Origin of the sequence: Chitinophaga skermanii (genome assembly GCF_003259335.1) — a bacterium.
Classification (GTDB): Bacteria; Bacteroidota; Bacteroidia; order Chitinophagales; family Chitinophagaceae; genus Chitinophaga; species Chitinophaga skermanii.
Genome location: NZ_QLLL01000007.1, coordinates 57,672 through 115,342, shown reverse-complemented (window position 1 = coordinate 115,342; position 57,671 = coordinate 57,672). Strand labels below are relative to the sequence as shown.

At 41.4% G+C, this 57,671-nt stretch carries 56 protein-coding genes and 1 riboswitch (1 of these 57 only partly in view); of the genes, 25 read left to right on the top strand and 31 right to left on the bottom strand.

Going from position 1 to position 57,671, the window contains the following annotated elements; genetic code table 11:
• From LX64_RS18700 to dusB, 8 genes are all read right to left on the bottom strand, one after another.
• Positions 1–1,295 carry the beginning of a SusC/RagA family TonB-linked outer membrane protein gene (locus LX64_RS18700; RefSeq protein ID WP_111599362.1) on the bottom strand. The gene continues 1,654 nt to the left of window position 1, outside the view, so the window shows 1,295 of its 2,949 coding nt (coding positions 1–1,295); it begins with the start codon at positions 1,293–1,295; its stop codon lies beyond the left edge, outside the window.
• 472 nt (positions 1,296–1,767) lie between these two features.
• Positions 1,768–3,375 (bottom strand): DUF6377 domain-containing protein, encoded by a 1,608-nt coding sequence (locus LX64_RS18695; protein ID WP_111599222.1) that lies wholly within the window; start codon positions 3,373–3,375, stop codon positions 1,768–1,770.
• 163 nt (positions 3,376–3,538) lie between these two features.
• Entirely contained in the window at positions 3,539–4,450 is a 912-nt protein-coding gene (locus tag LX64_RS18690) for a hypothetical protein (RefSeq protein ID WP_148707383.1), read from the bottom strand.
• A gap of 28 nt (positions 4,451–4,478) precedes the next feature.
• Positions 4,479–5,354, bottom strand: a complete 876-nt coding sequence (locus tag LX64_RS18685; protein WP_148707382.1) for a hypothetical protein — start codon at positions 5,352–5,354, stop codon at positions 4,479–4,481.
• A 103-nt stretch (positions 5,355–5,457) separates the two neighbouring features.
• A complete protein-coding gene (locus LX64_RS26080; protein ID WP_158538677.1) occupies positions 5,458–5,607 on the bottom strand; it encodes a hypothetical protein in 150 nt (49 codons plus the stop codon).
• 219 nt (positions 5,608–5,826) lie between these two features.
• Positions 5,827–6,627, bottom strand: coding sequence for a pyrroline-5-carboxylate reductase (proC, locus tag LX64_RS18680; RefSeq protein ID WP_111599219.1), 801 nt, complete (start codon positions 6,625–6,627; stop codon positions 5,827–5,829).
• Between the two features lie 150 nt (positions 6,628–6,777).
• A complete protein-coding gene (locus LX64_RS18675; RefSeq protein ID WP_111599218.1) occupies positions 6,778–7,347 on the bottom strand; it encodes an HNH endonuclease in 570 nt (189 codons plus the stop codon).
• A gap of 41 nt (positions 7,348–7,388) precedes the next feature.
• The gene (gene dusB / locus LX64_RS18670; protein WP_111599217.1) at positions 7,389–8,465 is read right to left on the bottom strand and encodes a tRNA dihydrouridine synthase DusB; all 1,077 of its coding nucleotides are present in this window, start codon (positions 8,463–8,465) and stop codon (positions 7,389–7,391) included.
• 168 nt (positions 8,466–8,633) lie between these two features.
• Here dusB and LX64_RS18665 point away from each other — a divergent pair, with 168 nt between their 5' ends.
• The 5 genes from LX64_RS18665 to LX64_RS18645 all read left to right on the top strand — a co-directional run bounded on the left by LX64_RS18665 (position 8,634) and on the right by LX64_RS18645 (position 11,860).
• Positions 8,634–9,557, top strand: a complete 924-nt coding sequence (locus LX64_RS18665) for a CPBP family intramembrane glutamic endopeptidase (protein ID WP_111599216.1) — start codon at positions 8,634–8,636, stop codon at positions 9,555–9,557.
• Positions 9,558–9,578: 21 nt separating this feature from the next.
• The gene (locus LX64_RS18660) at positions 9,579–9,818 is read left to right on the top strand and encodes a putative signal transducing protein (protein WP_111599215.1); all 240 of its coding nucleotides are present in this window, start codon (positions 9,579–9,581) and stop codon (positions 9,816–9,818) included.
• Between the two features lie 54 nt (positions 9,819–9,872).
• On the top strand, positions 9,873–10,751 hold the full coding sequence (locus LX64_RS18655; RefSeq protein ID WP_111599214.1) for a phosphatidate cytidylyltransferase: 879 nt from the start codon (positions 9,873–9,875) through the stop codon (positions 10,749–10,751).
• 147 nt (positions 10,752–10,898) lie between these two features.
• On the top strand, positions 10,899–11,555 hold the full coding sequence (locus tag LX64_RS18650) for a phosphatidylserine decarboxylase family protein (protein WP_111599213.1): 657 nt from the start codon (positions 10,899–10,901) through the stop codon (positions 11,553–11,555).
• A gap of 71 nt (positions 11,556–11,626) precedes the next feature.
• The gene (locus LX64_RS18645; protein ID WP_148707381.1) at positions 11,627–11,860 is read left to right on the top strand and encodes a hypothetical protein; all 234 of its coding nucleotides are present in this window, start codon (positions 11,627–11,629) and stop codon (positions 11,858–11,860) included.
• 128 nt (positions 11,861–11,988) lie between these two features.
• Here LX64_RS18645 and LX64_RS18640 read toward each other — a convergent pair whose 3' ends face one another.
• A complete protein-coding gene (locus LX64_RS18640; RefSeq protein WP_111599211.1) occupies positions 11,989–12,684 on the bottom strand; it encodes a YjjG family noncanonical pyrimidine nucleotidase in 696 nt (231 codons plus the stop codon).
• Between the two features lie 184 nt (positions 12,685–12,868).
• Here LX64_RS18640 and LX64_RS18635 point away from each other — a divergent pair, with 184 nt between their 5' ends.
• The 3 genes from LX64_RS18635 to LX64_RS18625 all read left to right on the top strand — a co-directional run bounded on the left by LX64_RS18635 (position 12,869) and on the right by LX64_RS18625 (position 16,508).
• Positions 12,869–13,576, top strand: a complete 708-nt coding sequence (locus tag LX64_RS18635; protein WP_111599361.1) for an SDR family oxidoreductase — start codon at positions 12,869–12,871, stop codon at positions 13,574–13,576.
• A 139-nt stretch (positions 13,577–13,715) separates the two neighbouring features.
• Complete coding sequence (locus LX64_RS18630) at positions 13,716–15,668, top strand: BatD family protein (protein WP_111599210.1); 1,953 nt, start codon at positions 13,716–13,718, stop codon at positions 15,666–15,668.
• A 69-nt stretch (positions 15,669–15,737) separates the two neighbouring features.
• Positions 15,738–16,508 carry an SH3 domain-containing protein gene (locus LX64_RS18625; RefSeq protein WP_111599209.1) on the top strand — a complete coding sequence of 257 codons (771 nt, stop codon included), beginning with the start codon at positions 15,738–15,740 and terminating at the stop codon, positions 16,506–16,508.
• On the opposite strand, the gene LX64_RS18620 is transcribed toward LX64_RS18625, so the two are convergent.
• The 7 genes from LX64_RS18620 to LX64_RS18590 all read right to left on the bottom strand — a co-directional run bounded on the left by LX64_RS18620 (position 16,503) and on the right by LX64_RS18590 (position 22,355).
• Positions 16,503–17,258, bottom strand: a complete 756-nt coding sequence (locus tag LX64_RS18620; RefSeq protein WP_111599208.1) for a LytR/AlgR family response regulator transcription factor — start codon at positions 17,256–17,258, stop codon at positions 16,503–16,505. The genes LX64_RS18625 and LX64_RS18620 overlap by 6 nt on opposite strands.
• A 146-nt stretch (positions 17,259–17,404) precedes the next feature.
• Positions 17,405–18,229: a sensor histidine kinase gene (locus LX64_RS18615; protein ID WP_148707380.1), complete on the bottom strand. Its 825-nt coding sequence runs from the start codon at positions 18,227–18,229 to the stop codon at positions 17,405–17,407.
• 223 nt (positions 18,230–18,452) lie between these two features.
• Positions 18,453–19,163, bottom strand: coding sequence for a response regulator transcription factor (locus LX64_RS18610; protein WP_111599206.1), 711 nt, complete (start codon positions 19,161–19,163; stop codon positions 18,453–18,455).
• A 128-nt stretch (positions 19,164–19,291) separates the two neighbouring features.
• On the bottom strand, positions 19,292–20,296 hold the full coding sequence (locus LX64_RS18605) for a sensor histidine kinase (protein WP_158538676.1): 1,005 nt from the start codon (positions 20,294–20,296) through the stop codon (positions 19,292–19,294).
• 15 nt (positions 20,297–20,311) lie between these two features.
• Positions 20,312–20,797 carry a gliding motility lipoprotein GldH gene (locus LX64_RS18600; RefSeq protein WP_158538675.1) on the bottom strand — a complete coding sequence of 162 codons (486 nt, stop codon included), beginning with the start codon at positions 20,795–20,797 and terminating at the stop codon, positions 20,312–20,314.
• Between the two features lie 22 nt (positions 20,798–20,819).
• A complete protein-coding gene (locus LX64_RS18595; RefSeq protein ID WP_111599203.1) occupies positions 20,820–21,695 on the bottom strand; it encodes a YicC/YloC family endoribonuclease in 876 nt (291 codons plus the stop codon).
• Positions 21,696–21,767: 72 nt separating this feature from the next.
• Positions 21,768–22,355: a pseudouridine synthase gene (locus LX64_RS18590; protein WP_111599202.1), complete on the bottom strand. Its 588-nt coding sequence runs from the start codon at positions 22,353–22,355 to the stop codon at positions 21,768–21,770.
• 67 nt (positions 22,356–22,422) lie between these two features.
• Between LX64_RS18590 and LX64_RS18585 the strand changes: the two genes are divergently transcribed.
• The 3 genes from LX64_RS18585 to LX64_RS18575 all read left to right on the top strand — a co-directional run bounded on the left by LX64_RS18585 (position 22,423) and on the right by LX64_RS18575 (position 25,427).
• Positions 22,423–23,133 (top strand): Crp/Fnr family transcriptional regulator, encoded by a 711-nt coding sequence (locus LX64_RS18585; RefSeq protein WP_111599201.1) that lies wholly within the window; start codon positions 22,423–22,425, stop codon positions 23,131–23,133.
• 586 nt (positions 23,134–23,719) lie between these two features.
• Complete coding sequence (locus LX64_RS18580; protein WP_111599200.1) at positions 23,720–24,664, top strand: UDP-3-O-(3-hydroxymyristoyl)glucosamine N-acyltransferase; 945 nt, start codon at positions 23,720–23,722, stop codon at positions 24,662–24,664.
• Positions 24,665–24,746: 82 nt separating this feature from the next.
• On the top strand, positions 24,747–25,427 hold the full coding sequence (locus LX64_RS18575; protein ID WP_111599199.1) for a hypothetical protein: 681 nt from the start codon (positions 24,747–24,749) through the stop codon (positions 25,425–25,427).
• Positions 25,428–25,447: 20 nt separating this feature from the next.
• Here LX64_RS18575 and LX64_RS18570 read toward each other — a convergent pair whose 3' ends face one another.
• From LX64_RS18570 to LX64_RS18560, 3 genes are all read right to left on the bottom strand, one after another.
• Positions 25,448–26,428, bottom strand: a complete 981-nt coding sequence (locus LX64_RS18570) for an NAD-dependent epimerase/dehydratase family protein (RefSeq protein ID WP_111599198.1) — start codon at positions 26,426–26,428, stop codon at positions 25,448–25,450.
• A gap of 64 nt (positions 26,429–26,492) precedes the next feature.
• The gene (locus tag LX64_RS18565; protein WP_111599197.1) at positions 26,493–27,353 is read right to left on the bottom strand and encodes a 3-hydroxyacyl-CoA dehydrogenase family protein; all 861 of its coding nucleotides are present in this window, start codon (positions 27,351–27,353) and stop codon (positions 26,493–26,495) included.
• A 552-nt stretch (positions 27,354–27,905) separates the two neighbouring features.
• Positions 27,906–28,934: a phenylalanine--tRNA ligase subunit alpha gene (locus LX64_RS18560; RefSeq protein ID WP_111599196.1), complete on the bottom strand. Its 1,029-nt coding sequence runs from the start codon at positions 28,932–28,934 to the stop codon at positions 27,906–27,908.
• 179 nt (positions 28,935–29,113) lie between these two features.
• Between LX64_RS18560 and LX64_RS18555 the strand changes: the two genes are divergently transcribed.
• Complete coding sequence (locus tag LX64_RS18555; protein ID WP_158538674.1) at positions 29,114–30,352, top strand: histidine kinase; 1,239 nt, start codon at positions 29,114–29,116, stop codon at positions 30,350–30,352.
• 203 nt (positions 30,353–30,555) lie between these two features.
• Here the strand turns inward: LX64_RS18555 and LX64_RS18550 are convergent, their stop codons facing one another.
• The 6 genes from LX64_RS18550 to LX64_RS18525 all read right to left on the bottom strand — a co-directional run bounded on the left by LX64_RS18550 (position 30,556) and on the right by LX64_RS18525 (position 39,159).
• Positions 30,556–33,762, bottom strand: a complete 3,207-nt coding sequence (locus LX64_RS18550) for an efflux RND transporter permease subunit (protein ID WP_111599194.1) — start codon at positions 33,760–33,762, stop codon at positions 30,556–30,558.
• Positions 33,763–33,798: 36 nt separating this feature from the next.
• Complete coding sequence (locus LX64_RS18545; RefSeq protein ID WP_111599193.1) at positions 33,799–34,872, bottom strand: efflux RND transporter periplasmic adaptor subunit; 1,074 nt, start codon at positions 34,870–34,872, stop codon at positions 33,799–33,801.
• A 9-nt stretch (positions 34,873–34,881) separates the two neighbouring features.
• The gene (locus tag LX64_RS18540) at positions 34,882–36,240 is read right to left on the bottom strand and encodes a TolC family protein (protein WP_111599192.1); all 1,359 of its coding nucleotides are present in this window, start codon (positions 36,238–36,240) and stop codon (positions 34,882–34,884) included.
• 27 nt (positions 36,241–36,267) lie between these two features.
• The gene (locus LX64_RS18535; RefSeq protein ID WP_111599191.1) at positions 36,268–36,891 is read right to left on the bottom strand and encodes a TetR/AcrR family transcriptional regulator; all 624 of its coding nucleotides are present in this window, start codon (positions 36,889–36,891) and stop codon (positions 36,268–36,270) included.
• Positions 36,891–37,487 (bottom strand): TetR/AcrR family transcriptional regulator, encoded by a 597-nt coding sequence (locus LX64_RS18530; RefSeq protein WP_158538673.1) that lies wholly within the window; start codon positions 37,485–37,487, stop codon positions 36,891–36,893. The genes LX64_RS18535 and LX64_RS18530 overlap by 1 nt, the downstream gene beginning before the upstream one ends.
• Before the next feature lie 412 nt (positions 37,488–37,899).
• Positions 37,900–39,159 carry a pyridoxal phosphate-dependent aminotransferase gene (locus LX64_RS18525; RefSeq protein WP_111599189.1) on the bottom strand — a complete coding sequence of 420 codons (1,260 nt, stop codon included), beginning with the start codon at positions 39,157–39,159 and terminating at the stop codon, positions 37,900–37,902.
• Positions 39,160–39,510: 351 nt separating this feature from the next.
• Between LX64_RS18525 and dnaN the strand changes: the two genes are divergently transcribed.
• The 3 genes from dnaN to LX64_RS18510 all read left to right on the top strand — a co-directional run bounded on the left by dnaN (position 39,511) and on the right by LX64_RS18510 (position 42,230).
• Positions 39,511–40,629, top strand: coding sequence for a DNA polymerase III subunit beta (gene dnaN / locus LX64_RS18520; protein WP_111599188.1), 1,119 nt, complete (start codon positions 39,511–39,513; stop codon positions 40,627–40,629).
• A 488-nt stretch (positions 40,630–41,117) separates the two neighbouring features.
• Positions 41,118–41,921, top strand: a complete 804-nt coding sequence (locus LX64_RS18515) for a sterol desaturase family protein (protein ID WP_245952733.1) — start codon at positions 41,118–41,120, stop codon at positions 41,919–41,921.
• A gap of 57 nt (positions 41,922–41,978) precedes the next feature.
• Positions 41,979–42,230: a hypothetical protein gene (locus LX64_RS18510; RefSeq protein WP_111599186.1), complete on the top strand. Its 252-nt coding sequence runs from the start codon at positions 41,979–41,981 to the stop codon at positions 42,228–42,230.
• 55 nt (positions 42,231–42,285) lie between these two features.
• Here LX64_RS18510 and LX64_RS18505 read toward each other — a convergent pair whose 3' ends face one another.
• On the bottom strand, positions 42,286–42,756 hold the full coding sequence (locus tag LX64_RS18505; protein WP_158538672.1) for a lipocalin family protein: 471 nt from the start codon (positions 42,754–42,756) through the stop codon (positions 42,286–42,288).
• Between the two features lie 109 nt (positions 42,757–42,865).
• Positions 42,866–42,971, top strand: a riboswitch (TPP riboswitch).
• 47 nt (positions 42,972–43,018) lie between these two features.
• On the opposite strand from LX64_RS18505, the gene thiS reads away from it, so the two are divergent.
• The 7 genes from thiS (at position 43,019) to thiH (ending at position 49,077) form a co-directional block, all read left to right on the top strand.
• A complete protein-coding gene (thiS, locus tag LX64_RS18500) occupies positions 43,019–43,222 on the top strand; it encodes a sulfur carrier protein ThiS (RefSeq protein WP_111599184.1) in 204 nt (67 codons plus the stop codon).
• A gap of 165 nt (positions 43,223–43,387) precedes the next feature.
• Entirely contained in the window at positions 43,388–45,250 is a 1,863-nt protein-coding gene (gene thiC / locus LX64_RS18495; protein WP_111599183.1) for a phosphomethylpyrimidine synthase ThiC, read from the top strand.
• On the top strand, positions 45,250–45,840 hold the full coding sequence (locus tag LX64_RS18490; RefSeq protein WP_111599182.1) for a thiamine phosphate synthase: 591 nt from the start codon (positions 45,250–45,252) through the stop codon (positions 45,838–45,840). The genes thiC and LX64_RS18490 overlap by 1 nt, the downstream gene beginning before the upstream one ends.
• A complete protein-coding gene (locus tag LX64_RS18485; protein WP_111599181.1) occupies positions 45,813–46,565 on the top strand; it encodes a hydroxymethylpyrimidine/phosphomethylpyrimidine kinase in 753 nt (250 codons plus the stop codon). The genes LX64_RS18490 and LX64_RS18485 overlap by 28 nt, the downstream gene beginning before the upstream one ends.
• Positions 46,558–47,184, top strand: a complete 627-nt coding sequence (locus LX64_RS18480) for a thiamine phosphate synthase (protein ID WP_245952731.1) — start codon at positions 46,558–46,560, stop codon at positions 47,182–47,184. The genes LX64_RS18485 and LX64_RS18480 overlap by 8 nt, the downstream gene beginning before the upstream one ends.
• Positions 47,177–47,956: a thiazole synthase gene (locus LX64_RS18475; protein WP_111599179.1), complete on the top strand. Its 780-nt coding sequence runs from the start codon at positions 47,177–47,179 to the stop codon at positions 47,954–47,956. The genes LX64_RS18480 and LX64_RS18475 overlap by 8 nt, the downstream gene beginning before the upstream one ends.
• Positions 47,953–49,077 (top strand): 2-iminoacetate synthase ThiH, encoded by a 1,125-nt coding sequence (gene thiH, locus LX64_RS18470; RefSeq protein WP_245952730.1) that lies wholly within the window; start codon positions 47,953–47,955, stop codon positions 49,075–49,077. The genes LX64_RS18475 and thiH overlap by 4 nt, the downstream gene beginning before the upstream one ends.
• 79 nt (positions 49,078–49,156) lie before the next feature.
• Here thiH and LX64_RS18465 read toward each other — a convergent pair whose 3' ends face one another.
• From LX64_RS18465 to LX64_RS18445, 5 genes are all read right to left on the bottom strand, one after another.
• Positions 49,157–50,362 (bottom strand): BamA/TamA family outer membrane protein, encoded by a 1,206-nt coding sequence (locus LX64_RS18465; RefSeq protein WP_158538671.1) that lies wholly within the window; start codon positions 50,360–50,362, stop codon positions 49,157–49,159.
• Positions 50,363–50,436: 74 nt separating this feature from the next.
• The gene (locus LX64_RS18460) at positions 50,437–51,852 is read right to left on the bottom strand and encodes a nicotinate phosphoribosyltransferase (RefSeq protein ID WP_111599176.1); all 1,416 of its coding nucleotides are present in this window, start codon (positions 51,850–51,852) and stop codon (positions 50,437–50,439) included.
• 310 nt (positions 51,853–52,162) lie between these two features.
• Positions 52,163–52,849 (bottom strand): NUDIX hydrolase, encoded by a 687-nt coding sequence (locus tag LX64_RS18455; RefSeq protein ID WP_111599175.1) that lies wholly within the window; start codon positions 52,847–52,849, stop codon positions 52,163–52,165.
• 6 nt (positions 52,850–52,855) lie between these two features.
• Entirely contained in the window at positions 52,856–53,248 is a 393-nt protein-coding gene (locus LX64_RS18450; protein WP_111599174.1) for a hypothetical protein, read from the bottom strand.
• Between the two features lie 121 nt (positions 53,249–53,369).
• Positions 53,370–54,989, bottom strand: a complete 1,620-nt coding sequence (locus LX64_RS18445; protein ID WP_148707378.1) for a M20/M25/M40 family metallo-hydrolase — start codon at positions 54,987–54,989, stop codon at positions 53,370–53,372.
• Between the two features lie 276 nt (positions 54,990–55,265).
• Between LX64_RS18445 and gcvT the strand changes: the two genes are divergently transcribed.
• The 3 genes from gcvT (at position 55,266) to LX64_RS18430 (ending at position 57,665) form a co-directional block, all read left to right on the top strand.
• Entirely contained in the window at positions 55,266–56,354 is a 1,089-nt protein-coding gene (gene gcvT / locus LX64_RS18440; protein ID WP_111599172.1) for a glycine cleavage system aminomethyltransferase GcvT, read from the top strand.
• A 96-nt stretch (positions 56,355–56,450) separates the two neighbouring features.
• Positions 56,451–56,927, top strand: a complete 477-nt coding sequence (locus LX64_RS18435) for an SRPBCC family protein (protein WP_111599171.1) — start codon at positions 56,451–56,453, stop codon at positions 56,925–56,927.
• Positions 56,928–56,942: 15 nt separating this feature from the next.
• Positions 56,943–57,665 carry a 2-phosphosulfolactate phosphatase gene (locus LX64_RS18430; RefSeq protein ID WP_111599170.1) on the top strand — a complete coding sequence of 241 codons (723 nt, stop codon included), beginning with the start codon at positions 56,943–56,945 and terminating at the stop codon, positions 57,663–57,665.
• The last annotated feature ends 6 nt before the right edge of the window (positions 57,666–57,671 follow it).

Genomic DNA, 57,671 nt, shown 5'->3' with positions numbered 1-57,671 from the left:
TCGTTGGCTTTACTCATGGCCACTGGGTTTACAGCTTGACCTTCCGCCAGGATGTTGAGCGAGCCATCGGGCTTGTACAACGGGCGTGTTGGATTCCATTGAAGTGCTTGCGTGATTAAGCTACCACGGAAACCTGCATCGTTACTGATAGGAGCTAGAATTTCTGTAGTATGCGAGAATTGAACGTTGTAATCAACACCCAGCCTTTGATCTTCCAAGAAAGTATAACGACCATTTAAGTTAGCAGTGTATTTCTTCAACCCGGTTTTTTTGATAATACCTTCTTGGTCGAGTAAACCAAAAGAAGCCCTGTATTTGCTGGTTTCGTTACCACCACTTAGTGCGAGATTGATATTTTGGGTATTACCTGTTTGGGTAATCGCATCCATGGCATTTACATTGCCACCAAAATCGCCGTTGTTGATATTGTATTGCTTAAGCGCAGAACGGTATTCATCGGCACTTAGAACATCTAACTTCTTCAACACATTGCTAAAACCTGTTGAGTAGTTAACGTCTAATTTAGATTTACCGGGCTCACCTTGTTTTGTCGTAATTAAAATCACACCATTTGAACCACGTGAACCATATATAGCAGTAGCAGAAGCATCTTTCAGTACTTCCATAGAAGCTACATCATTGGAGTTAATGAAATTCAATGGGTTAGCATCTGGAGTAGTACCAACGGCACTTGTAAACGCGGGCTTAGCAGTTCTTCCATCTAGCGGTACACCGTCTACTACGTACAAAGGTTGGTTACCTGTACGTAAAGACGAGTTACCACGAATACGCACCGTAGTAGCAGCCCCTGGAGCGCCACTGTTATTAATAACCATCAAACCGGCTACTTTACCTTGGATCAATTGATCTGGCGCGGTTACAATCCCTTTATTAAAATCCTTCGCACGGATAGAGGCAACGGCACCCGTTAAATCTTTTTTGCGGGCTGTACCATAACCTACCACCACTACATCTTGTAATTGTGTGTTTTCGAGTTGAAGTTGAATAGTAAGTGAAGCATTGTTCCCGATGGCCACTTCTTTCTTCACATATCCAACGAATGATACAATCAAGGTTGTACCACCTTGGGGCACATTAATCGTGAAATTTCCGCTAGCATCGGTACTTATACCTACCGATGTGCCTTTTACTTGTACAGTAGCACCCGGAATTGGGCCACCGGTTTCATCTAAAACCTTACCAGAAACGGCTTTAGATTGGGCAAATGTTATGCTCGACACTAAAATGAATAGCGCGCATAACAGGAACGATTGTAGCAATCGAGTTTTTACCATAACGCAGTTTTTAATGTTTTTGGAATTTTGGTTGTGTAGACAAGGCATTTCACCTTGCGCATGTTAACAGGAAATTGATAGCACTAAGCTTTGGAAAAGGGTAGTATTGGGCATAGCGCTCCCTGTTCCATGTGGAATGTTCAGTTTTACGTGGTCAAGAAATAATAGCGTTGCTGATTGTTACATCATGCTTGTGGAATTTTGTTGTTCGCTACTTGGAATTTTTTTCAAAACGTTGGACCTTATACTTCGATCGATTTCGGGTTTCAATTTTCCAAAGAAAGAATTCATTTGCTGCGCCACCAATTTATATAAGCGATATATAGAAAATATTGGTGATTTAGATAAATATTGACAACTCAATCATATGTATATCAATTATTTCAACTCACATTAAACAATATCAATATATTAATAATTTGAACTCATTTTTGCATAGAATAAATGGGAAATAGGGGAGAAAAGGGGTGATTTACGTCGCTTTAATCGTCATAATTCGTTCTTCGAATTCATCATTCGACACCATCGATTTATTCTTGATTTTGGTTTTATAGGTATAGATTGTATTAACGGAATATTCGAGTATTTGGGCAATCTTCTCATTATCGTCGATTCCTAATCGGATTAGAGCAAAAATGCGGAGGTCGGTATTGAGTAATTCATTGTCTTTTAAACGAACTTGGTCTTCTTCCCGGAACAAAGCATTAAAATCTTTCACAAAATGGGGGAATATTTTCAAGAAAATCCGGTCAAAATGTTGGAATAGTTCATCCCGTTCTTGTTTAATATTGATGTTCTGTACAAGAAAGGTGGCTTCCGAGGTTTTCTTATCTAACAGCTTTTGCTCCAGCTGTTTTTTCATTTTCTCAATTTTATGGATGTAGGCCGAATTCGTGTGAAAACAGTAGCCAATGTATTCCTCCTTGATCTTGTTAGCTTCGAGTAGTTGGTTATTGATGTTTTTTTGGTCTACTGAAGCGATTAACAATTGACTTTTAACACGTTCGAGTTTTTTATTTTGTTGGAAAATGATAACGGCTAACACTATTAAAGCTAGTAGTAAAAACGTGGCAATCAACGCATAAATAATCAACTTCATCTTCTGCTCCTCTACCATATTCACCTTTTCACTTTCTATAATGGGAAGAATGGAGCTTACTTGTACTTTTCGCTGGCGGGCACCATAAAACTTAGCATCATCAATGGCATACTCAATACACATCGACGCATTCTTCAAATCGCCCGCGGCAAATAATAATTCAGACAAGCTGAAAATAGCCGTTGTTTCTTTGGTAGACGAATGAATATCGGCAATCGCAGCTTGGATAAGTAGGTTGATAGCCGTTTCCATATCCTTGCGTTGTATATATACAGCACTTAATGAGGAAGCTACAATCGCAACTTGGTGATTAGTAAGCTGACCATCCAACAACCGCTTAAATGCTTGTAAAGCAGCATCTAAATTCCCTTCTTTACGTAATTTCAAGCCTTGGTAGTACGCACACCGGAATTCTGGTTTGGAACAAAATGCAAGAGCGGAATCTATGCAGCTTGCAGCTTGCCGAATGTATTGGGGTTCGTAATAACTATCGGCGGAATAATCGGCTAAATCGTAGTAATAGCGACCTCTTGTAAAATAATATTCCAATTTGCCTGCATCCTGCAGTGTAGCCGGCACAATCTTATCCAATCTATCACCCGCTTCCTTAAACATCCCACTACTCAGTAATACAAATGCCATCTTCAAATTAGCTTGCGCCAGTGCGGATGAATCATTCAATTGCAATGCTAATACTTCCATTCGCCGTGCATACTGGAAAGCTGAATCGTATTGGAATACTTTGAATAACTCGTACAGCTCTTCGCACTGCTGAAAACGCTTAGTTATAGCCGAACTCGGAAGACGCTCTAACTTATGCCGGGCTTGCTCGATTTGATCTATACGTTTAGCATCGTACCGTGGTGCATTGGCAATGGCTTTCTTAAGTTCAATCAGCCCACTATCGATGGCGGGAGAATTATTGGCAAATAACGTTAAAGATATTGCCAACACGCCCAACAAACAGATGAAACACTTCATAACAGTAGAATATGGAATTTTCGGGTAGTATAAAGTACAACAAACTTTTGATTCCATATGACTAATTCCCAAAATGCAGCATTACCCATAAATAAGAAGCACCGCCAAGCGTCTGCCTGGTCGGTGCTCTCATTTTGACTACTATGGCTGTTTTTAACCTTTCCTACTTTTTGTTGTAGGATAAAGTGTAAACAGAAGTGTAGGTAGTAGCTTGAGTATTCTTATCCAATTCGTTGACGGTCATCTTTATAGGAAAACCAGCAGCGTCATATTCATATGCGAAAGTAATCAGATCAGATACCGCTCCTTTTTCATCTAAAATTGTTTGCTTTGTAACGTTGTGTAATGACAAACGAGAAAGATCGAAAGAATCATAATGCAAAAGAATTGGCAAGAAAGCATTTGGCTTTTCGTCGTATTCTAAATTGTTTGTAGAAATTTTATTTTGAGGAGCTGTAGCTGAAGTTCTCCAATACTCTTCGATTTTTGTAATGTTGCCTTTAGCATCATAGGTAGCTACATCTTTACCAGCTTGATAAAACGGATCTGTTTTACTTTGTTTGATATAGTAATATGATGCTTCAATTTTACCGGCAGCGTTATAAGCAATCGAATCGTAGGCATAAACCCATGCACCATCTTCGTAATAAAGGATTTTCTGCACTTTACCCTTTGCATCATATGTATACCCTCTATCAAGTTGCTTAGGCTCGTTATTATAGGTTTGAGCGTGTGATACCAATTTGCCATCTGTATAAGTAGGCGTCATAAGGCTAATGGTAACTTGACCTTTCGTATACTTCTCGTGTACTAACGAAACACGATTATTAGCATCGTAGCTAATCCAGGTAGTATCGTTGTCCTGGCCAATAATTTTTGAAATATACTGGTTGTAATTAGCTGGCTCTAAAATGCCCAATACATAGCTACTACCGGCTGTAGTTGCTCCGTTGGTTGTGCCGTCTCCGTTTCCATTACCATTCCCGTTACCACCACCGTTATCATTCTTGTCATCTTTGCTACAAGCCATCATTAACATCGAGACAGCAGCAACGCTCAATAAAATTTTTCTCATTGTTTGATTAGTTAGGTTTTTAGTTAACTTATTTTATGTTATAATCAATCTTCATAGTTGTGCTTTGCCCATTCGCAGATTGTTTTACTGTTGTTGGGAAGCCTTTATCATTATAAGTATATTCAAATGTGTACACACCCGTCACTTTACCATCAGCATCATATTCTGTTGCTTTCGTCATGTTAGATTTTGCAACGCTTTCTAAATAAAAATCTTCTTGGTGCAAAACTGTAGGTAACAGCGCATTGGGTTTACCATCAAATTCTAAAATGTACCAACCATCACTTTCTAATTTTTTAGTTTCGTAGTTGGCATGAAAGTTTTCAAGCTTTGTGATGTTACCATTGTTATCATATGTAATAACATTTCTACTACTCAAATAAAAGCTAGCTTTTACATCATCGAATGCGTAATAGTCGTTTGCTATTGGTAATCCTTGTGCATTGTAGGATATTGAATCAATTCCATACAAACGCCCATCTTGACTGTACTTAGCGATTTTCATTACAAGACCCGCTCCATTATATTGAAACTGTTCATGCAATGTTTTAGTATTGCTATTCAATGATTGACGCTCACGTTTAACTAGTTTGCCTTCTGCATAAGTAGCATAAATGTTTTGGCCACCTAGTATACCGTTAGATACCCATCTATCCTCCCATTTAACAATACGATTTAAGCTATCGTACGTATATCTTGACGAATCTTTACCGGGAGTGATAACTGATTTTACATAATGATTAAAGCCATTAGGCTCTTTTACGCCAATTGCAGCGCTGCTTCCTGCTGCATTTGCATAAGCTGGTGGATTTCCATTGCCATCGCCGCCGCCTTTATTGTCGTCTTTACTGCAAGCAGTAAACAATACAGTCATGGCGCAAAGGCCCATAAAAATTCTTTTCATTACTTGGACGTTGTTTTTTGATGATAAGAGTTAGGTTATTGTTGATTATTACATCACGTGATTTGTAGCTGAACAAAGTGATAGCAATCATTACAGCATGTAATTATTCATCTTGGGTTAATACATACAAATGAGCTTTTTCCTTGTTAATTGCGGGGAAATATAAAAACTGCCGGCTAACAGGGGTAGCAGCTTTCATAGGAAACGATAAAAACACCGACGGTTGCCTGTGCCCGTTAAATGCGGTTTTCATAGGTAATAGGTGTATTCGGTTTTTCCTGTAATAAGTGTTGATACCTTATTACAGCTGTATTTCATTAGTATTCGGATATAAGGACATAACAAATATAACTATTTTTTATAATTTATAATATTTTTTCTTCTGTTGATAAGAAAAATACCCGCTACAGCAGTGCTGCAACGGGTATTTCGAAATTTCCAAGTAAGCTAATTAGTTCATAATCAAGCTCAATTATCCTTTTACAATCTTATTATACGACGCTGTAATTCCTTTAATCAAAGAAGAGCTAAATCCTTGGTGTTCCATTTCATTCAAACCTGCAATGGTACAACCCTTAGGAGTCGTCACTTTATCTATTTCTTCTTCTGGATGTCGATTTTCGCGGATAAGCAACTCTGCAGCGCCTTTAACGGTTTGTGCTGCAATTAGATTGGCCGTTCTAGCATCAAATCCTATCTCTATACCACCTTGGATGTTAGCACGTATGAATCGTAATGCATATGCAATACCACATGCCCCTAGCACAGTAGCAGCATCCATTAGTTTTTCATCAATACTAACGGTTACACCCAGCTGGTTGAACATTTTTTCTACAAATGCTACCTGTTCTTGGGTGCCATACTGGTGGCAAATACACGTCATAGATTCTTGAATAGCTATGGCTGTATTGGGCATGGCGCGGAATAATGGCAAATTGGCAACTGTAATATTATCGAGTTCATGCAACAGTACGCCGGTTACTACGCTTATTAGAATGTGTTTTTGGGGGTTGAATGCATCCTTTAACTCGGAAAGGATTTCTTTTACGTTGTAAGGTTTCAAGGCCACCACAATCACCTCCGATTCGGCGATAGCTTTTTGATTATCGGAATGAACTTGTACGCCCTGGGCAGCTAAATGAGCAAGTGTAGATGTGTTACGCTTCGTAATGGTGATATCTCCAGGTTTGGAAAACCCACTTTTCAATAATCCTTGAGCAATAGCGGAACCTAAGTTCCCGCCGCCAATGATGGCAATTTTTTGATAATCCATAACACGATCTTTAGTTTGGTTAAAATACTACAATCCATTTGTTATTGCAAGCCCGGTCATTTTTCACATCAGCACTAAAACAACAATGGCCGTGCAGAAGCACGACCACCGTCAGACAACATCGTATGATAAATTCCCGAAAAACGGGATCTAATCCGTTGTTACATGCGACCAGTTTTCGCCATTCTTGATCCGGTACAATTGCATTTCGCTGATTTCAAATTGTTCTGCAATTTGCTTCATTGTTTTCTTTCCCGGTCGAGCTAGCAAACGCTTGATACTTTTCACTTTTGTGATATTAAGCTTCAAACCTTTTACTCGTTGGCGTTGCTGTTCTTTATACGCAATTTTCGCAGGACTGGATTGTTGATGTTCTTCCATCTCTTCCTTTGAAGCCCAGCGTAAGTTGGTCGCTTTATTATTCTTTTTATTATAATCTACATGAATCACGTACTTCTGGTTGCGGCTTGTTTTCGGGTTGAATAACTTAGCCACTTCCCTGTGTAAGTAGAGCGATTGAAAAGTATCTGCCGGTTTAATATTCAAAACCGTATAACCCTCCACGGTAGATCCATTCAACAACTTACCATCGTCGTGCGATTCGTTGTAACTAATTACTCTTCCCATGTTGGAAACAGCGTACTTTTTACGCAGCGTCGTTTTATGTTTTATCTGTAAGTCTTTCCAAACTTCGTTTTTCAGATTTTTTAATGCGACCATGAGAAATGTAATTTACGGTTGTTGTATGTTCCCGGGTAGGATTACATGAAAGCGCCACTACTACAATCTATCACTTCTTCGTTTTCATCAGATGGTGTTGGAACGTTTGCTGAGCTGGAGGTTACTCTTTCAAATATATGATCTTTATACTGTAATGCGATAACATCCAATATGTTCTCTACTTCAGCTAAAGTACTACATGTAACAAGTTTTGATCTATATTCTTTGATATTCGGTAATCCTTTTAAGTAGTTTGCATAGTGTCTACGCATTTCTAAAATTCCCACTACGGCTCCTTTCCATTTAACAGAATGCTGCGCATGTTGTTTACAAACTGCCACTCTTTCCGATACGGTAGGCAAGGGTAGATGTTGCCCGGTATTCAAAAAATGTTTGATTTCATTAAAAATCCAAGGGTAGCCAATAGCAGCACGACCAATCATAATCCCATCTACGCCATAACGGTTTTTATATTCAAGGGCCTTTTCTGGCGTATCAATATCCCCGTTTCCGAAAATGGGGATGTTGATACGTGGGTTATTCTTCACCTTTCCTATTAGAGTCCAATCAGCAGAGCCTTTATACATTTGCATCCGTGTACGACCATGAATAGAAAGGGCTTTAATACCCACATCCTGTAAACGTTCGGCTACTTCTTCAATATTTTTAGAATCTTCATCCCAACCCAGCCTGGTTTTAACTGTCACGGGTAGCCTCGTAGCTTTCACTACAGCTTCCGTAAGTTTTACCATTTTAGGCAAATCCTTTAGAATACCCGCTCCGGCACCTTTACAGGCTACTTTTTTAACAGGGCATCCAAAGTTAATATCCAGCAAATCGGGATTGGTGGCTTCCACAATCTGGGCAGCCATTGCTAAAGGCTCTTCATCCCCCCCGAAAATTTGAATACCAATTGGGCGTTCATAATCGAATATATCTAGCTTCATCCTGCTTTTAATCGCATCGCGAATCAAACCTTCAGAAGAAATAAACTCAGTATACATGAGATCGGCTCCGTTCGCTTTACATACTGCACGGAAAGGTGGATCGCTCACATCTTCCATGGGCGCCAATAGTAAAGGAAATTCCCCCAATTCAATATCTCCAATCTTAACCATAATATTTTTTTAATATATGCTTGTCATTCGGCCCTCGGAAACCATTTTCGTATATTGCTCACCGTGAGTAATTCGCAACAGCTTTACTGGCGGGCCAATCCACCAAATGGGCGGTATTGTCGAATGAAAAACACAATGTAAATTTACGCAAAATTATACAGCTTCTTTATGAAAGGTAAACTCAATCGTATACAACCCGCTTTACAAATCTCTATCTTATTCACTTTGTTTGTAATATTCAACGTGGTGTATTCGCTTCTCTTATTGGTGTTGTTCCCGTTATTGAGTGGCGGTGTGAGTTTCCAAGAAATTCAACATTTAAAACCAAATCAAACGCAACTATTAGCGCTTGCAAAATGGGCACAGATGGGCTATTCCCTCTTTGCATACTTATTACCGGCTTTGCTATTTGCCCATCTAACTTCACATGAATCAACTTCACAATATTTTAGCCTAGATCGCAACCCCGCACCAGCACAAACAACCATCGCTACAATGGTGATGCTAGTAGCCTTACCACTTGTAGGCGCCCTTTCTGTTTGGAATCAAACGTGGCCTTTGCCTGAATCATTGATTAAAACGGAGAAAGACCTGGAAGAAATGACAAAAATCTTCCTAAGCGGCAATTCAATCGGAGTCCTAATTATTAACCTTTTAGTGGTTGCCATTGCACCGGCTATTTCGGAAGAATTTCTTTTCCGTGGCGCCATGCAAAAAGTATGTAACCAATGGTTTAAAAACGGCTGGGTAGCTGTTATTATTACGGCTGCAGTATTCAGCGCTATACATTTTCAATTTTTAGGATTTATGCCGCGGTTCTTACTGGGTATTTTACTCGGCGCGATCTATTTATTGAGTGGCAATCTCTGGTTGTCGATTATCGGCCACTTTGTGAATAACGGCTTAGGCGTACTTACCATGTACCTTGTTAATAAGGGCATGGTGGGCGACGCTGCCACTAAGGAACAATTATTGCCTTGGTATACACTTATAGGCAGTGCAGTATTCACCACCGGTTTAATGTTTTTGTTACAGAAGGTTTCAAAACGGAAGAACAACGATGGCAGCTTCACTGTTAGATACGATAATTAATCCACCCTCAAAAAATTAGTCATGGAAAAAGATTGGATCAAAGTTTATGAAACGAACACGCCATTCCAAGCAGAAATCATCAAAGGGATGTTATTGGATAATGGTATTGAAGCAGTATTAGTTAACAAGCAAGATTCTAACTTCAATCAAATGATCCCAGGCATGGATGAAATCTATGTTCACCAAACGAATGCCGACCTTGCCAACCGCCTGGTTAAAGACAATGATGCTCCGCAACCCGCAATTGATGAGGAGAATTAACATTCAATTCATTATTTTACGCTTTTTTAAGCAAGCTGGGTACAGCCAACAATCATGAAGACATTTATAACGCGCACAATATCGGCCCTATTTTTCGTAGCCATCATGCTAGGTGGCATCCTTTGGAATGAAGCATCATTTTTCCTGCTTTTCTTCCTTGTGAACCTCTTTGCATTACTGGAATATTTCAAATTAGTACGGCAGATCGACCCGTCGTACCATGAAATCTCTCAATGGCATCGTTACGGGCTTGTAGTAGCTAGCTGCGCGATGATGATGGCCTTTACTGGCAATAGTTTTGGCACAAGTGGGGGTATAACCCTTGGTTTTTTAGGTACATGCATGACGGTTATTTTCTTATGCGTACTACCGATGGGGGAAATATTAATGGGAAAGAACTTTTCCTTGAAAACCCTCGGTTATTCGGCATTAGGTTTATTATATGTAACTGTGCCATTCGGCCTATTGGTGAACCTCCGGTTGAGCTACAATATGCAAGCAGTTGCCATTGATGGCGCTCATATTGGGTACCTAATCCCCCTTTTGCTTATTATTTTCATCTGGATCAACGATACAATGGCCTATATAGTAGGGTCATTAATTGGTCGTACGCCATTTTTCCCCTCTATTTCTCCTAAGAAAACAACCGAAGGTAGTGTAGGAGGGATGATTTTAGCGGTTGCAGCTGCAGGGGTATTTGGTCATTTCTGGGGCTATCAATGGTTAGCTTTCCAACATTGGATCGTACTATCGTGCATAGCAGCAGTATTTGGAACAGCGGGCGATTTATTGGAATCGAAATTGAAAAGAATGGCTGGTGTAAAGGATTCTGGCAAGATTATGCCAGGCCATGGCGGATTCTTAGATAGGTTCGACTCGCTGATTTTAGCAACGCCCTTCGCATGGTTTTATATTTATATGTTCTTATTATAATGTATAAAAAGATAAAGGACGGTCAAGAACATTTTGGCCGTCCTTTATTCACTAAATAATTCTTTATTACCTTCGTAGCGCTTTTAAGCGCTTTTTTTGTTTTAAACAACGCCTTTAAACTATTAAACACTTATAACTTTCAAAACAATGAAGATCCACCGCGAAGGATTTCCGACCATTGCCCTAACATTTATTGTATTGGCAATTTTGAATGGCCTACTGTTTTACTTTTGCGATTGCCCGGGTATCCAATACACCGTTTTAGGCATCACTACCGCATTTTTCTTATTTATCGTGTCCTTTTTCCGCATCCCTACACGCGTGTATACCTACGATGAACAAAGCATTATTTCTCCTTGCGACGGTAAAGTAGTGGTAATCGAAGACACCAACGAACCGGAATATTTTAAAGATAAACGTTTACAAATCTCTATTTTCATGAGCCCAGCAAACGTTCACGTAAATAGAAACCCAATTAGCGGTACCGTAAAATTATCGACCTACCACGCCGGTAAGTTTTTAGTAGCATGGCATCCTAAATCTTCTACAGAGAATGAACGTCATACCGTGGTAATCGACAATGGTAAACAAGCTATCCTCGTTCGCCAAATTGCCGGTGCATTGGCTCGTAGAATCGTAAACTATTTAAAACCAGGCGACCAGGTGAAGCAAAACGAAGAATTGGGCTTCATTAAATTCGGTTCTCGTGTCGATCTTTTCTTGCCTGTTGGCACGAAAGTAAACGTGGAATTGAACCAAGTAGTGAAAGGTGGTCAAACCATTATTGCAACATTACCTGCTTAATGGGGTTATAATTGAAGTGGAAATTGATTATCTTTAATAACACCCATTTCAACCATCAAAACCTTATTCGTATGAAAAAATTCTTCCTTTCTTTCGCTACGGTATTATTGATTGCAGGTGCAGCCGTTTCTGCTCAAGATAAAAATGCTACGAAAGACAAATCAAAGAAAGAAGCTTGCAAGAAAGAGGCAGGCTGCTGCGAGAAAAAAGAAAGTACAGCTAAAGCTACTACTAAATCTTGCTGCAAACAACCAACAAAAGCCGCGGCCATCAAAGCTGCTAAGCCGGCGGATAAGAAAGCATAACGATATTACAATTTTGTATATAACCGCGTTCCATCGGAGCGCGGTTTTTTTTATGCCTTCTGAGTATTACCAACAAAAAAGCGCACACATTTTCATGTGTACGCTTTCTAATATGCTGGAACAATTTCTTACAAAATTGCCATTAACTCGCTTAAATCGCTGATAGTATAAGTCGAAAATTGCTGCTGTGGCAGCTTACTTGGGTTGAAATACACCTGGTCCATGCCAGCTGTACGAGCACCCAATACATCAATATCAATGGCATCACCAATCATAATACTTTCCCCAGCTGTGGTGGAGGCTTTTGACAAGGCAAAATCGAAGATTTCGCGCTTAGGCTTTAAGCTGCCGGCTGTTTCGCTGGTAATTAAATGTGTAAAGTATTTATCGATGCCTGCGTTTTTAATTTTGAGCAATTGGGTTTCTTCAAAACCGTTGGTGATCAAGTGAATAGGGTATCCCTTCTTGGTTAAATACTCCAATACCTCGATCGTGTTCGGGAAAAGTGATGTTTTCGTTGGAAGAATTTGCAAAAATTGGTCGCTGAACGTTTTGCTCAACGGTTCATCAGCAATCTTAAAATCTAAAAACGTCAACCAAAAACGCTTCGTGCGCAATTCGTTGCGTGTAATAAATCCTTTGCGAAAACGATCCCACAAACGGTCGTTATGCTCTGTGTATGTATTATAAAAAGATTCGAACGACGGGATATTGCGGGCAGACAATTGATGAGTATCGTATAATTCTTTTAGTGTTAATGCTGAATTGGTTTCAAAATCCCACAGGGTATGATCCAAGTCAAAAAATATATGTTTGTACTTCATAATTCGTTGGCCATTATTCTACACTCTGCTACACATAAAAATTAATATGTACGGCGTAATTGCAACACAAAGGTAAGATAACCAAAGGAATAGTTCCTTTTTCACCCTTACAACAACTAAATTTTAACGTTCGATTTTCTTCCGACAGATGCTTATTTTTAAGGTTCAAAAATTAAGTTTAAGCATGAAATACGCAGTAATTACAGGCGCAACGAAAGGTATTGGCAGGGCAGTAGCGGAAAAATTCGCAGCAGAAGGTGTGAGTATAGCGGTATGCGCTCGTAATGAAAAAGAATTAATGGAGATGAAAAACAGCATCTCCGCAAGTTATCCACATGTAAAGGTAATAGCGGAAAGTGTAGATATGGGTAACAAATCCCAAGTTCTCCAATTCGCCCAAACCATTCTCCAAGCATTCCCTCAAGTTGATATCCTCGTAAATAACGCCGGTATCTTCATTCCCGGGGCCCTCAAAGAAGAACCCGACGGTAAGCTGGAAGATATGATGGCTGTGAATCTTTTCAGTGCCTACCATCTTACGCGTGCTTTATTACCAAAAATGATCGAGAAAAAAACCGGGTATATTTTTAATTTGTGCTCCACTGCAAGTCATAAAGCATATGCCAACGGTGGTTCATATAGTATCACGAAGTTTGCACTTCTTGGTTTTTCCCAAAACCTGCGCGAAGAGCTAAAACCCCATAATATTAAGGTTTCTAGCGTAAGTCCAGGGCCAACATGGACAAACTCTTGGGCCGGTTTCGATGGACCAGCCGATCGCTTAATGCCTGCAGCTGATATTGCCCAAATTATTTGGACTGCCTATACTTTAGCTCCACAAACAGTCATGGAAGAGATTGTATTACGACCTATGTTAGGCGATATCAGTTAAAATAATATTAACGTTTCTTTATTTGCCAAAACCCTTACTGGATAACAGTCTTGGGCAATAATCATATAAGTTTTTTTAACTAACTTTTAACGACAGAATAGGACGAACCCCAGGCTGCTTTGGTTAAATTTGTTACACGATGATGAAAAGTTTAGTTTGTATACGGAAGCATTTTCTTTTAACTCTGTTGGCATGCCTTAGCGTAATCGCGAATGTGTATGCACAAACGTCCCGCTTTTTTACGACTGTTAGTTCCAACACGGTTGCTCAAGATCAGCCCTTTCAAATCAATTTCGTGATTGAAAATGCCAAAGATGTTGGTGATTTCAGGCCGCCAGATTTTAAGTATTTCAACGTGTTGCAAGGCCCTAACCAAATGCAAAGTTCGCAATGGGTGAATGGCCAAGGCACGGAACAATTGATCGTTTCTTATGTTTTGATGCCCAAACAAAACGGTAGCTTCACCATTGCTGGTGCAAGTATTCGTATTAATGGCAACCAAGTAAAGTCGAACCCAGTGAATATTGAAGTCACAAAAACAACGGTTCGTCCACAATCTTCTCAACCTTACAGTCAACCTCAACAACATGCCCGTCCTGGCGGTTCCAATAGTGACGTAGATGCCTTCTTAAAAAGCAATGAAGATGTAAATGCGAAGCTGAAGAAAAACCTCTTTGTACGTGTAGATGTAGACAAAACGAATGTATATGAAGGTGAGCAAATCACCGCTACTTATAAACTTTTCACACGTTTGCCAACCAATTCGGCTGTAACGAAAGTACCGGCGTTTAAAGGTTTTTCTACGCGTGATATTGAATTACCCAACCCGCCACAACCTACAACAGAGATGGTGAATGGCGTCCCTTTCAGGGTATTCACAATTCGTAAAACCATGTTATTCCCCCTACAATCCGGCACATTGGAATTAGATCCTGCCGAAGTAGATAACCAAGTACGCCTCATTGTACCTGGTAATAAGAATAACAGGATGCGCGATGTATTCGACGACCCAGCATTTAAAGATGCTTGGGGCGGCTCTCCATTCGACGACCCATTCTTCGACGATGTATTTGCTCGGCAAGAATACCAAGACATTCCTTATAAAATTCAAAGCCCCGTTGTAAAAATCAATGTAAAACCATTACCAATTGCAGGCAAACCTGCCAGCTTTAATGGTGCTGTTGGTCGTTTCGAAATGAAAGTAACGCCTAACAAAACAGATATTACAACCGACGATGCTATCACTTTAAAGGTGGCAATTACTGGGCAAGGCAATATCAACTTATTAAATGCGCCGAAATTAGAAGTACCGAGCGTATTTGAAAAATATGATCCTAAGGTCGCAGATCAACTCAACCCGAATAGCAATCCTCTTTCAGGAACGCGCGAATTCGAGTACGTGATTATGCCATTGGAAGCCGGTAAGCACGAAATTCCGCCAGTCGAATTCACCTATTTCGATCCGGCCAGCAATGCTTATAAAACGCTTTCTTCCGATCCTATCAAACTCGACATTGCACAAGGCAAGAAAAGCGTAAAAACCAAGCTAGCTACAGCTCCTGGTCGTAACGAACTCCAGGGTATTGCAGTAGGTCCGCAATCTTGGCAGTTACGTATCCCGTTGTTCTTTGCGAGTGTTTGGTTCTGGCTTTTATTACTCTTACCTGTGGTTGTTTTCGCAGGTTTATCTTGGTACAATAAGCGTAAAGATTATTGGAAAAGCAATGCTTCTTTGCTCAAGCACAAACAAGCTAATAAAGTGGCCCTCAAGCGCCTGGAATTAGCAGCCCGTTACTTGAAAGAAGGAAAAGACAAGGCTTTCTATGAAGAAACATCACGCGCGGTATGGGGATATATTAGTCATAAGTTCCACATCCCGATGGCCAACCTCAGTAAGCAAGTGGTACAAGATCGCTTGGCTACTGAAAACATCAACCAACAAATCACATCAGAATTGTTTGCGTTGATTGATAATTGCGAGATTGCTTTATATGCACCTTCTAACAGTCATGATGTTCGTAAAAACACGTACGAGCAAGCTATCCAAGTGATTAGTGATTTAGAAGGAGCATTGAAAAAAGAAGCTGCATAAACTGTAACAATTTCCACGAACTTATATTTGTAAACCGCAGTACACACTGCAACATTACATACAAAGCACATGCGGCAAGTTATTCGCAAATGGGGTTTAATATGCGTACTGGCGTTATCATCCTTGGCGCAATTAAAAGCGCAAGCACCGGTACAACAGCAATTCGACGCGGCCAATGTTCTATTTCGAGAACAGAAATACGCCGAAGCTGCTAATGCATATCAACATTTAATAGATAGCGGCTACCAAGCCGATAACCTATATTACAATGCAGGGAATGCATATTTAAAGCTAAATAAAACTGGTCCAGCGGTATATAGTTTCGAGAAAGCACTGAAACTAAATCCCAACAACCAAGCAGCAGCTAATAACTTGCAAATCGCTTCACTCCGCATTAAAGACAATGTAGATCCTTTGCCCTTATTGTTCTTCCAGGAATGGTTTATTACTTTGGAAAAAATCCATAGCCCGAATGGCTGGGCAATTGGCTGTATCGTTGTGTTTTGGATACTCGCCATAGCGTTCATGCTCTATCGCTTCGTTCCTCGTTTCCACCATAAATTCATCCGTTGGGGTATGTACGGCATCACCGTGTTTTTCTTAGGTTATTTAACGATGAGCATTTACGTGTACTCCGTTGCTACCGACGATTCTACGGCCATTGTAATGCAAACTTCCAGCAAAGTAAAAGAAGCACCCGATGCTAAATCACGCGATATGTTTGAAGCGCGGGAAGGCATGAAGGTGGAAATCTTGGACACAGCGGCTGGTTTCAGCAAAATTCAATTGGCTGATGGCAAAACGGGATGGATCCCTGTGCAAAGTATCAAGGTATTATAAGCGTTCGATGCGGGTAAGAAATTCTTGTTTGCGATTACGTGAAACGGGGATGCTCTTGCCATCACTCATAACTATTTCACCACCATCACCTTTAATATATTTATCGATATAGGACAAGTTAATGAGGTAACTGTTGTGTACGCGGAAGAAACCTTTTTCTTTCAATACATCTTCCACTTCTTTTAAGGTTCTACAAATCAACACTGCCTTATCGTGTTGCTGTTGCATGAAAATGCGCGTATAGCCGCCGTCTGATTCGCAATACAAAATCTCTTTTATAGGCATCATCCGTAAACCATCGAGGGTAGGGAGGGCAATGCGTTCATTGGGTTGAAGGTGTTGCTGTAAGAATTGTAAAAGGTTATCTACTTTTTTAGTAGGATGACTGGCTTGTTGTTGCGCTTGCTGAGCGCGTTGTACAGCTTGTATTAACTCGTCTTTATCAATAGGTTTTAGGAGGAAGTCTAGCGCACTATGCCTAATTGCCTGGATAGCGTATTGATTATAGGCTGTCGTAAACACAACGGAGAATGTAGGTTGGGGAATCGCTTGTAGCAATTCGAAACCATCCATACCGGGCATTTCAACATCTAAAAAAATGAGGTTGGGTTCATATTGAGCAATAGCTGCCAAAGCAGTTGTCCCATCATTGCACATGGCAACGATTTTTACTTGTGGACAGTATTTATTGAGTAGCATTTGCAGCACATCACGGCAATGCTTTTCGTCGTCGATAATGATCGCTTGCATAATTAAATAGCAAATATTTTGCGTTACCGGCAGCAAGAGAATACATGATCAGTCCTATACATCCTTGTAGCGTAACTAATTGATTGGTTGTTGGTTGTTATTATTGCTTAAACTCTCTTTTTATACCGCGAATACCGCGTGTCAAATTACTTAATAATTCGCAATTTATCCATCGCGAGGCCCGTACTATACGCGGGCAAGGAAATCAGGGTATATGTTCCCTTCCTTCCGCCCTCTAAGTTAAATAATTGGCCGCTGCTGATGTGTGCATTTGCGTGGTATTTTTCGTTGATAAAATGTAGGCGTTCATAAGTTACATCTTCCGCTGGGGGGCGGTAACGGTAGTTGTTTTTTGAAGGCGGCCATGCCGATATCCCGTTATCTTCTAACCGTATCACCAACTCACCATTTCTAACGCCCGCCTCAATCCAAAGTTTTCCACCTTGCTGGTTGTTGGTACTCGTTAGTAAATGCTTCCAAATGGCATCTTGCACATATGGTTGTATAATGAAGGGAGGTACTTGAACCGTGGCAGCATCTAAACCGGCTTGCACCGTAATATCGAATTCGAATTGCCCTTCGAAGCGTAATTGCTCAAGTTGGATGTACAGTTCTAATGCTTCTAAATCGCTTGCCAAGGAAATCCATTCTTTACTACAATGGTCGATGGTAAGGCGCATTAACTTAGAAAATCGTGTAAGATGCAAGGAGGCTTGTTCTGTGCTGGTAGATAAAATAAAATGCTGGATAGCATTTAAGCTGTTGAAGATAAAGTGAGGGTCCATTTGCGATTGAAAGGCTTGCCATTCCATGGCAGCCAATTGCTGTTTGTATTCGGCGCGTGCTTGGAGCTTCTTTCGAATGCTCTTCTCGCGGGTGAACACTAACAATACAATCAACACCCCGGTTAAGAGGATGATCGTCCAGAATGGCCAACTACCATGCAAAAATGTATCAACTAGCTTCAGCACAACAATTATTATTGTTGGGGTTATACGGTGGTAAAATGATTCCTAAATAGTTACTTAGTAAATATAAAGCCTAATGTGTTTTTTGTACGCGTAGAATTATTAACAAGCAGTTTTTACGATATAAGAGGGAACTTTTAAGATATAAATGGCTATACCGCCTTCCTCAAAAGAAAAAGCACCCCGTTAAGAGTGCTTTCCTTATGCAGTTCGTACTTTTTCATGATCAAACATCCGTAAACTTATACCCAACGCCACGTACACTATGGAAGTAACGCGAGTTACGGCTATCTTCCTCGAAGTATTTGCGGAAGTTCAAGATGAAGTTATCAATTGTACGGGTAGTAGGGTATACATTGTAGCCCCAAACTACTTGTAATATCTTTTCACGTGTTACTACCTCGCCTTTGTTTTCAATCAAAAGCTTTAATAACATCGTTTCTTTCTTGCTTAATTCGTGGTGCTGACCATCTTTTCCAATGCATTCCTGTGCAGCAAAGTCTATGCTGTTATTACCGAAGCGGTATACGTTCGGAACGCTGTCCTTGTCTTGGATTTTCTTATTCTTTACGATCAATTTCTCGACGCGTAATAACAATTCTTCCAAGTTAAAAGGCTTGGTCATGTAATCGTCGCCCCCTTTCTTCAACCCGAGTACCCTGTCGGCACTACTATTTTTAGCGCTAAGGAATAGGATGGGTACTTCATTATTTTGAATACGTATATTTTCACATACGGCGATACCGTCCATTTCCGGGAGCATAATATCGAGGATGATCAAATCGAAATATTCGTTCTTCACCGCTTTTAAGGCAGCGGTGCCATTATCTACAGCGGTTACTTCATATCCTTCTAATTCCAAGTTCAGCTTCAGGGCCTCCTGCAAATTCTCTTCGTCTTCTACCAGCAAGATTGTTGCTTTGTTCGCTTCCTTCATATATGATATTGTTTGCTGAATAAAATTTTACGTTGTGTGCTATAAGCCTAAAATATCGTGCCGATGATGTTGGTCGGTCGTTTATGCAGTCTTGGCACATAGTATAAAATTACTACAACCGTTTTATTTTATGCATGTTGAATGGAATAATCTCCGAAGCTCAATTCAAAAATGGTGCCGCCGCCAGGGTTGTCTTTCGCCGCTATTTCGCCACCATGCTGTTCTACAATTCGCTTCGTGAGGTACAAACCTAAGCCAGTTCCTTTAGCTTTCCGGGTATTTTCGTTACCAACTCGGTAAAACTTTTGGAAGATTTTCTCTTTTTCGCTGTTTGGAATGCCGTCACCTTGGTCGATAACCTGCCATTTCAGCAGCTTATCCTTCTCATACAGTTTCACGGAAATGGTAGAGCCTTTAGGGGCATATTTGATGGCATTCTCTACTAAGTTGCTCAAAACCAAGCCCAACATAAACTTATCACCCTCCATCCAAATCCCCGGGGTGATATATGCCTCTACTATATGCGAAGTTCTATGCTGCTGGATATTTTCTACGCCTGCTTTCACCAATTGGCTCATATTAACAGGCTCTACGAATAATTGGGCCTTCGAGTTCTCGAACTGTGAAGCTAATAAGATATTATTACATAACTGGTCTAACCGATCGGTTTCCCGTATGGTATTCTCCAGCAATTTATTTTGCTTCTCTTCGTCTAACTTACGCTTGCGGATAGTTTCCAAATTAAGTTTTGCTGCCGCAATAGGTGATTTCAACTCGTGGGTAACCGCCATCATGAAGTTCTGCTGCTGGCGACTCAGTTTAATTTGTTTCCATACAGCTCGGTAAACGATGGCAGCGCCTAGTAAGATGAAACCCAAAAAGGTAGCACCCTCCCCAAAAAACTTAAAGGTGCGCATTTGCTCATCATGGCGGATTCGCTCTAATTCCACATGGTACGATACCGGCGTGGTTAAACTGTCTAGCCGCAAAGCAAGGTTTTGCTCCTCGTAGGCTTTAATTTGGTGACTCTGGCGAAACAACAAAATTCCCCACCAGATAAGCGCCAACACGATATAGCCTAACAAGATAATGTAGATAAAGGTGATGCCTTTACCGGTTTGTAATTTTTGCAAAACCTTTTTCATATGCTACCGGGCAGACACTTTCTCGATGCGCAAACCCACGTTCATCACGTGTGGCAAAGGATTCTGCCGCATTTTTTGTTCGAAGGTAAACTTGTATTTACCTGGTTTATCAAAAACCGCGTTATCTAAAATTTGTACACGGTGCTCAAATATATCGTCTACACCCGAACCCGACCATTTGCCCATTGCATCGGCTAGCGGTAGGTTCACGCGGGAAGAAACGCTGTCTTTCGATCCTTCCAATTTAGTGGTGAGGTTGATCCACATATTATTGAACGGGTAGGCATCTTCATGCCTTACGTTCACGGAAACACGGTACAAAAATGCCGTGTCTGCCGGTTGGATATCCACTTCAAAAGTCGGCTTATAGTCGTAGGTCCAACTGTGCCCCGGGATTTCAATATTCTTCTCGTAAGTGTCCATATGTGGTGGCTTACAAGCAGAGAAACACAGTAGGCAAAGCGTTGCTAATGCAAAGCAATACTTCATGATGCTAAAAAAATTATAAGGCTTACAAGACATTCAATACTTGTTCTTTGGCTTTTTCCAACTCATCCTTCATCATTACCACCCATTGTTGGATACTAGCATCGTTGGCTTTGGAACCCGTTGTGTTAATTTCACGTCCGATTTCCTGTAATACGAAACCGAGCTTTTTACCTTTGCTGGATTCCTCTTCATTCAAAATATCACGGAAGTAACGACAGTGGTTTTGTAAACGCACTAACTCTTCTGAAATATCCAATTTCTCTAAATAGAACACGAGTTCTTGCTCTAACCTGTTGGCGTCTACGTTTTCTTTACCTACGTATTCCGCTAACAATCCATCTAAACGCTGGCGTACTTTTTCTTTCCTTGTAGGGTCTAACTCTTTCACCTTCTCGGTATAAGCCAAGATATTGTCGATACGCAAACGCAAGTCTGCTTCCAATACCTTTCCTTCATCGATACGGTGCAAGTCTAAGTCGCCAATAGCGTTAGAGATTACACTTTTCACTTGTGCCCATTCTTCGTCCGACATTTGTTCTGATGCCGGGGAAACTACTTCCGGGAGTTTCATCAACACGTTGAGCATATCTTCTTGTGGCAAGTTCAAATCGGTAGCCATTGTACTGATCGCCTCGTGGTAATAGCGTGCCAATGCTGTGTTAATCACAACAGGACGTGATGCACCATTTTGCTTGATGTTGATCGTAGCATCGATGGTACCCCTTTGTAATACTTGCTGCAACATGTTGCGCACTTCGAATTCAAAGGGTTTTAACAAGGGCGATAGCTTCAAATTCACCTCGAACTGTTTGCCATTAAGCGATTTAATCTCCGCGATGATCGTTGTTTCTCCCTGGGTAACTTCTGCACGGCCAAAGCCGGTCATGGATTTGAGCATAATGATGATTTGTAGGCAACAAACCTAACTAAATTCGGGCAAAGAGCAAAGAATCCAGCGTGTTCAGCCTCGTTATTTGAAAAGGGCTTCGTATATGCTTGCTTGTGAAAGCTCCACTATATCGCCCGGTTGTAATGAATCGATGGTCAATTTCCCAATACTATACCTAATTAATCGTAAGGTAGGGAAGCCCACGGCAGCTGTCATTTTCCGTACCTGGCGGTTCTTACCTTCCTTTAATGTAAGGGCAATCCATGGCGCCGGAATGCTCTTACGAACACGGATTGGTGGGTTGCGCTCCGGCACAAACGGCTCTTCCTCGAACACTTCCACGATCGCCGGCCGCGTATGATGCGTTTTACCATCCACTTTTATATCCACCCCCTTGCGAAGTTTTTGCACGGCTTCCGGGGTAATAGCTCCATCTACCTGCACCCAATACGTACGATTATGGGCAAATTGAGGGTTCAAAAGACGGTGATTAAGCGATTTATCGTTCGTTAATATTAACAATCCCTCGCTGTCGAAGTCTAAACGACCCACCGGGTACACGTCGCGCGGAACGTCGAAATAATCGCCCAGTACGGCTTTTGACCCTTCTTTACTGAACTGCGATAGTACTTCGTAAGGTTTATATATGATAAAATAATTCAACGCCACGATTCTTGCTTTGGTTTAGGGCCTGTAAATTAGTAATTTTGCTACATTCCGATCGTTAATAACGGTAATGAGTAAGTATATAGACAAGCCACAGTGCCAATATTGTAACAAATACGTGAGCGATATTTTTGCCGACACGAATGAGCTTCACGCCGCAGCTATTGCCGCCGTGAAGAAATGCTCGTTATTCAAAAAAGGGCAAGATATCTTCCATGAAGGCGGGCAACCGTATGGTATTTACTCGATCAATTCGGGCAAGATCAAATTGACCCATGCCGGCGACGATGGTCGTGAGCAAATCATTCGTCTCGTTAAACCGGGCGACCTCATCGGTTACAAAGCTTTAATTTCCAACGAACCATATACGGCTACGGCAACGGTGTTAGAAGATAGCGCTGTTTGTTTCATCCCGCGCGATGTGTTTTTAAGTGTTTTGCAAAAAGACACGGTACTCTCGCTGAAGATGATGAAGATCCTCACCAGCGAATTACGCAAGGCAGAAGAAAAGATTACGCACCTCGCACAAAAACCTGTTCGCGAACGCCTCGCTGAAACTTTACTTACGTTAAAAGAAACGTACGGACTTGCCGCTGATCATCAAACCATCAACGTCATGCTTTCCCGCGAAGAAATTGCTAACCTCGTAGGCACTGCTACCGAATCAGCTATCCGTTTATTATCAGAATTCAAAAAGGAAAAAGTGATCGACCTCTCCGGTAAGAAGATCAAGATTTTGGAACATGCACAGCTCGTTCGCATGGCCAACTTACAAGAGTAGTTTTCATTGATTGATAAGTCAAGCTTTTAATCGCTCATCGAGCTTCTTGGGCGTCGCATTCCGTTCATCTTCCTCTTTACTATCGAGCACTGTTCGATAGGATGCATGACCAACTCCCTTCCTTTCAACCCTCGAAGTAATTATCCACAACACCAAAAGTGTATCATCACCACATCAACAGTTAACGAACCACAAGGTTCAATTTGTACACTAAGTATCTGTAGGAAAAAATGCGATCAACGCAAACCCAATAACAGCAAGCTTTACAGCAGAAATGAAAAAAGCCTGGAAGTTTGAACAACCAGGCTTTCTCGTTATGTGAATGGGTTAGTAAGTACAGGGAAACAAGATTCCCTACACAATATTAAAAAGAATTTCATCACAAAAGAAAAATTTTACAAATTATTTTATGCACAATGCTAACTTTTTTGTGGATAACAACAGTTAGGCATTCCCCGGCATCCAATTTTTAATGCGATTTTTATTATCCCACTCTTCCTACAACATCTCCTTTTATCATTCCTTTTACTAACGTTTGCAATACTTAATTACACTAACTTTGTTTGCACTTTAAAAGCATTCTTTTATGAAGTTCGAGACACCGGTTCCGGTTACTGAAATAGCAGCGCAAATTGGCGCGAAGCTCGTAGGCAATACCAGCTTACTTGCTACTGGTTTAAATGAAATCCACAAAGTAGAAAATGGTGATATTTCGTTTGTCGATTTTGAAAAGTATTACAATGCTTCTCTCAATTCAAAAGCCACTATCATCATTATCAATAAAGAAGTCGAGTGCCCGGCAGGGAAGGCCTTATTAGTGTTGAACGACCCTTTTAGTGCATACGTTTCTCTCGTAAAAAAATACCGCCCTTTCGTTCCTTCGCATGTTCCTATTAGCGACACCGCGGTGATTGGCGAAGGCACCATTATTCAACCGAATGTATTCATCGGTAACCACGTTCGTATCGGTAAAAATTGCTTGATCCACCCGAACGTTACGATTTACGATCATACCATTATCGGCGATAATGTAATTATCCAAGCAGGTACGGTTATTGGTGCCGATGCTTTCTATTTCAAAAAACGTCCAGAACGTGAAGCATGGTACGATAAACTAGAAAGCTGCGGCCGCGTAATTATCGAAGACGATGTAGAAATCGGCGCTAGCTGTACTATCGATAAAGGGGTAAGCGGTGATACGATTATTGGTCGTGGTACCAAGTTCGATAACATGATCCATATTGGTCATGGTGCCGTTATCGGTAAAAACTGTTTATTCGCTGCACAAGTAGGTATCGGTGGTAAAGCGATTATTGAAGATGGCGTTATTTTGTGGGGACAAGTTGGTGTATCAAAAGACTTAACCATTGGTAAAGGTGCCGTAGTATTAGCACAAAGTGGTGTACCTAGTTCGTTGGAAGGCGGCAAAACTTACTTCGGCTACCCAGCAGAAGATGCTCGTCAAAAACGCCGTGAATTAGGCTGGATTAAACGCATTCCAGAAATTTGGCAAAGGATCAACAATCAATAAAAATATAAGACGGTCTCTACAAGGTAGGGGCCGTTTTTCTTTATAAGTTTGTACTACCCAAACCCGCTAAATTGTACATGCTATGCAACTAAAACTCCTTCTCAGCCTACTTGCACTGTGTGCATTCACACCATCCACCACGAAAGATATTTACGACGATGCCAACGAATGGAAGGTAAGCATCGACGATGGTTGGTTCACAGCCAAAATAGTACAATACGGGCCATATACGACAAGCTCTAAACGTACAGGCGTTATCAAATCTTCACCAGCCGAACGTTTCAAAGAAAAAAAACTAGCCTTCAACTACACCGTTACAAGTGTACACGATACAAGCAATGTGCAAGTGTTGTATACACCGGCAATTGCATTTATGGAAGCCGGCTTACCGAATTATCTTGAACCCAAAACCAACAGCAGTAATTATTACTATGCGGTGTTTAGCTATCCACAAAAAGCAGATAGCATTAAAGGGGAAATGATCTTGAAAGCTCCGCATTATTTAATGTTGAATGATAATAAAAGCATCGGCGTTTTAACACAGGGAAAGAAGGAATTCACCATCACTGCCAACAACAAATTCGGCATTGTGAATTCGTATGAAAAAATGTGTTACGAAATAAGAGATCGCAAGAAAGTGATTGCTGCTTACAGGGTAGAGAAAGTACCCAAAATGTGGGTGGCTCAAAATATTGATGATAATACCAAAAGCTTAGTAGCAGCCGCTTTCGGCGCATTACTTTTAAAAGAAAAAGATGAGTAAGAACTCATCTTTTTTTATACCTATTGTGATTTATAAATTTTATATGCCGCGGAAATTTCGGCTATTGTTGTAGCCAATGGTTTATAGCTAAAACCAGGTAAAAACTTTGGCAACTTTGTATTATCGTACAGTACTTCCAGTTGTGCTGTGCGGGCTGTTTCTTTGGTAATCAAAGGCTTCTTCCCAGTGAAGCGTTGCTTCAATTTTTCCATGCGCCAAACAAGTTCAGCCATCCATGGTTTAACGGCAATGTGTGGTGGCTTTTTATCGAGGGCCGCAGCCATATGGTTAAATAACTCGCGGTAAGGCCAGTTCTCTGCCGAAAGAATAAATCGTTCGCCGGAGATATTACTTTCCATAAGTTGCAGCATAGATTTTACTACGTCTTCTACATCAACAAAACCATTCACCCCTTTCGTATAATAAGGGAATTCTTTCCAAGCATTTTTCAACAACATGCCCGAACCATCGTGCCAGTAATGTGCACCAAGAATAATTGATGGGTTCACGATTGCTGCTGGCAATCCTTCTGCGATGCCCCGCCAAACTTCCATTTCGCTGAGGTGTTTGCTAAGGGCGTAAGCCGAGTTATTTTTACTGTCGACCCACTCAGCAGCTTCCGTGATGGTTTGGTTTTCCTTTGCTCTGCCTAATGCAGCCACAGAACTTACGTATACAAGCTTTTTAACACCTGCATCCAAACAAGCATTCACTACATTAGCCGTGCCTTCAATATTGATTTTCATCATCGTTTGCTTCATCTGTGGCAGAAAACTAACGATGGCAGCGCAATGGTATACATGTGTTACACCTTCCAACGCATCTTCCAACGAAAAAATATCGAGCACATCACCTTGTACCCAGGTAACGCGGTCTTGTATGTCGTTGAGTTGAGCGGGAATTTGTTTGCGGAATAAGGCTTTTACGGGTTGGCCCGCGTGCACTAAAGCACGTAATAAGTTGCTGCCTAAAAACCCTGTACCGCCGGTAACTAAAATCATGTAGTAGGTTGTCTGTTTAAAAAAGATGCGTAAAGTTATACAAAGCTAGAAGGATAACCACCGTTTATTTATTGGTATAATCGTAAAAACCCTTGCCGGTTTTCTTACCCAGTTCTCCCTTCGCAACTTTATCAATTTGCAATTGGCCGGGTTTAAAACGCGGTGCTTGATCGAACGCTTCATACAAACTGGTTGTAACGGCTAAGTTCACATCGTTACCAATCAGATCCATTAAGGCGAACGGTCCCATTTTAAACCCTGCATTCTCTAACAATTTATCGATTACGGGTAGGCTAGCTACACCATCTTCGGCTAACTGCATCGCTTCGAGGTAATAATGCCTAGCCACGCGGTTTACGATAAAGCCAGGACTATCTTTTACATGCACGGGAGTTTTGCCCATTTGCTTAGCCAGTTCGTAAGTTCTATTCGCCACCGCTTCGGATGTTTGCGTTCCGCGGATAATTTCTACGAGCTTCATGACGGGAGCGGGATTGAAGAAATGCATGCCCACTACGCGCGATGGGTTCTGTACCTTATCGGCAATGGCACTTATCGAGAGGGAAGAAGTATTGCTACAGAAAATCACATCACTATGGTTGATTTCGGCAAGTTGATTAAACAAGCCTACTTTAGCCGGGATTTTTTCTACGATCGCTTCTATGATTACATCACCAAAGCAAGTTTGCAGGTCGGTGGTTGTTTCCAACGACAAATAAGCTAGTTCTCTTGCAGCAGTAGATAGTTTACCTTTCTCGTATAGCTTTTCGAATTGCAGGGTAATGTTTTGATAAGCCTTCTCCAACACTGCTTCATTCAAATCGAATAAAATCGTTCGAAACCCACTTAAAACTGCTGTTTGAGCAATACCAGCTCCCATGGTACCTGCTCCACATACTACGATGGTTGAAATATGTTCGATCATAAATTGTTTTGGTTTAGGATAGCTAGATTAAGCGCTCGCAATATCGGGAATATGAGGCGATTAACCATATGTCGCCCGCAGTCATCATCGATTGACTTACCCAAGCATCATTTAACGCAGCATGAGGAATGTATCTAATACGCTTAATAAAATGGTTGGCTTGGGTAGCTATTGCCATGAACTTAGGCATATATCCGCTTATTTACCAAGTATTATCATAGTGACAAAATGTAGGTCAATCTCTCACAAACTATTGAATACCAAAACGATACAAGGTCTAGACTTAGCTCAAAAACAGCTAACAAATTGATTCACAAGTTATTAAAAGGGCGGGGGATAGGGTGGAGATAGGCTTAGGATAGGCTTAGGATAGGGTCGAGATAGGCTTTAGATAGGGTAGGGATAGGGTGAAGATAGGGTATGTACACAGAAAAGGGATAGGCAATGTCACGTTCTAAAATAGGTTTACACCTGTAGTGTGATATTATAACAGGCTGCAATAAAAAAAAGCTGCTCCGATTACGAAGCAGCTTTCTAGCAAGATTTTATTATTTACAAGGCAGTCTCAAATTGCTTTAAGAAACGTTGATCATTTTCGGAGAAGAGTCGTAAGTCTTTGATTTGGTACTTCAACATCGTAATTCTTTCGATACCCATACCGAATGCGAAACCGGTATATTTCTCTGGATCGATGCCACAGTTGCGTAATACTTCTGGGTGTACCATACCACAGCCGAGGATTTCTACCCAACCCGTATGCTTACAAACAGAACAACCTTTACCCCCGCAGATGAAGCAAGTAACGTCCATTTCTGCACTTGGTTCGGTGAATGGGAAGTAAGAAGGACGGAAACGCACTTCCGAGTTTTCGCCAAACATTTCCTTCACGAAGTGATACAAGGTTTGTTTTAAATCGGCAAACGATACATTTTCAGCAATGTACAAGCCTTCTACTTGGTGGAAGAAGCAGTGTGCACGGGCAGAAATAGTTTCGTTACGGTAAACACGACCTGGGCAAATAATGCGGATCGGCATTTTGCTGTTCTCCATGGCACGTACTTGTACACTAGAAGTGTGTGTACGTAACAACCAATCGGGGTTCTGATTGATATAGAATGTATCAGTCATATCCCTAGCCGGGTGGTTCTCTGGCAAGTTCAACGCGGTGAAGTTATGCCAGTCGTCCTCAATTTCTGGTCCTTCAGCGATGGTGAAACCCAAACGCTCGAAAATCCTGATTATTTTATTGCGCACAATGCTGATAGGATGGCGGGTACCCAACCTATGCGGCTCTGCCGGTAATGTATAGTCGATATCGTTGGTGCCGGAAGCAGCGGCGTCTTTTAAGTGAGCAAACGTTTCGTAACGCTCTTCAGCTAGTTGCTTAAAGGCATTCAAAATCTGTCCAAACTCTTTCTTACGCTCGTTCGGCACTTGTTTCATTTCGCCGAAAATGGCTTTTACAATGCCTTTTGTACCGAGGAATTTAATCCGGTACTGTTCTAGTTCGTCGGCATTCTTAGGTTCAAAAGCGCTAATTTCTTGCTTATACGCTTCTATTTGCTGTACAATCTGCTCCATAAGAGAACAAAGATAAAATAAATAACACAAAGCTACACTGCCACTGGCGACGCGCTTTTCGCTAATTTTTCTTAATTTTTACCTGTCGCCCGCCAGCATCGTGTTGCAAATCCTCCAAAAAAACTACTTATTTCGCACATATGCAGCCACTTTTTTATATAATTCTTATCGTCGCCCTCATGATAGCGCTTATTATAGCCCTGGTTACGATAAACCGTTATAAAAAACGCTACCAAGCGCAAGCTATGGTGAACTATTTCGCTACATCGCTTTTCGGTAAAAACACCGTGGAAGACATTCTTTGGGATATTGCCAAGAATTGTATCGGGCAATTACACTTCGAAGATTGCGTGATGTACCTGGTGGATGAAAACAACAACAAGCTTGTACAGAAGGCCGCCTTCGGCGCTAAAAATCCACAGCAATTTATTATCCACGACCCTATCGAAATACCCATCGGGCAGGGTATTGTTGGTTCCGTTGCAGCTTCCGCCAAAGCAGAAATTGTGAGTGATACCACCCAGGATAGCCGGTATATCCTCGACGATCAACAACGATTCTCTGAAATTACTGTGCCTATCATTTATGAAGGTAAGGTGATAGGGATTATTGATAGCGAGCATTCCCGTAAACACTTTTACACCCAACAGCATTTAGCACTGTTGGAGAATATCGCGATGATCTGTGCCCTGAAAATTGGCAAAACCTTGGCAGAAGAAAAGGCACATCGACAAGATATAGAGGTACAGCATTTGCATAAACAACTGGCAGAATTGCGCTTGGTTACACTTAAATCGCAAGTGAACCCCCACTTCTTGTTTAATTGTTTGAACGGAATTTACTACTGCATCCTCAACAACGAAGTAGAAAAAGCATCGACCTACCTATCCAAGTTTGCCAAGCTTTTACGCATGGTTCTCATGCATGCCGAGAAAAATTTCATCTCCTTACATGAAGAAATAGAAATGCTTCAACATTATCTCCACCTGGAATCACTCCGCGTAGATAAGCCTTTCGAGTTTAATATCAGCGTAAGCGAACAAATCGATTTACACCAACAACTAGTGCCGGGTATGTTAATCCAACCTTTCCTCGAAAATGCCATCTGGCATGGGTTAATGAATAAAAATGGCGACCGGCAACTTCATATCAACTGGCAACAACAAAACGGTCACCTCACTTGCGAAATCACCGATAACGGGGTAGGGCGCAAACAGGCTGCTCAAAACGAGCAACAATCACTCAAACAAAACAAACATGTATCGAAAGGTATGTTACTGTGCATGGAACGAGTAGAATTGTATAAAAGCCTTTTCAACACGCACTTTAGCATCGATGTAGAAGATTTATATAGCGATAACCAGTTACCGGCGGGTACCAAGGTACTTATTCAAATTTCAAGGATACACGAAGAATAGGAGTTGGTACTGAACAACCGTTCATGCCCTAGCTTTACTTGCCACGCTCGCTTCGACTGAAGAAGGCGGGTTGTGCGTATGAACAATTAGCTCAAAATAGCCAACTACCAAATAAAAAGGCCGAAGTAAGACTACTTCGGCCATTTAGTTAAACCTACAACTGTTACACTGTTTGTAACACTTAATCTTTATGTAAACGCAGCTTAGTTGTGCATAGCTGCGGCTTTCATTTCTGCTTCAATTTCTTCTTTACGAATTGGTGCCACCATACGTTGACGGATCAAACGTTTCTTAGAAGGGTTGCCCCAACCAAACTTGCGCATGATTCTGTCGATGATAGCGTATACCACCGGTACTACAATCAATGTTAAGAACATCGAACTAATCAAACCACCGATAATAACCCAAGCCAAACCGTTCTTAGTAGAAGCGGTACCACCCGTAGCTAACGCGATCGGCAACATACCAATCACCATCGCGATGGTAGTCATCAAAATCGGGCGTAAACGTGCGTTGTTCGCGTGGATCAAGGCTTCGTAAGTACTTTGACCTTCTTCTTTCATTTGGTTGGTGAAATCCACGAGGATAATCGCGTTCTTCGCCACCAAACCGATCAACATAATCACACCCAAAATCGTGAAGATGTTCAATGTATTATTTGTTAACGCGAGGGCCAACAATGCACCGATGATTGACAACGGGATAGAGAACAATACTACGAATGGATAGATATAGTTATCGTACAAGGCCACCATGATGAGGTACACCATGATAATGGATATCAACAAGGCAGCACCTAATGTACCGAATGAATCACCTTGGTTTTCGGCATCACCACCAAATACGTAGTTCACACCTGTTGGTTTTTCGAGGCTTTTCAATTTCTCACCAAACTCGGCTGTGATGGTACCCGATGGTACACCAATAGCTTGCGATTGTACAGAAACGGAAGTGCTCTTATCTCTACGTTCCAAACGAGATGGACCAGAACCTTCTGTGATGGTAGCGAATTGGGATAATTTCACCAATTCACCTTTATCGTTCACGAAGTTGATATTGGCTACGTCGTTGATGTTTTTACGGTTAAAATCATCGAAACGCATGTTAATATCGTATTCATATTCACCTTGGCGGAATTTGATTTTAGAATCATCAGCCGTACCTGAGAAAGCTGTTTGCATGGTACCACCCACAGATTCGAGGGTTAAACCGAGTGCCGACATTTTATCGCGATCTACTTGCACGTTGATTTCTGGGTTACCTTCTTCCACCGACAATTTCACCTCGCTCGTACCTTTAATCGTTTTCAATAATGCCATTGCTCTTTTCGCATAGCCCATTACTGTATCAAGGTCGTTACCCATTACAACTAACTCTACCGGCGCTCTTTGCGCTGTACCCATGATACTTACCGGGGTAGTTTTCACTTTCACACCAGGTAATTGAGCTGCCAATTCGCTTTTCAATTTAGCTGCGAAGATATCAGAAGCGTCGGCGCGCTTTTTCTGATCTACGAGCATAACTGTGATTTCGGATTTATATACAGTTGCCTGTGATACACCGAAGCCGTCTTCACTTGTTTGACCCACTGTAGTGATCAACGTTGTTACTTCAGGCTTTTTATTTAAAATCTGTTCTACTTTACGCGTTACTTGGTTCGTTTGTTCAAGAGATGCATCTTTCGGCATTTCCATCATCACAATAAACTGTCCACGGTCACCATTCGGGATAAACTCACCACCGATATAACCTTTTGTTAATAACGTGAAAGAAGCGAACAACAAGAAAATAGCAATACCAAGGGTAGATAACTTCGTCCATTTATTTTTCAACGACCATTTTAAGATGCCCGTCATCCAATTCGTGAACTTATCCAACTGGCGTTCGAACCACAAAATGAATTTCTCGAAGAAGTTCTTACCTGTAATATGTTCCAACTTACCGAAACGAGAAGACAATAGCGGTACGATCGTGAACGAAGCGAGTAAGGATAACATGGTAGAAATCATTACCACCACGCAGAACTCACGTAAGATTTTCGATACTAATTCGTTGGTTAAAGAGATGGGTAAGAATACTACCACGATAACCAAAGTGATCGATGTTACTGTAAACCCAATTTCTTTCACACCATCAAACGCAGCACGCACCCTGTTTTTACCCATCTCCATATGGCGATAGATGTTCTCCAATACTACGATGGCATCATCCACAAGGATACCCACCACAAGGGAAAGCCCCAATAAACTCATCAAGTTCAAGGAAAAGCCCATCAACTTCATACCGATAAACGTAGCGATCAAAGACGCAGGGATCGAGATCATTACGAAAAGGGCAGAACGTAAGCTGTGCAAGAACAATAACATTACCGCTGCTACCAACAATACGGCGATGATCAAGTCATGTATTACAGAATCGGCAGATTCCAACGTAAAGTCCGACGAGTCGTTTGCTACTTGGATGTGTAATTTAGCCGCTGCATATTCTGCTTCTACTTTTGCGATTGCTTTCTTCACTTCTTCCGATACTTTCACAGCATTCGCATCTGTTTGTTTCTGCACTTGCATCGCGATAGCGCTGATACCGTTTACACGGGCAATTTTCTCAGCATCTTTCTGCGAATCTTGCACATCAGCCACATCGCCTAAACGGATTTGTGTACCATCGGCCGTGGTTTTTAATACCAACGCACGCAATTGTTCAACGTTTTTGTATTTACCTGCTAAGCGAATCAAGATTTGTTGCTCAGTGGTTTTTACTTTACCCGTAGGGAAGTCGAGGTTCGCATTGGTTACGATATTACGTACTTGTAAGATCGATAATTTGTACGCTTCTAATTTCTTAGGGTCCATGTTGATTTGCACTTCACGTTCTTGACCACCGGTCAAAGAAATTTGTGCTACACCGGGTAAGCGGCTCAACATAGGTTGGATTTTTTTATCTACTAGATCGTAGAATTCGCGATCGTCCATATCGGCAGTAGCAGATAAGGTCATGATCGGTAAATCATCCAAAGAGAATTTATTCAAAGAAGGCGGTTTCGCATCACCTGGTAGGTCGGCCAAGATCGCGTTCACTTTACGTTGAGCGTCTTGTAAGCCTAAATCCACATCGGCGTCGTTATTCAATTCCACGGTTACTACGGATAAACTTTCAGATGACTTGGAAGTAATCTTTTTGATTTTCTCCATAGACGCTACCGCATCTTCAATTTTTTTAGTGATGGTACTTTCCACCTCTTGCGGGGAAGCACCGGGGTATACTGTAGAAATGGTCACAATAGGTGACGAGAACTTGGGAAGGAGCTCATAGTTCAACGACTTGTAGCTCATGACTCCCAATAACGTGAGTATCGTAAACAATACCACTACAACCGTAGGTCGTTTAATGGATATTTCTGTAATCTTCATTTTCTCATGTTTTGAATCGTGCAAACAAAGCGTTGACTATTTACCGGCGGGTTGTTGAATGGTTACTTTAGAACCATCAACGAGGTTGATTTGACCGCTTGTGATCACGGTTTCACCTTCCGCTAAACCTTCACGGATTTCAACTTTATCGCCGAAAATTTTACCGGCAACTACTTTACGCAATTTTGCCGTGTTGTTTTCGAGCACGTATACTTGGTTACTGTTCACACCACCAACGAAAGCAGAACGAGCTACTAAAATGGTAGATTCCATTTGAGGTAAACCGAAGTGAGCAGTACCGTACATACCGGCTTTCAACGTTTTACCGCTTACATTGCTTACTTCCATTTGAACAGGGTAGTTCAATGTAGCATCACCTTTAGCAGGAATGAAAGAGATAGTACCGGTGTAGTTTGTTTCTGGGTATACGTTTGTTGTTACGTTTACTTTATCGCCGTTTTTCAACGTGATTACTTGTGCTTCTGGAACAGAGACTGTTAATTTCAATTTAGAAACGTCTACGATATCGTACAATTTAGTACCAGGAGAAAGGTAAGCACCAACTTCTACGTACTTTTTATTGATTACACCAGAGATAGGCGCTTTAATATAAGTATCGTTTACACGGCGTTGAGCAGCTTCGATGCGCGCAACAGCTAAGTCGTATTGCAAACGAGTATCGTCTAATTGTTTTTGTGTAACGCCACCTGTTTTGAATGCGTTTTCGTAGCGGTTTTTATCTACACGTAATTGTTCCAAGTTAACTTTAGCTTGTTGCAATTCTGTATTGATAATTTGGTCGTCTACACGGCCGATAACTTGACCGGTAGAAACGTGAGAACCTTCGTCAACATTCAATTTGGTGATTCTACCTGAAATTTCACTCATGAAAGTGAGCTCGCGGATTGGTTCGAAGTTACCATTAGCTTGGAAGCTTTGATCGAATTCGACTTTAGCCACTTTCTCAACTAATACTGGTACATCGCCGGTGTTGCTTTGTTTTACGAATTCTGTTTTAGCAACGTTAGCAGTTTTATTAGCATTCAATTTCCAAACAATGAAAGCTAATACACCGATAGTAATGACGCCGTAGATTAAAAATTTCTTCATGGCTATAGATTAGTTTAAGAGTGTTTTAAGGTTACCGTTAGACTTGATTAATTCGAGTTCTGCAAGTTTGAATTGCAAGAGCGCTTCGTTGTAGCTGTTTTGTGCTTCTGCGAGAGAAGTTTCAGCATTTAGGAGGTCGGTTAAGTTAGCTAAACCGAGTTCGTAATTGTTTTTGGTAGAAGCGTATACTTCTTCTGCGAGCTCCATATTTTCTTTTTGAGCCTTAATGGTATTAAGGTTGTTGGCTAATTGGAGTTTAGCATTTTCGAAGGAAGTGGTAAGATCGTTTTTCGTACGATCTTTTTCGAATTCGAGTTGCTTCAATTTGACTTCTGATTGTTGTACTCTTGACTTACGTGCGAAACCATCGAAAATTGGGATTTTCACGTTTAAGCTGATGTTAGCCATTCCGTACCAGAAAGCAGAACCGCCTTTACCATTGAATAAGTCGAACTTGTCGCTCATCCCGTTGTAAGAATAGCGGCCATTCAACGAAACGGTTGGGTAATACTCGGCCAAGTAAGCCTTTCTTTGAAATTGTTGCAATTCTTCTTGTTTCTCGATTAACTTAAATTCCGTTCTGTTGTTCGTATCAAAATTACCCCAGTCGATATTACCCGCCGTTTGTTGTTGAATATCTTTTAATGATAACTCGGGAAAAGTTATTTGTTCTGAAGCAGGCATACCGATAGCGAACTTGAGCATATTCGTTTGAACTTGCACTTGGTTTACTAATGTATTACGCTGCGAAGTGTAGTTTGTAAGGCTCACCTTGATACGGTCGAGGTCGATTTTTTTCGCCAAGCCGTTATCGAATTGGGTTTGCGTTGTTTCGGTTAGTTTTTTAAACTTCTCAATATTGCTTTCCAATACGGCGATCTTTTGGTTTGTTACCAATACATTAAAGTAGAGGGAAGAAATATTATAGATTACATTTTCTTCAGATTGTGCTGTTTGCAGTGCGTAGTATTGTTCGCCTGCTTTAGCAGCCTTTAAACCTGTCCAAACGCTTTGGTTGTAGATTTGTTGGGAAAGGTCACCCGCCAAAGAAGCATTCCAAGTGGTACCGGCAGTAAGTACTACCAATTCACCTGGTTTACCGGCTAGGTCGCCAGGCAATGCCATCTTTTGTTTGAGGATATTGTCGGTTAAGTTACCCGAACCACTTATTTGAGGAAGTGCTTGCGCACGGATTTCCTTTGTTTTGAGCCTGCCTAGATCTTCTTCCAAGCGAACTTGTTGTAGCTGCTGGTTGCGCTTCAAAGCGAACTGCAAAGTTTCTTGCAAGGATAGCTTTGTTTGTGCTGTAGCAGCAGTTGTTAACCCAAACCCAATTAGGAGAATGAATGAGAATTTCAACCTTTTCATGAGTGTTTATTATATCTGCGTTGTGTGTTATTCTTCTTCGCTTTTCTGTAGATATTTATTCACCAGTTTGTGACCTTTTAAAGTGGCGATACCGTGGATGTAATGCTCTGTGACTTGGTACAATACATCGTGCAGATCAAACGCTACAGCTGGGAAATGTTGTGGATTGAAGGCACTGTCGAGCTGAAGCAACCGCATATGGGTCATAATCCCAATATCCAGGTCGCCCCTATATAAGCCTTCTTGCATACCACGTTTTAAATTCGACGTAATATTGTTGGTGAGATAATGGTTCTTAAAATCGGAGATCATTTTCCATGCGCTTGGAAAGTATTTCTCTATTTCATAGAACAGCACAGGGTTTACCGTTTTTACCATATGCTCGGTGTGCTCGAGGCCAAACACCATTTCTTCAATAGCGTTCTTGCTGCTTTCTCCGCAAGCCAACATCTCTTCCATGTGGCGGTTCAACATAAAGGCGATGGCCTCTTGCACTAATTCATTCTTATCTTCAAAATGTTCGTAGAGTGTTTTTTTAGACATACCGCATTCACGGGAAATGTCGTTCATTGTTATACTCTTCGCACCATAGGTTCTAAACATTCGCAAAGCAGCCTCTAAAATCCGGTCCCTCGTATTCGTTGTTTGCATTAGTTCTTTTTTAATCCTTTTACAAAAATGCTCAGTAACAGTTCCTGTTTCATTTCCAGGTCGGCTAACTGTGCATCACTCAATTCTTCGGTAAACTGCTGAGGATGATCCATAAAAGCGAGTCTCATACCCATTAAAGCATGAAATAATATACCCGCTAGTTCTTGAGGATCTGCAACTGCTACAAACTCGCCGCTTTCAATCCCACGTTCAATAATCCTCGTCATTAAATCCCATTCCCTTTTCTTCGCTGCTTTCACCTCGTTGTTCATCGCTTCAAAAGAAGCTTGACGCATGAGTTTGAAAATCTCCAACCTGCAAAAACGCGTCATAAAATTGTTACGAATCTTAATGGTATTCATCAAAGATTCTCCCGCCGAAACCTCGCTGTTATTCGCCTCTTTCTCTAGGGTTTGTAAATACGATTCCCCAATTTTTGCCAATACCGCAATGTGTACGGCATTCTTATCTGGGAAGTAGTAATATAAAGAGGCCTTCGAGCAATGCAAGTCTTCGGCAATCTCATTCATCGTCGTCTTCGACGCCGAAAAATGAGTAAACCTTTTCAGAGCCGCCTCAATGATTCTATCCCTCATTTCGTCTTTATTCTCTGTATGCATTAAACTTCCTGACTTTTTTAGTTACAAAGTCAAAAGTATAACATTTTGCCATATTAGTAACATTAGTTGACCTTTTTTTAGGCTTTTAACAAATCTTTGACAGTGGAATTTTTAGGCCAAATCGCAAGAGTTTCCAATAGGACAATTGAAAATCAATATTTTAATAATACAAAATAAACATTTGAGAAACGGCGGGTTTCCAAAGGTGCTGGTGAAAAAGAATGTATGATTGTTAACAAATGTGAGAAAAAGTGATGCAAAATAGGGGTTGACTTTTGTGGTCGAAAAGTCAAATAAGGCATTTTTGGGTAAGGAGCGGGGTAAAAAAGAAGCACCTACCTGGAAAATCCGGGTAGGTGCTTCGAAAGTATTTGAATTAGAAAAGGTATTAGCTCAATTTAGACAACGCTGCTTCGAGGGCTGCTAACATCGCTGGAATTTCTTCTTTCACGCAAGTACCAACGCTGAGGCGGTACCATGGAGAGTTTTTAGAAGAACCGAAGGCGTAGAAAGGAACAATGCCCAATTTAGCTTCGTCGAGGATGTAAGAGGTAACTGCTGCTTGGTCTGCTAAAACAGTACCTGCTGGAGTTGTTTTACCTACTAAATCTAATTTAATGGTGAGGTAGATAGCAGCTTGTGGTGCAATTGCATCAACATTATAACCAGCTTTCTTCAAGCTATCGAAACCTTCGTAGATTTTAACGAGGCGTTCTTCGATTTCGCTTTTAAAGTGTACTAAGTACTTATCTACATTTTCTTTTTGTGCTAAGTAACGAGCAGCAGCCTTTTGTTCTGCCATTGGGCTCCAAGCACCAACGTGAGAAAGGATTGCTTTCATTTTACCGATTACGTTAGCAGGACCGAGTGCCCAACCTACGCGCACACCTGTTGCTGCGAAAGCTTTACTCATACCGTCGATGAAGATGGTATATTTCTTCATTTCTGGGCGGAGGGAAACTGGGTTGTAGTGTTGCGTTTGGCCGAAAGTAAGTACCCAGTACATTTGGTCGAACATAACGAAAAGTGGCTTTTCGTTTTCGCCGCGTGATTTGTTTTCTTCAAGTACTAAATCGCAAATTTCTTCTAAGTGTTTTTTAGAGAAAGCTGTGCCGGTTGGGTTTTGTGGTGAACACAAAGCTAAAAGGGTAGCACCTTTTAACAAAGGTTTCAATTCTTCCGCAGTTGGCATAAAGTCGTTTTCAACTTTAGTTTCCAACACAACGTGCTCTGCTTCTAAGAAGTGAGTATAGTGGTTGTTGTTCCAAGAAGGAGTAGCGTAGATTACTTTCTCGCCTCTATCAACCAAAGTACGGTAAGTAGCGTAGATGATAGGACGGCCACCACATGAAATAACAATTTCACTCGCCGGGTCGTATTGCAAACCTTCGCGTTCGCTGATGAATTCGCCTACTGCTTTACGGAGTTCTAAGATACCATCGGCAGGAGGGTAGTTGGTAAAACGCTCCTGGTAAGCTTTCGTAATTTCTTGCTCAAACTCAGCAGGGATCGGGAAAACCTTCGGATCGAAATCACCGATTGTGAAGTTGTATATTTTTTCACCCTTGGCCATCTTATCCTTAATCTCACCGGCCAGTTTAATAATTTCAGATCCAATAAGCGTTTCGGCTAAATGAGATAGTTTCATAACCAAGATAGTTTTAATGTGAATTAAGTGTTTTTTGCGCCCGCAAAAGTAACCGATCTATATATATTTTAAAAGAAAAAAGACATTCTTTTTAAAATTTTCAATGTTATTAACAATTCGTTAGAATTTCACAAACCAAGAAGGTCATATCAGGACTTTTATTCAGCATGCATTCGAATGCGATTCGAAACTTATTCTTATTATGCAGGCGCGAATTACCCACATTTTCTGTAAACAGCGTTGAAAGAGTGTTAATAAATAACTGGCCGCATCGCAACCGGCACATGCTTCTTAACCGCATTTCTTTCTATCTTTGTTTGCATTACATTACAACATTTAGCAAGTAACCTTATGAAGTTTATCGTTTCGTCTTCTACTTTATTGAAACAATTACAACAGATCAGCGGTGTTATTAACTCGAATACAGTTTTGCCGATTTTGGAGGATTTCCTCTTCTCGATCGATAAAAATGAATTAACTGTTGTGGCTACCGACTTGGAAACAGTCATGAAGGTAAAACTAGAGGTGGAAGCGAAGGAAACTGGTCGTATTTGTATCCCGGCTAAAATCTTGATGGACTCTCTGAAGAATTTACCGGACCAACCACTTACTTTCAATATTGACCCGAATTCATACTCGGTTGAAATTACTTCCGACAACGGTAAGTATAAAGTAATGGGTGAGAATCCTGAGAACTTTCCGAAAGAACCCGCAGCAGAAGATGCTACTACTTTCACTATGAGCGCATCTGGTTTAGTAACCGCTATTAATAAAACCATCTTCGCCGTAAGTAACGACGACCTCCGCCCGGCGATGACAGGTGTATACTTCGAATTATCTTCCAACGGTATCACGTTTGTATCTACCGATGCTCACCGCTTGGTAAAATATATCAAGTTAGACGTGGTATGCCCTAAAGACGACAACTTCATCGTGCCTAAAAAACCTTTGAACTTGTTGAAATCGGCCATCCCTGATAACGATAGCGAAATCCACGTGTCTTACAGCAAAAATCACTTCTTCGTTACACACGATAACGCGCAAATGATTTGTCGCCTCATCGACGCACGTTTCCCTGATTATAAAGTAGTTATTCCAAAAGAAAACCCGTACCGCTTAACACTCGTGAAAAACGACTTCCAAAACGCGTTAAAGCGTGTAGGTGTATTCGCGAACAAAAGCACGAACCAAGTAGCATTGTCTATCTCTGGTAGCGAGTTACAATTATCAGCGCAAGATGTTGACTTCTCTTTCGAAGGTAACGAGCGTATGAGCTGCCAGTACAATGGTGAAGACATGCAAATTGCATTCAACGCGAAATTCCTCATCGAAATGTTGCATGCAGCAGAAGGTGATGAAATTAGCCTCGAATTATCAACACCAACAAAAGCAGGTATCTTGAAACCTTCTGAAAAAGAAGAAAACGAAGACCTTTTGATGTTGGTTATGCCGCTTATGTTAAATAACTAAGCCGAACATTAATTTATAATTAATTCTAATATACAGCAATCTCATTCATTTGAGGTTGCTGTTTTTGTTTATAGTCATGTGAAATAATTATCATAACTAACCCTTTCAAAACCTGGCAACAATCATCATATTAAAAATACAAACTATATTATTCGACTAGCATTATTCATTATTATATCTTTTTATATAAAGTAATCACGTTGTGAGTTCATTGTTTTTTTCTCCAGGAAAAAGTAGCGCCCAGCCGCGCCAGGTAACGAAAATGAAGTAATTTTATTATGTGATAGGAAGACAAGGCGTATAACGTACATGGCTATACGAATAAAGATTCTTCCACCCCTTTTATCCCTTACGGCCACATCCTCTGCGAAAACGCTTTTTATAAGCTAGCAAAGGTTACTTCTATCCTGGGCCACCCTTTCAAAAAGCATTTGTAGCAGATTTGTGGAGATGTTCTGAGCGATTGATCACTCGAGTTAGTAATGCGTATGATCGAGTTTTTTGAACATATTCCTTCGTATTACCGCACGGGCTTGCTAGTAGCAGGTTTAATAATGTTGTGGATGTTAGAAGGAGTGATACCGAGGACTAGGTTTAGAAAGGGGCAGCGCTTGCGACATGCGGGCACTAATTTGTTCTTTACATTAACGACGGCCATTGTAAACCTAGCATTTGCATTTGCCATCATCGAGGCAGCACAATTTACAGGTAGCCGGCAGTTCGGGTTACTATACCTATTGTCGATACCGGTATGGTTGCATGCTTTGTTGGCCATTATGATGATGGATTTCTTGGGGGCTTACCTCGTACACCTTGTGCAACACAAAGTGGCTTGGATGTGGCACTTCCACAAAATTCATCATATAGATAATGCCATTGATGCTACCACGGCGTTACGTCATCATCCTGTTGAAAGCGTATTCCGGGTTATAGCATTGTTGATAGCGATTATTACAATGGGTATACCTGTTTGGATGGTAATGCTTTACCAAACGATTTCGGCCTTCATGAGTCAATTTAACCACGCCAATATCAAATTACCGCGTTGGATGGATAGCTGGCTCAGTTGGATCATTGTTTCACCCGATATGCATAAGGTACATCATAGTAAGCGACAAGTGGAAACAGACTCCAATTATGCCAACATTTTCTCGTTCTGGGACCGGTTATTTGGAACGTTTGTAAAAGTTCCTGATGTGTCAACGATTGAGTATGGGCTCGATGAGTATACGGCAGAGAAGTATGAACAAGTAGGGCCGCTATTAAAGGCACCATGGGAAAACAACCCTTAGGAACTAAACAGTAGCAAGGCTACTAACAAATATTTTTAACGATTTAAATTTTCAATTATGCATCATCAACCGACGAGCCTCCCAAAAATTGCCGGCATTTCTTCGCTGATTATCGGCATCGCTGCATTGGTTCTTGCTTATTTAATTAAAGAACCTAAAACAGCTTTAACGATCGGCGCCATTGGCCTGGCTGTTAGTTCTATTTCTGCATTGTATACCCGCAGAACAACAACAGAAGACTTACAACTTTCAGTTGCCGGTATTATTTATTCTCTATTTGCTTGCGCAGTAGGTTACGCTTTTATGTAATCCATTATGCTGACAAACATATTGCAACATCCGTAGCATAGCTGCGGATGTTTTTTTATTTCTTTTTCTTCCGCTTATACTGCTCGAAGTAGCCTTTTGCAGCATTTTTAGGGAACAGCACCAATGTTGTATCTGTTAATGTTCTTACCAAAAATGTATCTACAATTACCAGCTCCGTAGTATCACTTTTATCGTAACTCCACATCTGCAAAGTATCATCAGCAAATCTCCATTTCTCGTATACTAAATCGTGAAGGTTTACCGAGGTGGCTTTTCCTTTAGTTTCTAGCACAAATCCTTGTAATTGATTTTCCAATCCCGGGGTAGGTTGCAGCCATTTACCTGGTAGCAATGCCGGGTTAATTGTGTCTTTTACTGTAGTGTCGGCTTTTTCGGGTGCTGTATGAATGGTATCAACGCGGGTAATCAAGCTATCTAAAGGGAAAGCTGGAGGTGGGGGCGCTTGTTGTTGACAAGCAGCTATACTACAAACAATAAGCGCTAGCACTATAATTCGGATCGACATGTTGATTGTTTTACGGGATAAATGGAAGCCATTCTTACCCATCAAAGATAATGCTATAAATTTTTAGTGATAGCTGGTTGGATTTTTACAAAGATGTTTCATAGTTTTACAGTCACTTTAGGGGTGTTCCTTAGCCGAAGGCTCTGGAACTGAGATGATACCCTCAGTCACCTGATGCAGCTCATACTGTCGTAGGGAAAAGTAACTGAACTCTCTCATTTTGCATCCTTGAAGTTTATTGTTCACTTTAAATTTCCAAGCAATGGAAGTACATGTAAACAATAAACTTTATGCAGTGCAGCCGGGATCAACCGTGTCCGCACTCTTACAGTTTATTCAAATTCCTTCTACAAAAGGTATTGCCGTGGCCATCAACAATTTTGTTGTGCCGAAGCAACGTTGGGAACATCATGCCTTGCAGCCCGACGATCATATTACCATCATTAAAGCTACACAAGGAGGCTAGGAAACGCGGCCTATAAGCGTTTCAAGGAACGAATCTACTATTCGTTCAAATGGTATTGCGTATGCAAATCGTAATGGCGTTAGTGCGTTCTGTTATGTAACAGGAGCGGCTATACCTATACGTGCGTGCGTACAATTCTCTCTAACTCACAAAATCATTATCAGTATGAAAACGAATGCTCATGCACCTTCCACGGAAAAGATTAGCCGCGAACCTTTGCCGGCAAGTAATAAGATTTATGTAGAAGGAAAGCTTCATCCCATAAAAGTAGCCATGCGCGAGATTACGCTCACGCCTACTATTATTAATAACGAAGAAAATGCCAATCTTCCTGTAGCAGTCTACGACACAAGCGGCCCTTATACTGATCCTTCCATCGATATTAACATCCGTAAAGGCTTACCTCGTTTACGCGAATCGTGGATTGTGGGAAGAAATGATGTAGAACAATTAGCTGGTTTTAGTTCTGAATTCGCGTTACTGCAATTAAGTAAAACACCTGTTGATCTTCAATTTCAACATAAACCTAACCCATACCGCGCATTACATAATACAAATGTTACACAGCTTCATTATGCAAAAAAAGGCATCATTACACCAGAAATGGAATACGTTGCCATCCGCGAGAATCAACTCCGTGAGGAGCGTTTCAAACAAGGAGATCAAAATTGGGCGCAACACCCAGGACACTCATTCGGTGCAGGTATTCCAACAAATGGTATTACACCTGAATTTGTAAGAAGTGAAATTGCCGCCGGTCGTGCTATTATTCCAGCTAACATCAACCATCCTGAAGCTGAGCCTATGATTATTGGGCGAAACTTTTTGGTGAAAATTAACGCTAACATCGGCAATAGTGCTGTTACAAGCTCGATGGAAGAAGAAGTTGAAAAGGCAGTATGGGCTTGCCGTTGGGGCGCAGATACAATTATGGATTTAAGTACCGGTAAAAACATTCACGAAACACGCGAATGGGTAATAAGGAATACACCCGTTCCTGTAGGTACTGTACCTATTTACCAAGCATTAGAAAAAGTGAATGGCAAAGCAGAAATGCTTACTTGGGAAATCTTCCGCGATACTTTAATCGAACAAGCTGAGCAAGGTGTTGATTATTTCACGATTCATGCGGGGGTATTGTTGCGGTATATTCCATTAACGGCTAAACGCGTAACAGGTATTGTTTCCCGTGGCGGATCTATTATGGCTAAATGGTGTTTAGCACATCACAAAGAGAACTTTCTATATACTCACTTCGAAGAAATTTGCCAGATTATGAAGGCATACGACGTAGCGTTCTCGTTGGGCGATGGGTTACGTCCTGGCTCTATTGCAGATGCGAATGATGCGGCACAATTTGCAGAACTGGAAACACTTGGCGAACTAACTAAAATAGCTTGGAAGCACGATGTTCAAGTAATGATTGAGGGACCAGGACACGTACCTATGCACCTTATTAAAGCGAATATGGAGAAGCAATTGGAACATTGTCATGAAGCGCCCTTCTATACCCTCGGCCCACTAACTACAGATGTAGCACCTGGTTACGATCATATTACATCCGCGATTGGAGCAGCCATGATCGGTTGGTTTGGAACAGCGATGCTTTGTTATGTAACGCCGAAAGAACATTTAGGCTTGCCCAATAAAGAAGATGTGAAAGTGGGGGTGATTACTTATAAACTCGCTGCACATGCTGCCGACTTAGCAAAAGGTCATCCTGGTGCACAGCACCGTGATAATGCTTTAAGTAAAGCACGTTTCGAGTTCCGTTGGAATGATCAATTCAATCTTTCGCTCGACCCAGACACAGCCAGGAGTTACCATGATGAAACCTTACCAGCAGAAGGGGCGCGGTTAGCACATTTCTGCTCGATGTGTGGACCACATTTCTGTTCCATGAAAATTACCCAAGAAGTACGCGACTATGCTAAAACCAATAATTTGGAAACAACAGAAGCTATTGAAAAGGGTATGGCAGAACGTGCTGAAGCCTTTGTTGCAAACGGAAGTGAAATCTTCTCGTAATGGTACGGGCGATCACGCACCCAGTAGGTGTGCCTAACGAGATTTCAATTATACAGTCACTACTAGCGCATGGGCTTGAACATTTGCTTGTTAGAAAACCGGGATTTTCCGCTGGGGCTTACGAACAATTCATCGGGGATATTCCACGTGAATTTTACCCGCGAATAATGGTGGCCGAATATCCAGCAGTAGCTGCGGCATTGGGATTGAAAGGGGTACATTTAAATTCACAATTACGCATGCAACATCATACGTTGGCGCTGCAGCAAACTGGGATGCAAATCAGTACAAGTATTCATGCTTACAGGGAACTACAAATTGTTGCACATTTCAATGAAGTGTATTTAAGTCCTGTGTTTGATAGTATTTCGAAAAGCGGGTACCATGGGAGGTTTGATCACTCTTTCCATCCTTCCAATAGGCAATTGATTGCTTTAGGTGGAATTAATAGTAGAACAATTAATATAGCAAAAAAACTAGGGTTTTCATCGGTAGCTTGTATAGGTGCGTTGTGGGATGAACCAACAAAAGCACTGTCAAACTATTTACAATTGAAAGAACAATGGGCGCAAATAGAGTATACACCATGAGCTTCGCAGGCTTTGACCCGAGTGCTGGGGCGGGCTTACTAGCCGACATCAAAACATTCGAGCAACACAAGGTATATGGCTTTGGCATTTGCACGGCTAACACTATGCAAACAGATGACACATTTAGCCGTGTACAATGGAATGCCACAAATGAAATAATAGAACAAGCCATCCCGTTACTCGAAAAGTTCGATGTTAAAACGGTAAAAATAGGCATTGTAGAAAACCTCGATACGCTACAATCCATCATTACGACTGTTATACGTATTCGGCCCCATGTACAATTCGTTTGGGACCCAGTACTGTCGGCTTCCGCGGGGTATAACTTTCATGCCAACTTTGCGCAAACCAAATTGCAGCAATCTTTGCAGTTGATACATTTAGTAACACCCAACTACAATGAGGCATTGAAGCTACATCCCGCATCAAATGGCGAAGAAGCGGCTTTAGGATTAGCGAAACATTGTGCTGTATTATTAAAAGGCGGCCATCATCCTACAGCTACAGGATTCGATACTTTATTCTACAACAACCAAGTAAATGTTTTACCACCTCTTGGCAACAAAGCCAGTGCAAAACATGGATCAGGTTGTGTACTAAGTGCAGCCATAGTAGCTAGCTTGGCATTAGGAAACGATTTATTCACTGCATGTCGCTTAGCAAAATCATATACATATCAAATATTGACAAGCAACAATACATTATTAGGTTACCATCATGGATAGGCTTATATATATATCGCAACAAACCCAGCAACGCTCGCATCTCGATAACATACAGATAGCTTGCGAAGCGGGATGTACAACTATTCAACTCCGTATTAAAAACGAAACGCCACAAATCTTATTACAGCAAGCATTTGAGGCAAAGGAAATTTGTAATCGCTTTGAAGCACAACTATTCATCAACGACCATCCATTTATCGCTAATGCCGTACATGCTTATGGCGTACATGTGGGTAAAGAAGATATGCAGGTGCAAGAAGCATTAAAAACCATTGCTACCCACCAAATAGTAGGCGCTACTGCTAATACATTTGAAGACATTCAACAACATGCTTTGAATGGCGCACATTATATAGGGTTAGGCCCGTTTCGCTTTACTACTACAAAAGAAAAACTGAGTCCTGTATTGGGTTTGAAAGGATATACCCATATTCTTCAGCAAATGAAAGCAGCCCAGGTTCATTTACCTGTATACGCGATTGGTGGGATTATGGAAGAAGATATCTCGGCAATATTAACAACCGGGGTACACGGCATTGCCGTCTCTGGTCTTATTTCTAATGCCAGCAATCCATCTCTCATCGTAACACGTATACGCAAAATCTTACAAGATGCTTAATCAACCTTTACAAATAGCCGGTACTACGTTTCAATCGCGTTTATTCACCGGCACAGGCAAGTTTGGCTCCTCTACAATCATGTCGGAAGCTATAACCGCTGCGGGTTCTGAATTAGTTACTGTGGCTCTGAAAAGGGTAGACGTTACGAAGGAAGAGGATGATATCTTGTCATTTCTTTCTAACCCCACCGTGCATTTATTGCCCAACACTTCTGGCGCCCGTACGGCCAGAGAAGCCGTATATGCTTGTCAACTCGCAAGGGAGGCACTCCATACAAATTGGGTAAAACTCGAAATACATCCCGACCCTCGCTATTTACTGCCAGATCCTATAGAAACACTGGAAGCTGCTGCTGCACTTGTAAAAGATGGCTTTATTGTGTTGCCTTATGTGCATGCAGACCCTGTTCTATGTAAACGACTAGAAGAAGTTGGTGTTGCCGCTGTTATGCCGCTAGGTGCACCTATTGGCTCGAACCGAGGTTTACGCACGATGGATTTTTTGGAAATCATAATTGCACAAAGTAATGTGCCCGTTGTAGTGGATGCTGGTATTGGCGCCCCTAGTGATGCCGCGAAGGCGATGGAAATGGGTGCCGATGCTGTTCTTGTTAATACGGCGATTGCCGCGGCCACGGACCCGGTGCGTATGGCAGCAGCATTTAAAGTAGCCGTTGAAGCCGGCAGAAGTGCATACGAAGCTGGCTTGCCTGCAGTACAACAATCCGCAGAAGCATCTAGTCCTTTAGTTTCATTTATCGATTTGTTATGATGCAGCAACCAACATTCGAACGTACTTTTAGGCAGCACGATTGGGAACAGGAAAAAGCGACTATTTACACGAAATCCCAACACGATGTACTACGCGCCCTCCGCGCGCAACACCGTACGTTGGAAGATTTTAAAGCGCTTATTTCTCCAGCAGCCGCGCCATATTTAAGCGAAATGGCCACAATGAGTGGAATGCTCACACGGCAACGTTTTGGAAACACGGTACAACTGTATATTCCACTGTATTTATCCAATGAGTGCCAGAATATTTGTAGCTATTGTGGCTTCAGTTTAGATAATGAAATTCCCCGCAAAACATTATCTGGTGCGGAAATATTGAAAGAGATTGAAGTGATTAAAAGCATGGGATATGAACATGTGCTACTTGTTACCGGCGAATCCAATAGGGAAGTAGGTATGGACTATTTCGAGAAAATATTGCCCATTATGCAACAACATTTCTCTAATATTTCCATGGAAGTACAACCACTCGATCAACCACAGTACGAAACCTTACGCAAACATGGTGTAAATGCAGTGCTCGTATACCAGGAAACCTACCATGAAGCCGATTATAAAAAACATCACCCCAAAGGCAAAAAATCCAATTTCGCGTACCGCCTCGAAACGCCCGATAGGCTAGGAAGAGCAGGTATGCACAAAATTGGGCTAGGTGTATTAATAGGCTTAGAAGATTGGCGTACAGACTCGTTTTTCACAGCTTTGCATGTACAATATTTGCAAAAAACATACTGGAAAACCCGCTACAGCTTATCATTTCCACGGTTGCGCCCATTCTCTGGCGGCCTAGCACCCAAAGTAGATATGAGTGATCGAGAATTAATCCAGCTGATTTGTGCTTACCGTTTATGCTTCCCGGAAATTGAGCTAAGCATTTCAACCCGCGAAGAAGCAAAGTTCCGCGACCATATTTTCAAAGTAGGAATTACAGCCATGAGTGCAGGCTCTAAAACCAATCCCGGCGGATACACGAGTGCCCCAGAAAGCTTAGAACAGTTTGAAATCAGTGATGATCGCCCTGCTAATGAAATTGCAGGTATGTTAAAGCGGGCTGGTTACGAAGCAGTATGGAAGGATTGGAGTAATCATTATATTGATTGACACATCAATTATTAACATAACACCCCCCAAGCATGCAAGCATACTTGGGGGTTAATATATTCTTCAAAGCGTCTTGCTTTTAAAACGCCTCACCAATTGTTAGGTAAAATCCTTGCTGACGCTTCTCCCCAGTTCTCTTTTCACCCACACCATAATCCAATCGCACCGATAACCTTGATCCTTCATCGTAGAAATAACGAATGCCTACACCATAATTAGGCTTCAGTTGCGAGGTGGAAAAATCTCTATTAGCGAATACTGCACCTGTACCGCCAAAGGCAGCCAAAGCAAACTTGGGTTGCAAGTGCCAATTAAACAGCTTCACATCCAACTTGGGATCAATAAAATAACGGTATTCGGCTTGTATACCGGCGAAGTTCTGCTCTCGGTATCGACCGGCATAGTAGCCTCTCATCATAAAATCGCTTCCTAATTCCGGCAACATATAGAATGGCAAACCATCGTTTCCTTGAATGGAGTTCGCAACACCATTCAAGCCCAGTGTGCTTTTACGGCTGATAGGGAAGAAATGACTAGCCCTTCCTTCAAACTTCCAAAAGGCGCGGGTACTTAAAAAGGCTGGAGCATAAGCAATATTTAATCGCAAAAAGCTACCTCGAGTAGTGTAGTTCTGGTTATCGCGGTTATCGTAAATCGCTGTAGCTCCAATGAAAGTGGCGTGGCCACCATTTTTATCTGTTAAGTTAGCACTAGGATAAATGCCTGTATCTTTTGCAGCAGCATAAGTATCGTGCTGGTATTGCAAGGTTAAACCGGCATAGAAGTTTGGAAGAATTTTACGCTCTGCTTCTGCCAGTAGTTTATAGCGTTTGTTGTTAAGTAACGTTTTATCGGTCTCCTTGGTTTCGGAGCCAATACCATAGAAATACAAAGGGAAATCGTGGTATCGCACATTACCTTTGAAGTGCCAAAGATTGCCTGGTGTCCAGAAATCGCCTTTGATATCGGCCTTGTATTGATTTTTTGTGGTTAAGCTGGGAACGAATGTAATGGAGGAATTTCGGGTACCTGGCACCGGTTTTTTCTTATCGGTATAGAACGAGTATAACGCGGCGATACCCACCTCCCAGCCTTTTTCTTGGGCATAACCGAGAATAGGGATGGGTAAGAAAGAGCTTTTTCTATAGATAGAGTCTGTTAATATTGTACGTGTTGAATCCTGCCCTGGCATATTGCTATGCGTGCGGGAAATCTTGATGATTTGCGCATGAGCGGATTGTATTCCTAAGCACAAACACAAGGTGATGGCGAGTTTATTAAACATAGTTGCAAAGGTGCGAAAAGAAATCATATAAAAATTCGATCCACACCCTTGCAAAAAACGTACTAAAAATTGAGTTATAGTTTGGCTAAATGTCTGACCTCATCAAAGGTTTGGGTATTTACCAGCTCACCATTTTCGAATACTACCTGCATAATGTCTGTTAATGCAGGGTTTTCACCGGCTTGCATGGTTTGGTACGTATTATTCTCTAGTACGAGTTTTAATTTACCGGCTTTAGATTTTTTGAATGATGTGCGTAAGTTGCCTTGCGCGTCCAGCTCTACTGGAGATTTCATTACATCAATACCTTTACCGTTTAATTCGGCATAAGAACACTTCAATGCAAACTCTTGCGTATCGCGGTTAACGCGTTGTAATAGGGCACCGCCCATGCCGAGTACCAAGTTTTCGGCAGAGATGCCTGCTTGTTGGAGAGCAATATAAATGCTACCGATTGAACTGTAGCTAATACCATCACCTTGGATAACACGCACTTGCTTGGGTAATACTTTATAGCCTTTCTCGTTGATGGTATATCCAAATTTCTCGAACAATATTTCGAATACGCGGAGTAACGTTAACACTGGATCGCCACTGTCGGGACGAATCACCAAAGTACCATCACGTTGTAACACTTCTTCTTTCAAATCGGTTCCCCAATACTGCTCACATGCCCTGAAGATGTTGTAAGAGTCGGATACGCAAGCCACCGTACCTGTAGGGAAGGTAGCAAGCACGTGCTTAAATATTTCTAACTCACCATTTTCGCCAAGTAAGGTGCAAATAGAGTGTTCGGTAGCAGGTATTGATAAACCGTACGCCCTAGGTGCATCATAATAACGCATCGCAAATGTAGAAGCAGCAATCGTGTCGCTACCTGAGAAGTTTACAAGGTGTGCACTGCCACCCAAGCCCGCACTTTCTACTGAACTAACGCCCCTAAATCCAAAATCATTCAACACAAAGTCAATCCCGGCCATCGAAGCTTCACTAGCAGTTTCATGGTAATATTTTGTGACCACTTTCTTGATTTCACGACTTAAAGTCGCCACGGTACAAGGGTACCAGGTTTGCATGAGCAAGGTTTCAAGGAAGTTAGTGAGCCAATAACAATTAGGGTCGGTATTCTCGATCGTCATTAATACATTGTGTACAGGTACTGTTGTTCCTTCAGGAACTGCTTTGATACGAACGGGTAGTCGACCACCATGTTTTTCCACGATATAATCGAAACGACTCCTATCGAATACGTCGTTTCTACCGAACACTTCTAATAAAGTCTTTTCAGCCTCGTCGATTTTTTCTTTCGTGATAACAGCCCCTTGGAGGTAGTGTTTAAGGAAGTATTGAAGGCCAAAGAACACGGTTTCTTCAAATTTGCCTCCTCTGCTTTCCATGTAAGAATATACAAATTGGGTACCCGGCATGTATAATTTATGGTGAGAATACTTATAAGCGTCGGCGAGTAATACGAGGTTTAAATCAGTCATGTTTTGCTATTTTTTAAAGCAAGAAAATTATCCTTCCCAACAAAAATCAACGCGCACGGTTGCAATTAAGCCAATTTTTTTCTGCCTAACGTCCAACCCTATACGAATAAGGCAAATTGGATGCCGCACTTGTTGTTTTACAGTCCACTCAAAAAGTTAATTACCAATATGGTAGTGGCTTTCAACACTTAATTGTGTAATTATGACACAAATATAAAAAGGAAAATCAAATTTTTAAATTTTTTATTGTAAAAAATACACAAATAATATAAGTCATTGTTATCCAATGCTTATTTTGTAAGCCTTTTTCTTATAATTCGAAGTAGATCCCTTCTTTTTTCAGCTCGTCGTAGCGTTTCTCATCGAAACTGAATAATTGCGCAGGACGCCCTTGCTGAGGGTGTTTTAGCTTTTCGTTTTGGGGAATGAGGATATTGAAAGAGTGGATTTTCTTTTGGAAGTTACGGCGGTCGACAGGGCGACCTAACAATGTTTCATATAATCTTTCCAGCTCGGCAATGCTGAATTTTTTATCTAGTAATTCGAACCCAACCGGCTCGTACCTTATTTTATTCCGCAGGCGAACCAAAGCCATCTGGATGATCTTATCGTGGTCGAAAGCTAAGAACGGCAATTCATCTATGCGGCACCACATTGCATCTTCTGCATCGGTATTAGCGGCCAGCTTAAAGTTAGAAGGGTTCACTAATCCCCAATAGGCTATACTTACCACCCGCCCACGTGGATCGCGCTGCACATCACCGAAAGAATACAATTGCTCTAAGTAATTAATCGATACGCCAGCCTCTTCCTGTAACTCGCGCTTGATACCATCTTCAAACGACTCATCATTATGCACAAATCCACCAGGCAAGGCCCATTTGAAGATATGTGGTGGAATCTTCCTTTTAATTAATAGAACCGACATGCCCTGCTTTGGCGTATAACCAAACACCACGGCATCTACCGTAACTCTTATGTGTTGCGCGATTAACAAGGAAGACTATTTTAAATAATGAGCTAATTGAGTGGTGTCTTTATGAAGATTGACGAATAACGGGTTTTTCAACGGGTCGAATACAATGATGGTGTAAGCTTCCCAAACACTCGTCATCGACGGTAAAATATATTCTACCTCTAAGCCATTCTCACGAAGAAACATGATACTATCTGTTGGCACAATTTGTTGCTTAAAATTATGCGCTGTTAAAAAGGCCACCATAGCATCTTTACGTTTTGCCACCGAATCCAACAAGCTATCTTTCACAGGGCGTTCGCGTAAAACAAAGCTCCTCTCTTTAATCACGGTAAAACCTTCTTTGTTCGACTGTTTCCTAGATGAACGGTTACACGCGAAGGCTGTTACTACTGCCAATCCTAATAAAATATAACGCATAATTAATTTTTGAAAGCAAAGATGGCTGCAAGATAATGAAATCAAAAGTTCACGGCAATCCATACACATAAAAAAAGCGCCTCCGCAAAACGGGGGCGCTTTTGAATATCTTGAAGGCAGGTTAGAAAGCAATATCATAGCTTTTTACCTCGTTTCCTCGTTTTACTTTAACATTGGTTTTGTCGCCTGCTTTAAAGGAGCCTAACGCTTCCATGTAGGAATCCATATCCCGGATCTCGAATTTACCCAGTTGCACCACGATATCACCTACAGAAATGCCGGCCTTTTCTGCCACTTTACCTGGGCTAACACCATCTACTTTCACACCACCTTTATCGTACGTGTAATCTGGCATAATGCCCAACGACACAGAGAACCGGGTGCTCTTCGTTTGCTTATCTTTTGTTTTGGTAAAGGCTAGCTTAGGTTCATTCGATGTTTTATCTACAATGTTGTAAATCGTTCTGATGATGGTGTACTGCCCTTCATAATTCACTTTATCGGCATCATCGCTTGGCTTGTGATAATCGCTATGCGAGCCGGTAAAGAAGAACAAAACAGGTATATTTTTAAGGTAGAATGAAGTATGGTCAGAAGGTCCAACACCGCTAGAATCGTAGCTTACTTTTAAATTGCTTGGCACAGCGGATTTTAGAATTGCTCCCCAGGATGGAGAAGTTCCTACACCACCAATTTCCAATCCTTTTGTATCGCTTAAACGGCCTACCATATCCATATTAATCATATAGTTTGCATTGGTAAGATCGATGGTGCTATGCTCGGTGTAATATTTTGAACCATATAGCCCTAGTTCCTCGCCAGAAAAAGCCAAGAACAGGTAGTTATATTTTTTCAGCTTCGATGCTTTTAGCATTTTCGCTAGTTCCAATAGGGCAGCGGTTCCGCTGGCATTATCATCGGCGCCGTTATGAATTTCATTATTTGTTGTGCTAAGGGAATTATGATCTTCACCATATCCCAGGTGATCGTAATGCGCACCGAAAACGATGGTTTCCGTGGCATTGTTATCAATAAAACCGGCTACGTTTGTACCTGTGCGCTTACTGGGTATTAATCCTGCTGAGAGATCAATTTGGTAACCATCTACGTCATCGTCGTTAAACGTTTTGCTGGTAGCGGCATCTAACCAAATAGCGGGGATACTGCCTGCATTTGTTTTTTCCGACATCCATTTCTCTACAGTGGTACCTTTTTCTTTACCATTATAGAAGATCACCGCGGTAGCACCTTGTTTAGCTGCTTCTTGGGTTTTCTTTTGGTATACCGGGAACATGTCGGCATGCGGATTATCGTATTCATCCCAATCCGCCGCATCTACCAGCCAAATATTGCTAGGTTCATTTACATGTAAAATTACCTCTCCTTTAGCGTTCTTATTTGCACTAAAAGGCAGTACCAGGGCTTCACTTCCAATTTTCAATGCTTTATCATTGATCTTCAAGAAAGCGGATGGTGCTGCTGTTACGCCTTCGCGCACAACGAATGTTTGTAAATAACCTTCTTCGCCTTTGGCAGTAAGGCCTGCGGCTTTCATTTGCTCTGAAATGTAGGTGTATGCTAATTTTTCGCCGGCAGTGCCTGTACGACGGCCTTCCAACTTATCGTCGGCCAAATAGGCGACATGTGCTTGCAAGCTCGCCAATACTTTACGATCGGCTTTCTTTTGCGCGTTTACGCCAAGTGTGAGGCCCAGTGGTAAAAGGAGTAGGTATTGTTTCACAACAGTGTTGATTTTCAAGGCAAAATTAGTAGATTAACGGATATTCATGGCAACAATCATTGACAGGTTGCTTTACTGCTTACTAGGTATATAAAGATAACCGTATAACAATAAACAAACAAAAGGCATTTAAATTCACCATGTCGTTCCATGGAACAGTAAACAATTATTGCACCAATCTGCCGCCAACAAAAATTAAATCCTAAATTTGCCGGGCTTATTACGAACGTAATAGCATTATTTACAACAACAAAATCAGTATACAACTTTCTTTTTATGAAGAATACGCCCTTTACAGCAAAGCATATCGCGTTAGGCGCAAAAATGGCTCCTTTCGCGGGTTATAACATGCCGATTTCTTATACCGGTATTAACGATGAACACGCAGCCGTACGTAAAAACGCCGGTGTGTTTGATGTAAGTCACATGGGTGAATTCATGTTGAAAGGTGAAAATGCTTTGGATTTGATCCAACGCGTTACCAGCAACGATGCGTCGAAATTAACGGCCGGTAAAGCTCAATATAGCTGTTTGCCGAATACAGAAGGTGGTATTGTAGACGATTTGTTGGTGTATTGTATTGAAGAAAATAAAACATATATGTTGGTAGTAAACGCTAGCAACATCGAGAAAGATTGGAATTGGATTTCACAATTCAACACCAAGAACGTAGAAATGCACAACATTTCCGACAAAACTTGTTTGTTGGCCATTCAAGGTCCTAATGCCACGAGCATTTTGCAACCTTTAACGGATATCGACTTGGTAAATATGAAATATTATACGTTCGCGAAAGGTACTTTTGCCGGTGTTGAGAATGTATTGATCAGCGCTACTGGCTATACCGGTTCGGGTGGTGTAGAAATTTATTTTGAAGACAAAGGCGACGATGCTTCGAAAGTTTGGGATGCTATTTTTGAAGCCGGTGCTTCAAAAGGTATCAAACCAATTGGCCTAGGTGCACGTGATACGCTTCGTTTAGAAATGGGCTTTAACCTTTATGGTAACGATATCGACGACCGTACTTCTCCATTAGAAGCAGGTTTAGGTTGGATTACGAAGTTCACAAAAGAATTCACAGCCCGCGAAATCTTCGAAAAGCAAAAAGCGGAAGGTGTTCAACAGAAATTAGTAGGCTTCGAAATGGTGGACAAAGGTATTCCTCGTCACGACTATGAAATTAAAGATGCTGAAGGTAATGTAATCGGTCGTGTTACTTCCGGTACACAAGGTCCTTCTATCAATAAAGCAGTAGGTTTGGGTTATGTAAAAACGCCATTCGCTGCATTAGACACAGAAATTTTCATCGCGGTGAGAGATAAAAGCTTGAAAGCGAAGGTGGTAAAAGTACCTTTCTTGGGCTAAAATTTCCCTGCCGGTAAAATTTATTCAGCCTGTTTGCGTTAGAGGGAAGCGTTTTACTTTACTATTTAAACAAGGATTGCTAATTTTAGACTCGCTATGCCCACTATTCATCTAACCACTGTCATACATGCACCTATTGAAAGGGTGTTCGACTTGAGCAGAAGCATCACATTGCATAAAAAAAGTATGCATCACATGCAAGAAGAAGCAGTCAAAGGACGTACCAACGGGCTGATAGAGTACAATGAAACCGTTACCTGGCGTGCCAAGCACATTAACAAAATGCGCGAGCTTACTGTAAAGATTACGGAAATGAAGAAACATTCCCACTTTATAGATGAGATGATCCAAGGCGATTTCAAACACATGAAGCACGAACATTACTTTAAGCCTATTGATAATGGCACCGTAATGATTGATGTTTTTGAATTTGGAACTCCTTATGGCAGTATAGGCCGGTTGTTCGAGAAATTTTACCTTACCAAATACATGAAGCGTTTGTTAGAAACGCGGAACGAAGCCATCAAGGATTATGCTGAGAGTGAGAAGTGGCGGGTGGTTTTGTCTTATTAACATTTTTTAAATCGAATGACAGCAGAAAACAAACCAAGGTTAGAAGTATGCCTTTCACCGGCACTTTTGCACCTTTTTGATGTAAAGAATAGCATTGTAGTAATTATCGACGTATTACGCGCCACCTCTACTATTTGCACAGCCTTATACAATGGCGCGGCCAAGATTATACCTGTAGCGAGTGTTGAAGAATGTGTAAGCATCGGGAAACAACTGAATGCCATTACTGCAGGCGAACGCGATGGTAAAATTGCAGCGGGTTTAGAACATGGTAACTCTCCGTTTGAATATCCCCGCGAGTTTATTGAAGACAAAGTACTTGTACTCACCACTACAAACGGCACCAAGTTATTACACATGGCCAAGGATGCCATCCAGATCATCACTGGTTCTTTCCCGAACTTAGACGCGGTATGTGAATACCTTGTTTCCCAGGGTCAGAACGTGATATTGGGTTGTGCAGCTTGGAAAGACCGCGTAAACATGGAAGATACCTTGTTTGCAGGCGCCGTAGTATCTCGCATAAAAGAACATTTTGATGTGAATTGTGATTCTGCTATCGCAGCAGAAAACCTGTATGATAGTGGGAAAGCCGATTTGTTCGAGTTTATTAAGAAAGCATCTCACTTCCAACGCTTAGCTAAATTTGGTTTAGAAGAAGATATCCGCTACTGCCTTACCCCGAATGGTGCAAATGTGTTGCCCATTTTGAGAAACGGCGAATTGGTGGTTGGATAACTGACC

Bases quoted from the DNA above. Each gene is read 5' to 3' on its own strand.
- LX64_RS26080 (WP_158538677.1), bottom strand. From the start codon at position 5,607: ATGAAAACCGCATTTAACGGGCACAGGCAACCGTCGGTGTTTTTATCG.
- LX64_RS18465 (WP_158538671.1), bottom strand. From the start codon at position 50,362: ATGTTTAATAAACTCGCCATCACCTTGTGTTTGTGCTTAGGAATACAA.
- LX64_RS18450 (WP_111599174.1), bottom strand. From the start codon at position 53,248: ATGCGTTATATTTTATTAGGATTGGCAGTAGTAACAGCCTTCGCGTGT.
- LX64_RS18490 (WP_111599182.1), top strand. From the start codon at position 45,250: ATGGTACGGGCGATCACGCACCCAGTAGGTGTGCCTAACGAGATTTCA.
- LX64_RS18555 (WP_158538674.1), top strand. From the start codon at position 29,114: ATGATAGCGCTTATTATAGCCCTGGTTACGATAAACCGTTATAAAAAA.
- LX64_RS18515 (WP_245952733.1), top strand. From the start codon at position 41,118: ATGATCGAGTTTTTTGAACATATTCCTTCGTATTACCGCACGGGCTTG.
- LX64_RS18435 (WP_111599171.1), top strand. From the start codon at position 56,451: ATGCCCACTATTCATCTAACCACTGTCATACATGCACCTATTGAAAGG.
- LX64_RS18675 (WP_111599218.1), bottom strand. From the start codon at position 7,347: ATGGTCGCATTAAAAAATCTGAAAAACGAAGTTTGGAAAGACTTACAG.
- LX64_RS18690 (WP_148707383.1), bottom strand. From the start codon at position 4,450: ATGAGAAAAATTTTATTGAGCGTTGCTGCTGTCTCGATGTTAATGATG.
- LX64_RS18625 (WP_111599209.1), top strand. From the start codon at position 15,738: ATGCGGCAAGTTATTCGCAAATGGGGTTTAATATGCGTACTGGCGTTA.
- LX64_RS18565 (WP_111599197.1), bottom strand. From the start codon at position 27,353: ATGATCGAACATATTTCAACCATCGTAGTATGTGGAGCAGGTACCATG.
- LX64_RS18550 (WP_111599194.1), bottom strand. From the start codon at position 33,762: ATGAAGATTACAGAAATATCCATTAAACGACCTACGGTTGTAGTGGTA.
- LX64_RS18575 (WP_111599199.1), top strand. From the start codon at position 24,747: ATGCAACTAAAACTCCTTCTCAGCCTACTTGCACTGTGTGCATTCACA.
- LX64_RS18665 (WP_111599216.1), top strand. From the start codon at position 8,634: ATGAAAGGTAAACTCAATCGTATACAACCCGCTTTACAAATCTCTATC.
- LX64_RS18660 (WP_111599215.1), top strand. From the start codon at position 9,579: ATGGAAAAAGATTGGATCAAAGTTTATGAAACGAACACGCCATTCCAA.
- LX64_RS18620 (WP_111599208.1), bottom strand. From the start codon at position 17,258: ATGCAAGCGATCATTATCGACGACGAAAAGCATTGCCGTGATGTGCTG.
- LX64_RS18650 (WP_111599213.1), top strand. From the start codon at position 10,899: ATGAAGATCCACCGCGAAGGATTTCCGACCATTGCCCTAACATTTATT.
- thiH (WP_245952730.1), top strand. From the start codon at position 47,953: ATGATGCAGCAACCAACATTCGAACGTACTTTTAGGCAGCACGATTGG.
- LX64_RS18480 (WP_245952731.1), top strand. From the start codon at position 46,558: ATGGATAGGCTTATATATATATCGCAACAAACCCAGCAACGCTCGCAT.
- LX64_RS18685 (WP_148707382.1), bottom strand. From the start codon at position 5,354: ATGAAAAGAATTTTTATGGGCCTTTGCGCCATGACTGTATTGTTTACT.
- LX64_RS18600 (WP_158538675.1), bottom strand. From the start codon at position 20,797: ATGAAGTATTGCTTTGCATTAGCAACGCTTTGCCTACTGTGTTTCTCT.
- LX64_RS18695 (WP_111599222.1), bottom strand. From the start codon at position 3,375: ATGAAGTGTTTCATCTGTTTGTTGGGCGTGTTGGCAATATCTTTAACG.
- LX64_RS18640 (WP_111599211.1), bottom strand. From the start codon at position 12,684: ATGAAGTACAAACATATATTTTTTGACTTGGATCATACCCTGTGGGAT.
- dusB (WP_111599217.1), bottom strand. From the start codon at position 8,465: ATGGTTAAGATTGGAGATATTGAATTGGGGGAATTTCCTTTACTATTG.
- LX64_RS18505 (WP_158538672.1), bottom strand. From the start codon at position 42,756: ATGTCGATCCGAATTATAGTGCTAGCGCTTATTGTTTGTAGTATAGCT.
- LX64_RS18540 (WP_111599192.1), bottom strand. From the start codon at position 36,240: ATGAAAAGGTTGAAATTCTCATTCATTCTCCTAATTGGGTTTGGGTTA.
- LX64_RS18510 (WP_111599186.1), top strand. From the start codon at position 41,979: ATGCATCATCAACCGACGAGCCTCCCAAAAATTGCCGGCATTTCTTCG.
- LX64_RS18580 (WP_111599200.1), top strand. From the start codon at position 23,720: ATGAAGTTCGAGACACCGGTTCCGGTTACTGAAATAGCAGCGCAAATT.
- LX64_RS18570 (WP_111599198.1), bottom strand. From the start codon at position 26,428: ATGATTTTAGTTACCGGCGGTACAGGGTTTTTAGGCAGCAACTTATTA.
- LX64_RS18630 (WP_111599210.1), top strand. From the start codon at position 13,716: ATGATGAAAAGTTTAGTTTGTATACGGAAGCATTTTCTTTTAACTCTG.
- dnaN (WP_111599188.1), top strand. From the start codon at position 39,511: ATGAAGTTTATCGTTTCGTCTTCTACTTTATTGAAACAATTACAACAG.
- LX64_RS18645 (WP_148707381.1), top strand. From the start codon at position 11,627: ATGAAAAAATTCTTCCTTTCTTTCGCTACGGTATTATTGATTGCAGGT.
- LX64_RS18545 (WP_111599193.1), bottom strand. From the start codon at position 34,872: ATGAAGAAATTTTTAATCTACGGCGTCATTACTATCGGTGTATTAGCT.
- LX64_RS18655 (WP_111599214.1), top strand. From the start codon at position 9,873: ATGAAGACATTTATAACGCGCACAATATCGGCCCTATTTTTCGTAGCC.
- LX64_RS18525 (WP_111599189.1), bottom strand. From the start codon at position 39,159: ATGAAACTATCTCATTTAGCCGAAACGCTTATTGGATCTGAAATTATT.
- LX64_RS18430 (WP_111599170.1), top strand. From the start codon at position 56,943: ATGACAGCAGAAAACAAACCAAGGTTAGAAGTATGCCTTTCACCGGCA.
- LX64_RS18475 (WP_111599179.1), top strand. From the start codon at position 47,177: ATGCTTAATCAACCTTTACAAATAGCCGGTACTACGTTTCAATCGCGT.
- thiC (WP_111599183.1), top strand. From the start codon at position 43,388: ATGAAAACGAATGCTCATGCACCTTCCACGGAAAAGATTAGCCGCGAA.
- LX64_RS18595 (WP_111599203.1), bottom strand. From the start codon at position 21,695: ATGCTCAAATCCATGACCGGCTTTGGCCGTGCAGAAGTTACCCAGGGA.
- LX64_RS18560 (WP_111599196.1), bottom strand. From the start codon at position 28,934: ATGGAGCAGATTGTACAGCAAATAGAAGCGTATAAGCAAGAAATTAGC.
- thiS (WP_111599184.1), top strand. From the start codon at position 43,019: ATGGAAGTACATGTAAACAATAAACTTTATGCAGTGCAGCCGGGATCA.
- LX64_RS18485 (WP_111599181.1), top strand. From the start codon at position 45,813: ATGGGCGCAAATAGAGTATACACCATGAGCTTCGCAGGCTTTGACCCG.
- LX64_RS18530 (WP_158538673.1), bottom strand. From the start codon at position 37,487: ATGAGGGATAGAATCATTGAGGCGGCTCTGAAAAGGTTTACTCATTTT.
- LX64_RS18535 (WP_111599191.1), bottom strand. From the start codon at position 36,891: ATGCAAACAACGAATACGAGGGACCGGATTTTAGAGGCTGCTTTGCGA.
- LX64_RS18460 (WP_111599176.1), bottom strand. From the start codon at position 51,852: ATGACTGATTTAAACCTCGTATTACTCGCCGACGCTTATAAGTATTCT.
- proC (WP_111599219.1), bottom strand. From the start codon at position 6,627: ATGGATTATCAAAAAATTGCCATCATTGGCGGCGGGAACTTAGGTTCC.
- LX64_RS18585 (WP_111599201.1), top strand. From the start codon at position 22,423: ATGAGTAAGTATATAGACAAGCCACAGTGCCAATATTGTAACAAATAC.
- gcvT (WP_111599172.1), top strand. From the start codon at position 55,266: ATGAAGAATACGCCCTTTACAGCAAAGCATATCGCGTTAGGCGCAAAA.
- LX64_RS18635 (WP_111599361.1), top strand. From the start codon at position 12,869: ATGAAATACGCAGTAATTACAGGCGCAACGAAAGGTATTGGCAGGGCA.
- LX64_RS18610 (WP_111599206.1), bottom strand. From the start codon at position 19,163: ATGAAGGAAGCGAACAAAGCAACAATCTTGCTGGTAGAAGACGAAGAG.